This is a genomic window from Bacillus sp. ZY-1-1, assembly GCF_003047165.1.
Classification (GTDB): Bacteria; Bacillota; Bacilli; order Bacillales; family Bacillaceae; genus Bacillus; species Bacillus velezensis.
This window is the reverse complement of the sequence record NZ_CP027061.1, coordinates 742,352-798,867: the sequence shown is the minus strand read 5'-3', so window position 1 is coordinate 798,867 and position 56,516 is coordinate 742,352. Positions and strand designations below refer to the sequence as shown.

Below are 56,516 nucleotides of genomic sequence, written 5' to 3'. Positions count from 1 at the left end.
TCTTCAGGCATCAGCATCATGAGTTCTTCTTGGAGCGCTTTTGCTTTTTCAAAGAGCGGCAGCTGACCTTTTACGGCTTTTTTCAGAAACGTGCTCGTTACGATCAGGCGGTTGATTTCATTTGTGCCTTCAAAAATCCTGTTGATTCTTGAGTCGCGATAGGCGCGCTCCACTTCATATTCCTGCATAAATCCGTAACCGCCGTGAATTTGAACCCCTTCGTCGGCAATGTAATCAAGCGTTTCAGAACCGCACATTTTGTTGAGCGAGCATTCAATCGCGTACTCGGCGATGGACTTCGCGACTTCGCGTCCGTCTTTTTGCTCCTCTTCCGTCAGTCTGCTCATATTATCTTCGAATAAGCCCACTGTTCTGTATACAGAGCTCTCCATGGCGTAAAGCCGCGCTGACATCGTCGCAAGCTTTTCCTGAGTGAGCGTGAAGCTTGAGATCGGCGTTTTAAATTGCCGGCGCTGGTTTGCATAAGCGGCAGACAGCTCAATCACCCGTTTTGAAGCGCCGATTGTGCCGACGGCAAGCTTGTAGCGCCCGATATTCAGGATATTAAAGGCGATGACATGGCCTTTTCCGATTTCGCCGAGAAGATTTTCTTTCGGGACTTCCGCCTGATCTAAAATCAGCGTTCTTGTCGATGAACCCTTAATCCCCATTTTTTTCTCTTCCGGTCCCGTTGATACGCCCGGATAGTTCTTTTCTACGATAAATGCAGAAAACTTATCTCCGTCCACTTTAGCGTAGACGACAAAGACATCTGCAAAGGCGGAGTTTGTAATCCATTGCTTTTCTCCGTTAAGAATATAGTGTGTGCCCGCTTCATTCAAAACAGCCGTCGTTTTCGCGCCGAGGGCATCTGAACCTGAACCGGGCTCAGTTAAGGCGTATGCCGCGATTCTTTGTCCTGAAGCCAAGTCCGGCAAATAGGTTTTTTTCTGTTCTTCCGTTCCGAAGAACACGATCGGCAATGAACCGATCCCGACGTGAGCGCCGTAAGATAGCGAAAAGCTGCCGGCACGTGAAAACTTTTCCGTGATGAAGGCTGAACTGATTTTATCCAGGCCGATTCCGCCGTACTCTTCAGGCACGTCTGCTCCGAGGAGGCCGAGATCTCCGGCTTTTCTCAGCAGTCTGACCGAATGCTCAAACTGATGGTTTTCAATTTCATCGATATAAGGAAGCACATCGTTGACGACATAGTCTTCTGTCGTTTTGCCGATCATTTTATGTTCGTCTGTAAAGTCCTCCGGAGTGAATATTTGATCATATCCCGTCTCTTCAATCAGAAAGCTGCCGCCTTTTTTGACGTTGACCGTTTCCTGTTTCATGTTCATTTCCCCCTTTTTTTAAATGAGTTCAAATACGCCGGCAGCGCCCATGCCGCCTCCGATGCACATCGTCACAACGCCGAATTGCTCGTTTCTCCGTTTCATTTCATGAATGAGTGACAGGGTCAGCTTCGTCCCCGTGCAGCCGAGCGGATGTCCGAGCGCGATGGCGCCTCCGTTGACGTTCACCTTTTCTTCATCTATCCCGAGCGATCTGATGACTTGAATGGCCTGTGAAGCAAAGGCCTCATTCAATTCAAAAAGCCCGATATCCTGTAATTCGAGTCCGGCAAGCTTGAGCGCCCGCGGAATGGCTTCAATCGGACCGATTCCCATTACCTCAGGCGGAACGCCGCCTACGGCAAAGGAACGGAATTTGACAAGCGGGGCCAATCCGAGCGACGATGCTTTTTCGCGATCCATCAGCATGACAGCCGCCGCGCCGTCACTTGTTTGTGAAGAGTTCCCGGCCGTCACGGTTCCCGTTTTAGAAAAAGCCGGGCGGAGCTTCGCCAAGACGTCAGCCGACGTGCCGGGACGAACGCCTTCATCCTGAGAAAAGGTAAATTGTTTTTTCCGCGGCTTATGGTCATCACCGACTTCTGTCAGCGATACTTCAACCGGCACGATTTCGTCATTGAATTTCCCTTCCTTAAGGGCTTTTGCGGCATTCTGATGGCTGCGGACTGCAAATGCATCCTGGTCTTCTCTGGATACCCCGTACGTTTCGGCGACCTGCTCCGCTGTGTGCCCCATGCTCATATAATACTCAGGCGCATGCTCCGCCAAAGCGATATTCGGCCGTGTCACATGCCCCATCATCGGAACTTGCGACATGGATTCCGCACCGCCCGCAATGACGGTGTCACCCGCGCCGATCATAATTTTTTCAGCACCGTAAGCGATGGATTGGAGCCCGGAAGAGCAGTAGCGGTTCACCGTAATGGCCGGCACCGTATGAGGAAGCCCCGCCAGCGCACCGATATTCCGCGCCATATTTAATCCTTGTTCGGCTTCAGGTGTTGCACATCCGATAATTAAGTCATCGATATTTCCTTCATAGCCGCCTGCCCGTTTCAGCGTTTCTTTTACACAAAGCGCGCCTAAATCATCAGGACGAACGGCTGCAAGCGATCCTTTTTTCGCTTTACCGACCGGGGTTCTCGCACCGGCCACAATGACTGCTTCTCTCATAAACACCCTCCTAGTTCCGTAAAGGTTTGCCTTTGACGAGCATATGCTGCATTCTCGCTTGAGATTTCGCCTCGCCAGCGAGGCTTAAAAAGGCTTCTCTTTCAATCTCGAGTAAATATTCTTCTGAAACCTCCGTGCCGAACGGGACTCTTCCGCCGGCAATGACATGGGCCAGCTTCTTCGCAATCTTCATATCGTGATCGGATAAATAACCCGACCGTCTCATTTGGTCTGCTCCGAGCAGTAATGCCGCACAGCCGGTTTCTCCGGTGACTTTCACTTTTTTGCGGGCAGGCGGACGGTATCCGCTGTCATATAAGGAAGCAGCCAGCTGTTTCGCATCGTGCAGCAGGTGATCCTGATTCATGCTGATACGGTCTGCCGCGGACAAAATCTTCATGTCACGGGCTTCGTGTGCCGAACCGGACACCTTGGCAAGCGCGATTGTTTCGAAGGTTTTAATCGCTGCGTCCATGAGTTCACTTCCGCCGTCCAAATAATTCATGTACAGCTCTTTGTTTCCTCCGCCGCCCGGAATAAGGCCGACGCCGGTTTCAACGAGACCCATATACGATTCGCTCGCCGCCTGAACGCGTGCAGCCGGGAGACAGACTTCCGTGCCGCCGCCGAGTGTCATCCCGAATGGCGCCGCTACAACGGGTTTAGCGCTGTATTTGATGTTCAGCATCGTCTGCTGAAAACGGCGGATGACAAAATCGACTTCCATGAAGTTATCATCCTGGGCTTCCATTAAAATCATCGCAAGGTTTGCTCCCGCGCAGAAATGTCTGCCTTGGTTTCCGATGACAAGACCTTTATAATTCCGCTCCGTTTCCTCAAGCGCATTGTCAATCATCTGAATAATGTCTAAGCCGATCGCGTTGCTTTTCGTATGAAATTCCAGCAGCGCGACATCATCGCCGAGATCAACCAGACTTGCGCCGCTGTTTTTAGTGATAACGCCTTTTGTTTCTTTTAACGTCTGCAGGCTGATCCGTTTCGGATTTTCTTTCACAGCCCTGTATTGGCCGTCTGAATAATAAAATTGTGTTCCGTTTTCCTTCATATAAAATGTTTCATGACCCTGATCAAGCATTTCTTTCACCCAGCCGGGGAGTGCTGCGCCTTCTTCTTCGAGCCGCTCCGCTGATTTTCTGACGCCGATGACATCCCACATCTCAAACGGTCCGAGCTCCCATCCGAAGCCCCATTTCATGGCGTCGTCAATCGCTTTTATATCATCAGCGATCTCACCTAAAAGCCGGGCTGAGTATAAGAGTGTTTGCGATGTGATATTCCAAAGCAGGCGTCCGGCGCGGTCATCGGAATATACAAGCGCTTTCATTTTTCCTTTGGCACCCTTTGCCTGTTTGGCGGCTTCTAAAGCGGGCGTCTTCATTTTCGAGCGCTCACCGTATGTCATGGTCAGTGGATCGAGTTCATATATTGTTTTACCTTCTTTTTTGTAAAAACCTTGGCCGGATTTGCTGCCCAGCCAATTGTTTTTCAGCATGTCATTCATAAATTCAGGAAGCTTAAACATGTCTTTTTCAGCGCCGTCGGCTTTATCATATACGTTTTTTGCCACATGAGCGAAAGTATCAAGCCCCACAACGTCAAGGGTTCTGAAGGTCGCGCTTTTCGGTCTGCCGATCAAAGGTCCGGTCACAGTGTCCACCTCGCCGATGCGGCAGCCGGAAGAAAGCATTTCTCTTACCGTGACCAGCAGGCCGTACGTACCGATGCGGTTGGCGATAAAGTTTGGCGTGTCTTTTGCGATGACGACACCTTTCCCAAGCGTGTTTTCTGCAAATGAAGTCATAAACTCCAGCACGTCAGGATCTGTCTCCTGAATCGGAATGATTTCCAGAAGCTTCAAGTAGCGGGCCGGATTAAAGAAATGGGTTCCTAAGAAATGAGCCTTAAAATCGGCAGATCGGCCTTCCGCCATTTTTGTGACGGAGATACCGGACGTATTGCTCGACACGATGCTTCCCGGTTTCCGGTATTCATCAACGAGTGAGAAAATCTGTTTTTTTACGTCAAGGTTTTCGACGACGACTTCAATAATCCAATCAGCATCCTTCAATTGAGCTGCGTCATCTTCCAAATTCCCCGCCGTTATATAGTCGAGATTGGCAGCCGAAGTCAGCGGCGCCGGTTTTTGCTTCAGCAGCTTTTGCATGGCCGATCGGCTCAGTCTGCTGCGGACCTCCGGGCTTTCTAATGTCAGCCCTTTTTTCATCTCATCCTTTGTCAGCTCGTTTGGCACAATATCAAGCAGCAGGACGGGAATTCCGATGTTAGCCAAGTGCGCGGCAATTCCGGACCCCATGACGCCTGATCCGAGAACGGCTGCTTTCTTTATAAACTTGTGCATGAGTCATCCCCCTTGAACTTTGAATGAATAGTCATTCATTTTTTCGGCAAAAAAAATGAAACCCTTTTCTTCTTTCATCTTAAAAGATTTTCAGGATGACTTCAATAGCAAATATGGAATTTTTTTAAATTTTTCGGCTTCCGCATGTTCCATGGCGCGGGCGGGAAACTTAAACCCGGAGGTGAAGGGAATGGTGCGAGGGAGAAAAGATCCGTCTTCTGCCGCAGTGAGCGCGGCCAGCATGAAAGGAAATGCGGGACCGAAGCAAAAATACGGCGGCGGCAAACGGACGAGCCAAAATCAGCAATATAAAAAAGACAACATGGAATAACATACTGCGGCTGCTTTTTGGAGCAGCCGTTATTTTTTGAAGATTCCTTTCAGCACAAACGCCGCATTTGCCGGGCGCTCGGCAATTCTTCTCATCAGGTACCCGTACCAATCGGTTCCGTACGGGACATACACCCTCATCCTGTATCCTTCTTCGGCAAGCTCCTTCTGGCGCTCCGTTCTGATGCCGTACAGCATTTGGAATTCAAACTGCTCCCGGGGAATCTGATGCTCGCTGATGAGTGTTTTCGTATAAGAAATGATGTCATCATCATGTGTCGCCACCGCCGTTTCATAGCCGCTCAAAAGCTGCAGCTTAATCAGCTGCTGGAAATGAAGATCGGTTGCTTTTTTATCAGGGAACGCAACGGCCGCCGATTCTTTATAAGCGCCTTTTACAAGCCTGAGCCGCGGCTTATATGGCATCAGACCGCTGATGTCTTCAGCTGCGCGGTATAAATAAGCCTGAATGACGGTGCCGAGCATCGGAAAATCCGGCTTGCACCGCTTATACAGCTCAAGCGTACGGCCGCATCTTGAATAGTCCTCCATATCAATCGTTACAGGCACGCCGCGTTCTTTTGCCTCCGTCAATATGTCTCTGACATGCTGTTCCGCGAGTTCCTCGGAAATATCCAGACCGATGGATGTTAATTTCAGCGACAGCTCACAATCCAGTTGATTCTCGGCAATCGCCCTGATTGCTTTTTTACATTCTTCCGCCGTCTTTTTCGCATCCTTCTCTGAACCCGCATATTCACCTAGATAATCAATCGAAGCCGACAGCCCTTTTTGGTTCAGCCGCTTTACCGTTTTCACAGCTTCCGTGAGCGTTTCCCCTGCAACGAACCTTCCCGCGCCGAAGCGGATTCCGTAAGCCTGGGCGAATTTTGTAAGCATTTTATTTTTCGACAAAAATAAACATATGCTCCGCAGCAAAGATGAACTCCCTCCTTTTTCTTTTATTCGTGTATGAATTTCCGATCGCAGAGAAAGCTAAAAAGAACAGAATTGAAGGAGGCGTTTATATGAACAACCAAGAGCAGCACGGAAACTTGCCGCCTGCCGTCATCTCAACGAAAGACCATTTGTATCTTGAGGACATGCTGAACTGGAATCTGCTTGCCATGAAAAAAGCGCATTTTATGGCGGAACACTGCCAGAATCAGACGTTAAAACAAGAGCTTGATCAGATCGGCCGGATGCATGAGAAACATTATCAGCACATATTGGGCCGCTTGAACCCCGGTCAAGGCGGACAGACAACAACAGGCTATATGCAATAGGAGGACTATACATGGAACAGCAAAATCAAAAAATCACGAATCCGCAAACGCCCGTGCCCAATACGGCGCAAATGAATGACAGAGACTTGGTCAATGAGCTGCTGACGACGGAAAAATACATCACGGCTTCATATTGCACAGCCCTGCACGAGTTCAGCCACGAGTCTCTTTATCAAGATATTCAGGCGATTTTCGATGAGTCACAAAAAGCGCAAAGAAGATTATACGATGTGATGTTTCAAAATGGCTGGTATTCCATTGAAGCCGCCGATACCCAAAAGCTTCAGCAATCGTATCAGAAGTTCCGGCAGACCATTCAGCAGCAGTCTCCCTACCAGCAGTAAAATGAAAAAGGATTTGATGTTTTCGCCAAGCATCAGTCCTTTTTTTATTTTTGCACAAAAAGATTGACTTATCATTAATCCTTATTTATATTTAACTAATGTTAATTATTTTCTCGAGGAACAAGATGAGGAGGAGTTATGAAAAACGCGGATCAATATGTGTCTGACATCCAGAAATCTCTTCAGACGCTGCTGCAAAACATACAGCCTGAAATGGTGGAAAGCATGGCAAAACACGAGGTGACGCCTGCCCAATTATTTGTTTTAGCCAGCCTGAAAAAACACGGGAGCTGCAAAGTTTCCGAAATTGCGGAACGCATGGAGGTAAAGCCGAGCGCAGTGACGCTGATGGCAGACCGCCTCGAACAAAAAGGACTTATCGTCCGCAAACATAACCAGCAGGACAGACGCGTCATCGACATCAGCCTCACCAAAAAAGGCGAAACAAAATTCGAAGATGTTGTGGAAGGACGGAAAGCGATACTGGCGCGTAACCTGTCCGTTCTGACTGACGATGAACTGATTCAGTCCGTGAACATCATCCGCAAAGTAGCGGAAGCCGCCGAGAAATACGCGGCTGATCAAAAAGAAAACGAATAGAAAGAGGAGCTGCCGAAACATGAGCATTGAAAAGAAAGATCCAAAACGCACATTATTAATAACGGGCTTAATCATCGCCATGTTTTTCTCAGCCCTTGACGGCACCATCGTAGGAACGGCGATTCCTAAAATCGTGGGTGACCTCGGGGGATTAAGCATGATGACGTGGCTGACCACGGCATATCTTTTAACTTCGACGACGATCGTTCCGATTGCGGGGAAACTTGCAGATTTATTGGGGCGCCGCGTCGTCTATGTGTCAGGTTTATTGATTTTTATGGGAGCTTCCGCACTGTGCGGAATGGCCAGCAACATGACGGAACTGATTATTTTCCGCGGACTTCAGGGAATCGGCGGCGGTGTCATGATGCCGATGGCCATGATCGTCATTGGGGATTTGTTCACAGGGAAACAGCGTGCCAAGTTCCAAGGGCTTTTCGGAGCGATTTACGGCCTTGCTTCCGTTATCGGCCCGCAAATCGGGGGCTGGATTGTTGACTCATTAAATTGGAAATGGGTTTTCTATATCAACCTGCCTGTCGGAATTTTAGCCGTGATCTTTATCGCAAGAGGACTTCAAGGCAGAAAACAGACTGGGCCGATTAACTTTGACATCGCCGGCATTTTCACAATGATTGTCGGAATCGTCAGCCTCCTTCTCGCGCTCAGCTTCGGAGGAAAAGATTACGCATGGGGCTCTTGGCAGATTCTCGGTCTCTTTGCGCTTGCGCTTGCCGGGATTGTCGGATTCATTTTCGCTGAAATCAAAGCAAAAGAACCGATTCTGCCGATGTACCTGTTTAAAAACAGAACGTTTACCGTACTGAATCTGATCGGGTTTTTCATGAGTATCGGCATGTTCGGCGCCGTTACGTTCGTTCCTTTCTTTATGCAGGGAATTATCGGAGTCAGCGCCACCGCGTCAGGCACGATTATGACGCCGATGATGGTATCTATGATTATCACAAGTATTATCGGAGGCCAGCTGGTTTATAAGATCGGTATTAAACCGCAAATCATGATCGGCATGCTGATCATGGCCGTCGGCTTCTTCTTATTAACGACCTTACAGCTGGATACAAGCAAGCTCGCGGCTACGTGCTATATGGCAGTGATCGGTCTGGGAATGGGGCTCGTCATGCCGCTTCTCACACTCGCTCTGCAAGAAACGTTTTCAAAAGAAGAGCTGGGCGTTGTGACTTCATCAAGCCAATTTTTCCGGATGATCGGGGGAACGTTCGGCATTACGGTGCTCGGCGCTGTCATGAATGCCAGATCAGGAAGCCTTTTAACCGACAGACTGGTGCCTTACTTAGACTCACTCCCGAAACAGGCAAGTGCCTTTGCCGCCCAGTTTAAAGGTATGATTGACAAAAATCCTGAAGGGCTGCTTCAATCCTTGTTCAGTCAGGAATCGATTAAGCAGATCCCGGCCGCATTTTCTTCCCATATCGTGCCGGTTTTGAAAACGTCACTGATGGATTCGCTTCACAGCGTGTTTTTCACAGGCCTGGCCTTTATCGCTGCCGGATTGATCCTCACGCTGTTTGTTAAATCAATTAAGCTGACAAACAAAAAGACAGGCAAACAAGAAGAAAAGGCGAAAGCCGTTTAACAAAGAAAAATCCCGCGGATGCCGCGGGATTTTTTTATATCATCTGGGCCTCTCCGTTTCCGAATGACCAGTCTTCCGCCTCATTGGAAATCGGGGGTGAAAATTATTTAATAAACCTTAAACATTTCATCGTTATCTTTATAGTACGACAAAATAAAGTCACGAAAATTTCTTACCGAAGAAGATAACAGCTTATGTTTCATCCAAGATAAGCCGACTGGATATGAAGCAGAGTGATCAGTCACTTTTATAAAATTCAGCCCCAATGTTCTGCAAACCGAAATAGGAAGCAACGCCACCCCCTGATCCAGCTTTATAATCTCGGCCAGTAAATGAGAATCCGCCTCAAATGCAATATTTGGGGTGAAACCGGCTTTTTCACAAAGCGAGGCTGTAAAACCGCTATACTCTTCATTATTAGCAAGGGTAATAAATGGTTCATCGGCGACAAGACGTAAAGAAATTTCGGTTTTACCCGTAAATCGGTGGTTTGAGGGCAAAGCCAGAACAATATCTTCATTTACCAGCATACAACTTTCTATCTCTTCATCTTGAATAGGATGACCTGTTATTCCTAAATCAATGTCCCCTTTTTTTAAACTTGTTAGGATCCCGCTTTTAACTCCGATGGCTTGGAGAATTTTTGATTGAGGGGAGCGGTTGATATATTCACTCATCAGTCCTGCAAGGAATCTCGGATTAGAAATAGATATTCTGATGGTGTCAGACATTTGATGTTCCTCCAATTGAATTTCCGTTTGTGCATTTTCAATCTCAGTAAAAATCCTGTTTACATGTTTTAAAAGAATTTTCCCTGATGAACTCAGCTTAATATTTCTGCCTTTTCTCTCAAACAAAGCTGTTCCCAGTTCATTCTCAAGTCTTTTTATAGTGAGACTTAAAGAAGGCTGGGCAATCTTTAATTGTTCTGCTGCTTTAGAAATATGCTCAGTATAGGCAACTGTCTGAAAGTATTTTAGCTGCAGCAATTCCATCTGTCTGCATCCCCCTTATTTATTTCAATAAATATATATATACCTTATTATGTATTAGATTAAATGTAAATGCGGATGTAAGATAATAGCATAGTTAAAGAAAAGGAAAGGAAAGGGTGTCATGCAATGAAAATTGATGTGAAAGATATAGCAAAAAATTTAAATACACCGCTAACGGCTCCTGCTTATCCTATCCCAAATTATAAATTTGTTAACCGTGAATATTTAAATATTATTTACCGAACGGATGAAAAAGCTTTGCGTGCGGCAGTGCCGGAACCTCTTGAAATTACTGAACCTTTAGTGCAATTCGAAGTGATGCGGATGCCCGATGTTTCCGGACTTGGTGCCTATACAGAGGCGGGACAAGTCGTCCCTGTCAGCTTTAATGGTGAAGAAGGAGATTATGTACATTCTATGTATGTAGACAATTTCCCGGCTATTGCAAGCGGACGGGAACTTACTGCATATCCAAAGAAATTGGGCGCCCCTAAGCTGTATATAGACTCTGATACTCTCGTTGGCACATTAGATTATGGCAGTCTTCGTGTGGCAGCTGCGACTATGGGATATAAACATTTCGAAATGGACAAGGAAAAAGCGAAAAGGGAAATTTGCCGACCTAATTTTATGGTTAAGATTGCTACTGATTACAATGGTGATTTAAGGGTTTGCGATTTGGTGCGCACGCAAATAACGAATATAGAAGTTAAAGGTGCCTGGTCTGGACCGGCGCGGCTTCAATTATTTGAACATGCTCTGGCGCCTCTTGCAGATTTGCCTGTATTAGAAGTCGTTTCAGCATCTCATATTATTACGGATTTAACCTTAAATGCAGCACAGCCGGTTTATAACTACTTAGAGGAAAAATAAGGAGACGTTTACAATGAGAATTGCAATTTTAGGAGCAGGTTCTTTAGGAACCATAGTTGGAGCATATCTGTCTGCTGGCGGAATGGATGTCGAATTAATTGATTCATACAAAGAACATGTAGATACTTTAAATCAAATAGGTGCTAAAGTAGTTGGTACAACGGCATTTCAGGCAAAGGTAAAAGCCATTACCCCTGAAAACAAGTCAGGCAAGTATGATTTCATATTGCTCCTGACGAAACAATTATATAATGACTCCATTCTTAAAGAGTTACTGCCTTTTTTAAAGGATGATAGTGTAGTATGTTCCTTGCAAAACGGTATACCTGAACAGAAAGTTGCTTCGATCGTTGGTGGTGAACGTGTTATTGCAGGTTCTGTTGAATTTGGTGCTACGTTTATTGAACCAGGCGTATCCAGACTTACAACTGAGTATACTCAATTTAAAGAGTACGCTTTTCAAATTGGAGAATTAAATGGTGAAACAACAGAAAGAATCCAGCGTATTAAATCGGTTTTAGACCTTATCGGCGGAACACATATTTCCGATAATTTAGTTGGAACGAAGTGGTCAAAATTACTTATCAATAATGCATTCAGTGGTTTATCGGCAGCATTAAACGGAGAATACGGTGATATTCTTGACCATGAAATCGGCATTGTCAGCGCAGTTCATATCGCAGATGAGACGATTAAGGTTGGACACGCCAATGGTGTCACATTTGCGAAAATGGGCGGCCTTGATTTAGAATCTTTGGAATTAAAAAGTGAAAATGAGATTCCTGAACGTATTCAAACATTTAGGGCAGCCATGGAACCATCCAGGCTTTTAAGAGCAAGTATGCTTCAGGATCTTGAGAAAAAACGCAAAACTGAAATTGATTATATTAATGGAGTTATTCCCAAAATGGCAGAAGGTACTGGAATTTCAACACCTTTTAATGATTTGGTTGTAGCACAAGTCAAATGTGCCGAGGAATCTCAAACAGTGCCCAATTTTGATACAAATATAAAAGCATTTGAAGAGTTATTACGTATCCGAAAGGAAATGTGATATATAGGAAAGAGTAAGGGATTGCTGCGGCGGTCCTTTTTTCTTGGTTCAGCAAGTAAACAAACGGGTGTGTTAGTTACATTAAAGTTCTTCGTTATGAATTGAACGGCGCCTTTATTGATTCCTTTTCAGCAAAAAAAGCTTCCGGCACCTCTCTTTGATGCCGAAAGCTTTTTATTGTTTTTTTCTGTGAGCTTCATTGAGCTGTTTAATGTGCTGTATCGCAGCTTTGATGCCCTCTTTGGCGTCCGGGTAGGATTGATTCCAATGTTTGACGAGCGGCGGCATGCTTTTTGCGATATGTGTATACAAAATCCACTGCCTGACTTCTTCCTTTACATCCGGGTTTGTTTCGCCAAGCAATAGTTCCGTGTATTTCTCAAGCAGGCCGTCCAGCTGCTGCTGCAGTTTTTCTTCCATACCGTTTCCTTCCCTTTTTCATGATTATGACAATCGGGCGGTGAGGGCCGCTTCCTGCACGATACATCTGCCGCGTCCGTGCGGAATGCAAAGCGGCGTGCCGAACAGCGGATCTTGCGTTACCTGACAGTTCATTGCAAAGACCTGCTGTACAAGCTCGCAAGTGATGACTTCTTCGGGACGGCCCTCTGCGTAAATCTGTTTATCCTTTATGGCGACCAGATAATGGGCATAACGGCATGCCAGATTGAGATCGTGCAGCACCATGACGATTGTGCGTTTTTCTTTTTCATTTAATTCAAACAGCAAATCAAGAATTTCAATTTGATGCGTCATGTCGAGATAAGTCGTCGGCTCGTCAAGCAGAATGATATCCGTATCCTGAGCGAGTGTCATCGCAATCCATGCACGCTGGCGCTGTCCGCCTGACAAGGAATCCACAGGACGGTCGGCCATTTCCTCAAGCTTCGTCGCTTTTAGCGCTTTTGTGACTGCGTCTTCGTCCTCTTTGGACCATTGCTTCAGCCAGCTTTGATAAGGGTATCTTCCCTGCTTCACAAGCTGATGCACCGTCAGGCCTTCGGGAGCTGACGGACTCTGCGGCAAAATAGCGAGCTCTCTTGCCACTTCCTTCGTCGGAAGCTTAGCGATGGCTTTTCCTTCTAAAAGCACAGAACCGCCCCTCGGTTTCATCAGCCGGGCCAATGAACGTAAAAGCGTCGATTTTCCGCAGCCGTTGCTTCCGATCAATACAGTGATTTCGCCTTTTGGAATCGCGACATCCAATTCGTCAATGATAACAGTCTCTCCGTACCCTAAGCTCAGCGTCTCTGTAGAAATTGCACTCATACCGCTAACCGCTCCTTTTTTGAGTTTCCCAACACTATGTATATAAACAAATTGCCTAAACATTCAACGTGAGATCATGATTATATTGTAACAGAAATTAATGACTCTGAATATCATTATCAATTAGTTTTGGGTAAAAAAGCAGCGGGCGGCGGTTATTTTTTTATTTCCGTCATTTCTCCATCGTTCTTTTTCAGTTTTAGATAAAAATGGTCATAGCGGCTGTCCAAATTAAAAGCCGAAAGCACCTGCCGGACGACCTCGCTTTCCTGCATCCGGCCGTTTACGGCAAGTTCTCCGAGGATCATCTTCATTTCATCAAGCGCTTCCTCGCCCTCTCTGTGAACCCCTGAGAGCTTGTCCCGGATGTCCGCCTTTTCATGACCGCTTTTTCTTTCATACAAACCTTCATAGCGGTTATGCTCTCCGGCTCCGTAGCTGACGCGCAGGGAAAAGCTGCTGTAAGGAACCGGCTTCTCGGATGACACAGGTGTGCTGTCTTGTTCCGCTTCCCGTTTTTCTTCATTCAATCGGCAGCCGGCAATCAGCATCAGCGTAAGACATAAAACGCCCGCCGTTCTGATCCATTTCATGCGATTCACTCCCATTCCATTCCGATCGTTTTTAGGTATTTCCAAGGGAGGCGGCTGTCATTCACGGAACAAAAAAGAACCGGAGCGGTAACAGCTCCGGCCGGTTCATCTCCAGATTATCATTCAGTCAGCTCTAAAAATTCCTGCACATCCTGTACGGCAAGGCGGACCGCGTCTTCCCAAAACGACCGTTCCGTGAGATCCGCTCCAAGGTGCTTCATCGCCAAATCCTCAACGGTCATCGAAGCCGTGTCACACAAAAGCGCGATATATTTTTCTTCAAAATCCGCTTTTTCCCGAAGAGCTCTTGCATATATTCCAAGCGAAAATAAATAACCGAACGTGTACGGGAAATTGTAGAACGGCACTCCCGTAATATGAAAATGCAGTTTTGACGCCCAGAAATGAGGGTGGTATTCCCCTAATGAATCGCAAAATGCTTCTTTCTGCGCCGCTTCCATCAGTTCATTCAGTTTCTCAGCCGGAACGACGCCCTGCTTCCGCTCTTCATAAAAACGCGTTTCAAATAAAAATCTCGCATGAATATTCATAAACATGGCTACGCTTCTTTGAATTTTATCTTCAAGCAAGAACACCTTTTCATCCTTTGTCTCCGCTTGTTTCAAAGCGGCGTCGGCGACGATCATTTCCGCAAAGGTCGAGGCTGTTTCAGCCACATTCATAGCGTAGGCTCTGTTCAGCTGCCGCACTTGGAGCATGGCCTCCTGATGAAACGCGTGACCGAGCTCATGCGCCAGCGTCGATACGTTCGAAGCGCTTCCGGAAAACGTCATAAAAATCCGGGATTCTCCGCTGTCGGGAAAGCTGGTGCAGAAACCGCCGACCCGTTTGCCGCTGCGGTCTTCCGCTTCTATCCACCGATCGCGGAACGCTTTTTCCGTGAATGCGGACAGCTTTTTGCCAAACGTCGAAAATTGGCTGACGATCAGATTAGCCGCTTCATCATATGTGTATTCTTTCGAAGCCTCGCCGATCGGCGCGCCCACATCATACCAGTTCAGCCGCTCAAGCCCTAAAAGAGACGCCTTTCGATTCAGGTATTCGGCAAAAGGCTTTTTATGATCGGTAATGACCTGCCACATGACATCCAGCGTTTCTTTTTTCATCCGATTGATCGCAAGCGGCTCTTCCAAAGCGCTTTTCCAGCCCCGCGCTTTATAGATTTCCGTGCGGAAGCCGGCCAGATGGTTCAGCGTGCTGCTGAAAAGCTCCTCTTCTCCTTTCCAGGCTTCATTAAGCTCTTTGAACACTTGACGTCTGATGCGGCGATCCGGGTGCGCCATCATATTTTCCGCTTGGCCGACCGACAGCTCTTTATCCTCAAACGGAATCTTCATTCTGCCGACAGCCGCATTATACAGGTCGCCCCATGCGTGATAGCCGTCAACGGCCAGGCCTTCAATCAGCCTTTCTTCTGAAGCGCTGAGCTTCTCTCTGACCCGGTCTCTTCTCTCATTTAAAACATATGTGAGATCCTGAAGTTCCGGTTTTTGCAGGAGCTCCTCCCAGACCCGCTCGTCAATCCGGGCAAGTGTATCGTCAAGGGTGACCAGAGCGGATTTAAAATCACTGCTCAGCTGATTGATCCGCGCTCTCCATTCATTCGCTTTCTGATCATGAGTGTTCTGAGCCTGAAGACAGCCGACGAACGCTCCCGCCTGCCTGATCATGATCGCTGACCGTTCAAACCTATCAATCAGATTGATCAGCTCCCGGCTTTCATCCGCGTGCGTCGGAACTGTAAATGCTTCAACCGCATGTTGAAAAGCGCTTAGATGCTTTTTGAGCTCTTGTATGTATTGCTGAAACTCTTCCGACCGGCTCCCGCCCTCAAAAATGGAGTTTAAATCCCATGTTTCCTTCAATCCCTCTAATGCCATCTTTTCTTTACCCCTTTCTATCCGAAGCTGACTCCATTATAAAACAATTCTGACATATTTCCGAACGATTTCTCCTTCTTTCCGCGAGATGTTATACACTATGAGATAAGAACAAACGACAAACGGGGAGGATTATAAGATGAACAGAAAAGTTGCCATTGTAACCGGTGCGACGAGCGGATTCGGGATGCTGACAGCGCTGAAGCTCTCCCGGTCTTATCACGTCATCGCAACAGCCAGACAGCCGGAGAAAGCTGTAATACTGAAAGAGGCCGCCGCTCAAGCGGGTGCATCCGCATATATTACGGTCGTTTCTTTAGATGTGACAAATGAGCAGTCGGTGTCTGACTTCGGGAACACCATCAGCGGTTTCGGACCGATTGAGCTGCTTGTCAATAACGCCGGCACTGCGTACGGAGGGTTTATTGAAGATGTGCTGATGGAACATTACAGACAGCAGTATGAAACAAATGTATTCGGTCTGATTCACGTCACAAAAACCGTGCTGCCTTATATGCGGAAACATGGCGGGGCGAAAATCTTCAATATCAGCAGTATCAGCGGACTGACCGGTTTCCCGGCTCTATCTCCGTATGTCTCTTCCAAGTTCGCGGTTGAAGGGTTTACAGAGTGTCTGCGCCTCGAGCTTCTGCCTTTAGGAATTGATGCCGCTTTAATAGAACCGGGCTCCTATAAAACGTCTATTTGGGAGACGTCTCTCTCCAGCCATATTACGGCGCCCGGCAAAGACTCGCCTTATTATCGCTTTTATCAGCCCCTTGAAGCTTACTTCAAAGCCAACGCATCCAAAAGCGGCGATCCTGATGACGTAGCGGAGCTGATTTATCAATTGGCACAAAGGAAACGGCTGAAGAAACTGCGGTATCCGATCGGCAGGGGCGTTAAGCTGACATTGGCTTTCCGCTCACTCTTTCCGTGGTCCGCTTGGGAATCGATTATAAAGAAAAAGCTGTTCACTTAAACTAAATTATAATAATTATAATTTAGTATTGATTTTTATTTGATACGTGATATAATTAAATTAACAGATCACAGGGAGGACGATGAATATGAATACACAAAACGCGAAAAAAACTGAAACTCTTGTTGAGAAATCAATGAACACACAATTATCAAACTGGTTTATCCTTTACTCTAAACTGCACCGCTTCCATTGGTATGTAAAAGGCCCTCACTTCTTTACGCTTCATGAAAAATTTGAAGAACTGTATAACGAAGCGGCGGAAACGGCGGACGCCATCGCAGAGCGTCTTCTGGCCATCGGCGGACAGCCTGCGGCGACTTTGCACACTTACCTTGAACAAGCTTCCATTACGGATGAAGGTCAGGAAAAAACGGCTTCTGAAATGGTGAAATCACTGGTTCAAGACTATAAACAAATCAGCCGCGAATCAAAATTTGTAATCGGCATCGCAGAGGAACAAAATGACCCGTCAACTGCCGACCTGTTTGTCGGATTAGTTGAAGAAGCGGACAAGCATGTGTGGATGCTGTCAGCCTACTTGGGAGAATGACGAAAAAAGCTGAACCTCAGTTGAAGGTTCAGCTTTTTTTTGCGTTCAGCTTGCGCTTTCAGTTTGTTTCGTTAATGTGACGTTCAGCGTCTTTTTGCTTCCGCTTCTGAGCACTTGAACAGTCGTTTTATCGCCGATTTTCAGCTGGTTATATAAGATCTGTCTGATATCGGCGCTGCTGTCGACATCTTTGCCGTTCAGTTGTACAATGACGTCATTTGATTTGATGCCCGCTTTCGCAGCCGGTGAGCCGGATTGCACTTCTTTTACGTAAACACCCTTAGACAGCTGGTCGCCGAACAGTCCGAGCGTGTTTTCCTGATAGGTTTCCGGAACTTGCGCCATGTCAATCATCTGCACACCTAAAAACGGGCGCTCGACTTTTCCTTTTGCAAGCAGCTGGTCGACTATCGGTTCTACATCATTGCTCGGAATGGCAAAGCCGAGCGACTCCACGCCGTTTTCACTGACTTTCATGCTGTTGATCCCGATGACCTGGCCGCTTGAGTTGATTAACGGGCCGCCGCTGTTTCCGGGGTTAATCGCCGCATCCGTCTGAATCACGTTCATTTCCACCGTGCCTTGGGATGTATCGGCGTCCACCGTTCTGTTCAGCCCGCTGATGACACCTTGTGTGACGGTGCCGGAAAACTGCTGGCCGAGCGGGTTGCCGATGGCAATCACTTTATCGGCAATGCGGAGCTTGGAGGAATCCCCGAAGCTGGCCGCTTTTTTGACATTGGACGAGCTGATTTCCAATACAGCCAAGTCACTGATGGCATCCTTTCCGACAAGCTTTGCCGTTTCGGTTTTCCCATTGTAAAGAGTGACCGACAGTTTGTTCGCCCCTTCTACGACATGATTGTTTGTAATGATGTACGCTTTTTCGCCGTCTTTTTTGAAGATGACGCCTGACCCCGTGCCGCTTTCCGTTTCAGAGCTTGAACCGCCGTCAAGTCCGAACTGGCTGCTTTGCGAAGCTTGGTAGTTGGACACTCCGACAATCGCGGGCTCCAATTCTTCCACCATATCCGCTACGCTTGAGGTATTTTTCAAAGGCGTTGACGTAAAATTCGAAGACTGAACTTGTTTCGTATCAGAAACGGCTTCTGTCTTATGCTGCTCACCCGGCAGGTTCGGCACAATGCCAAGCACGAGGCCTCCGCCGATAATGCCGCCTAAAATCGGGCTCAGCCAAGCGGCTCTCCTTTTTTTTTCTTTTTTCACGGCAGCCGTTTTTTCAAATTCCGTACCGGCAGCCGTCTCGTTTTCCGGTTCTTTCGAGACGGGCCCTTCAAGCAGCTCGGGCTCCTGATGGCTGATCTGCTGCTGTTCATTTCTGTTTTGTTCCGTATGTGAAAGATCTGACTGATCGCGGCTTCTGCCGTCATCTCGATGATCGTTCATATTCACGCACACTCCTTCAGCATGTTTTCATTCTATCGATTACATATTCATCGCATGTACAAGTTCTATTGTCCCAATAATAAGGAGAAAAGCAAAGCTCCAAAACAAAATGTGTTTGAACATGTTATCTTCCCCGCTTTTTTTCTTCCTTTCTTCCCTTATACACATCATAAACAAACATTGTGGGATAAAAATGAAAAGAATATGTGAAATTATGAAAATGCGGCTTGAGTATGTTAAAACTAGTATAATGACGTTGAAAGGATGTGAAATGCCTTGTCATACACCATTTATCTAGTTGAAGATGAGGATAACCTGAATGAACTGCTCACAAAATATTTAGAGAATGAAGGCTGGAACATTACATCTTTCACAAAAGGCGAAGATGCCAGAAAGCAGATGCAGCCGTCTCCCCACTTGTGGATTCTTGACATCATGCTTCCGGATACGGACGGCTATACATTGATAAAAGAAATAAAAGAAAAAGATCCCGATGTGCCGGTCATTTTCATTTCCGCGCGGGATGCCGATATTGACAGAGTCCTCGGGTTAGAGCTTGGAAGCAATGATTATATCGCCAAGCCTTTTTTGCCGAGAGAGCTTATTATACGGGTCCAGAAACTGCTCGAGCTCGTGTATAAAGAACAGCCCGCCGCAAAGAAAACCGGCATCACCGTTTCTTCCTACAATGTGATCGAAGATGCCCGGGAGGTTTATGATGAAACCGGCAGCCTGGTCAATTTGACGTCTAAGGAATTTGATCTGCTGCTTTTATTTCTTCACCATAAAGGACACCCCTTTTCCAGAGAAGATATCCTGCTGAAAATATGGGGCCATGATTATTTCGGCACTGACCGGGTGGTCGATGACCTTGTGCGGAGGCTGAGAAAAAAAATGCCCGGGTTAAAGGTTGAGACCATTTACGGATTCGGCTACAGGATGATGACGTCATGAAAAATAAGCCGCTTGCTTTTCAAATATGGGTGGTCATCTCAGGCATCCTCTTAGCCATCTCGATTCTGCTTCTCGTGCTGTTCTCAAATACGCTGCGTAATTTTTTCACGGATGAAACGTATACGACTATTGAAAATGAACAGCATGTACTGACGGAGTACCGGCTGCCCGGATCGATCGAGCGGGGATATTACAGCGAGGATGCGACCGCTCCGACGACTTTCCGATCCGTTCAGCACGTTCTTCTGCCGGAGCGGGAGGAATCGGCCAGTGACAAAGACTTGAACTATTTTTCTTCTTCCTTTATCCATAAGGTGTACAAGCTCGCGGGCCGCCAGCACAGCGTCACGAAACGATACAGCGCGGACATCAGCGGTGAAAAAGTATTTTTCGTCATTAAAAAAGGCCTCACCATTAACGGCCAGGATGCGATGATGCTGTCTTACGCCCTTGATTCTTATCGTGATGATCTGGCATTCACCCTGTTCAAGCAGCTGCTTTTTATCATTGCCGGCGTGATTTTGTTAAGCTGGATTCCGGCGATTTGGCTTGCCAAATATCTCTCACGCCCGCTCGTTTCCTTAGAGAAGCATGTCAAACGGATTTCCGAACAGGACTGGGATGATCCGGTCATCGTCGACAGAAAAGACGAAATCGGAAAATTAGGCCATACCATTGAAGACATGCGGAGCAAGCTGGTGCAAAAGGATGAAACGGAAAGAACGCTCCTGCAAAATATCTCTCATGATTTAAAAACGCCTGTCATGGTGATAAGGGGCTATACTCAATCAATAAAGGACGGGATTTTTCCTAAGGGGGATCTGGAAACCACAATTGATGTCATTGAAGGCGAAGCAGAAAAACTTGAGAAGAAAATTAAGGATTTATTATATTTAACGAAGCTTGATTATTTAATGAAGCAGCGGGTGCACCATGAGACATTTGACATTGTGAAGGTCACGGAAGAAGTCATTGAACGGCTCAAATGGGCCCGGAAGGAATTATTGTGGAGCGTTGATACAGAAGATGCATTAATGATGCCCGGTGATCCGGAACAATGGAGCAAACTTCTTGAAAACATTCTCGAAAATCAAATCCGCTATGCAGAAACGGCGATTCACATTCGGATCAGCCAAAATCAGCAGCAGATTGTCATGACGGTTAAAAATGACGGGCCTCCGATTGAGGATGAGATGCTATCCAGCTTGTACGAGCCTTTTAATAAAGGGAAGAAAGGCGAGTTCGGCATAGGACTCAGCATCGTAAAACGGATTTTAACCCTGCATAAAGCATCAATTTCAATTGAAAATGACCAATCGGGTGTAATCTACCGAATTATCATACCAAAGTAGACTGTAGTGTTTCATTGCAGTCTTTTTTTATGTGAAGGAATAGCCGTTAAAATCTCTGTAGTTTGCTTTCAGCGGTTTTTGGCATTGATGAACCCATTTCTTTTCACAAATTGTCTTTTTCGGATATTTCACCTTTTCGACTTTAATTCCTCTGTTTCGCAAGCGGCTGATCATTTCATCTAATTCTTTCATTTTCAGATTCACCCTTTCGCCAGAACTTTGACCATTCGGTCAGCTCACTTTATAATATAAATAAAACAAAACAAAAAAACAAGTTACAATCAGGTTAAATTTACGGAATATCAATATGACCATATAGTCATACATGAGAAGCACAAGCCAGCCTCCTGGCTCCGAAAGGGTGGAACCATTGAAGGAAAAAGAAAAGCTGATCATTGAAGCAGCAATCAAACTGTTTGCCCGAAAAGGGTACAAATCTACATCGGTTCAGGAAATCGCCGATGAATGCAAAATCTCAAAAGGCGCTTTTTATCTTTACTTTCCTTCCAAAGAAGCACTGCTCCTATCCATGCTGAATTACTACTATGATAAAACGTTTACCCGAATCACGACGATCCAAACGGAGGGTGACAGTCCGAGAGCCGCTTATCAAAAACAGCTTGCGGTGTTTTACGAATCGATTCTCGCCCATCAGGATTTTATTACCATGCAGATGAAAGACGGTTCACTTCCTTATACCGAAGAAGCGGCGCAGTGCGGAAAGAGAATCCGCCGGTCGATCCTGCAGTTTCATATCGACAGTCTTCTTGCTATTTACGGAGAAAAAGCTGAACCATACACAGCCGAGCTTTGTTTTTTAATAGAAGGAATCAGTCAGATGTATCTTGAATATCTCATTCTGACCGGCCGGTCCGTACAGCCTTCGCTTCTGGCAAATACCGTGATTCACAGAATTGATGACATCGTAAACGGAATGGCGGACAGACATGATGAAGCATTTATTTCTCTTGATGAGGCAAGCTCACTGTTTGGGCCCCTTCATAACGGGCAGCCCGATCCTTTAAGCCAATCGATCTTGCAGACCCTCCGCACGCGCATCGGCACGATGGACAAGGCGCAAGCATCCGAATTCACCGAGAGCTTGGATATTCTGGAAGCGGAAATGAAGAAAAAGTCGCCGAAACCGGCAATCATCAAAGGAATGATTTTGAATTTGAAGGAATCCGACCTGCTGGCTGAAGATGCAGAACAGCTCAGATTTTTACTGAAACAGCAGTTTATTTAGAAGAACGGCCGCAATGACTGCAGCCGTTCTTTCTTTTTATGCTTTCGGGTGCACCATATCTTCCGGACGCACCATTTCATTAAATTGTTCTTCTGTCAGAAGGTTCAGCTGTAATGCCGCTTCTTTCAGCGTCAGGCCTTCTTTGTGAGCAAGCTTGGCGATTTTCGCGGCGTTTTCATAACCGATGTGCGGGTTAAGCGCCGTAACAAGCATTAATGAGTTAGAGAGATTTTCCTGAATCGTCTCTTGGTTCGGCTCAATACCGACAGCGCATTTGTCATGGAAGGAATTCATTCCGTCACTGAGCAGCTGCACGGTCTGGAGGAAGTTATAAATAATAACCGGTTTGAAGACATTCAGCTCGAAGTTTCCTTGGCTGGCCGCAAATCCGATTGTCGCGTCATTTCCCATCACTTGCGCGGCGATCATTGTCAGCGCCTCACTTTGCGTCGGGTTGACTTTGCCCGGCATGATAGAGCTTCCCGGCTCATTTTCAGGAATGACGATTTCGCCGATTCCGCAGCGCGGGCCGCTAGCCAGCCATCTGACATCGTTGGCAATCTTCATCAGGTCGGCAGCCAATGCTTTTAACGCGCCGTGAACGTGAGTGATTTCATCATGGCTTGTGAGCGCGTGGAATTTGTTAGGCGAACTTTTGAATGTCTGCCCCGTTACTTTTGTTATTTCTTCCGCGACGTATTCACCGAACTGCGGATGGGCGTTGATTCCCGTGCCGACTGCCGTGCCTCCGATGGCAAGCGCGCGGATTTTTTCCGTTGACTCAAGAATCATTTCTTTCGAACGGTCAAGCATGTATACCCAGCCGCTGATTTCCTGTCCGAGCGTCAGCGGAGTGGCGTCCTGCAAATGCGTGCGTCCGATTTTCACAATATCCTGATAAGCTTTCGCTTTTTCATCAAGCGTCGCGCGCAGCTGATCAAGCGCCGGAACGAGCTGCTCATATACGGCAAGAACCGCCGCAACGTGCATCGCCGTCGGGAATGTATCGTTTGAGCTTTGGCTGCGGTTGACGTCGTCATTCGGATGAATCTTCAGCTCGGAATTTTTTTCTTTCAATAAAGCAGTCGCGCGGTTGGCCACCACTTCATTCATGTTCATGTTGCTTTGCGTGCCGCTTCCCGTCTGCCAGACAACGAGCGGAAAGTTATCGTCGTATTTGCCGTTTAAAACATCGTCACATACAGCGGCAATCGCTTGTGCTTTTTCAGACTCTAAGTTGCCGAGGCGTTCGTTGGCGATCGCTGTGCTTCTTTTCAATATTGCAAACGCCTTCACAACACGCTGAGGCATTTTTTCTGAACCGATTTTGAAGTTCTCCTTGCTGCGCTGTGTCTGAGCGCCCCAAAATTTATCTGCCGGAACTTTAACTTCTCCCATGGTGTCTTTTTCAATTCTGTAGTCCATTTATGTATCCCTCCATAACAGTTGCTTCACCCTGAGTATTATTCGCCAGTAACAGATGAAACCCTTTTTATTTTTCGGCCTTGGCCGTTTTTAATTTCAGCTCAAGATAGACGCGCGAATCCTTAGAGTATTTATACTTCGGATTTGTTTTACGGTATTCTTTCGACGTGTAAGCCACTTCGTAATGCGCTTCAAATGATTTGATGAGCTGTTCAATTTCTTCGGCATTCCCTGCCAGTCTGACTTGTGCCACATCTCTCCTCCGCTTTCATAAAAAAACTTGTACCATTAAATACTTTATCATAGTATATCATTTTTTTAACAGGAAAAGATAACCTCAATTAAGGATTGGAAGGCGGGTGACTGTCGATGGCGCAATCGGAATTCAAGGAATACATACACATTAACCTGGCACTGGTGCTTCCCCACGTAGAGCAGAATGATGACCTGGTTCAAAATAAAAAGATGCTTCCGAACGGGCTTGTTTTTTATTATATGTATCTGAGTGAAATGAACGACGAAGACAAAATAAAAGAGGCGATTGAAACGCTGCTTCAGGAGGAAGACACTCTGACGCTGGATACGGTGGCGAAACGTCTTGATAAGATCAACGCCCGTCCCGTCTTTACGTCGAAGGAAGCCGTCATCTCCATTCTGCGGGGAAAATGCGCCGTGTTTATTAACGGACTTGACAGCGTATACATTTTGTCCACGGGAAAAAGAGAAAAAAGAAGCGTGAATGAACCCACATCCGAAAAGGTCGTAAGAGGTCCGAAAATCGCCTTCATAGAAGATTCTGATACAAACGTCGCCATGATCAGGCAGCGCACGAACCATCCGAAGCTGAAAACGAAAAAGGTTCCGATCGGAGAAAATAAGTTAAAATACGCCACGGTCATGTACATAGATGATAAGGCGGACCCATCTGTCGTCAGCGATGTTGTAAAGCGCCTCAGCGAAGTGAAGATGGACGACATTCAGGATTCCGGAACCCTTGAGGAGCTTATTGAGGATAATAAGTATTCGCCCTTTCCGCAAATACAAAATACGGAACGGCCTGATAAAGTCTCTTCCGCCTTGTTCAACGGCCGCGTCGCCATCCTTGTCGACAACTCGCCGTTTGCGCTGGTGGTTCCGGCTTCTTTAGGAATTTTAATGCAGTCTCCCGATGATTATTATGAACGGTGGATTTCCGCCTCGCTCATCCGGGTGCTGCGGTTTACGTCTATTTTTATCACGCTGTTTTTTTCGTCCATTTATATCGCCCTCGTTTCGTTTCACCAAGGGCTGCTGCCGACGTCGCTTGCAGTCACCATCGCGGCGAACAGAGAAAACGTCCCCTTCCCGCCTATCATTGAAGCGATGGTAATGGAAATTACAATCGAGCTGCTGAGGGAAGCGGGCTTGAGGCTTCCCAGCCCGCTCGGCCAGACGATCGGATTGGTGGGCGGAGTCGTCATCGGCCAGGCGGCCGTTGAAGCGAATATTGTCAGCTCCATCATGGTCATCGTGGTCAGCATTGTCGCGCTCGCTTCATTTACGGTGCCGCAATACGGGATGGGTCTGTCGTTCCGTGTGCTCCGTTTTATTTCGATGTTTACCGCGGCAGCTTTCGGGCTGTACGGCATGATTTTATTTATGCTGGCGATCTACACTCATTTATCGAGACAGCGAAGCTTCGGTTCTCCGTATTTCTCGCCGAATGGATTTTTCAGCTTAAAAAACGCAAACGACTCTATTCTCCGTCTCCCTATTAAAAATCAACCAAAAGAGGCGAAAAACGTAAATGAGCCAGAAAACAACTCACAATAAGCTTACAAGCTATCAAGGGACAGCATTGATTGCAAACACGATGCTCGGCGCGGGGCTCCTCACCATGCCGCGGGCGCTGTCATCCAGGGCAAATTCGCCGGACGGCTGGATCGCGTTATGTCTGGAAGGCGTCATCTTTATCTTTTTGATTTATCTCAATACGCTCATTATGAAAAAGCATCAGTACGGATCATTATTTGATTATATGAATGAAGGACTCGGCAAATGGGCGGGAAATATCGTCAATCTGATGATCTGTCTCTATTTTATAGGAGTCGCCAGCTTCGAAGCCCGGGCGATGGCGGAAATGGTCAAGTTCTTTTTATTGGAAAGAACGCCCGTGCCGGTCACGCTGTTTATCTTTATCGCCTGTTCCGTTTATTTAATTATCGGCGGCATGAGCGATATCGGCAGGCTCTTTCCTTTCTATTTAACGATTACGATCATTATTTTGCTGGTGGTGTTTTCTTTCAGCTTTAAAATATTTGATCTGGACAACCTGCGGCCGGTGCTCGGGCAGGGATTTTCTCCCGTTATGGCTTCCTTGACCGTCGTTTCTGTTTCCTTCTTGGGAATTGAGATTATGCTGTTTCTCCCCGAGTACCTCAAAAATAAAAAGCACACATTCCGCATGTCGGCCATAGGCTTTGGCATCCCGATTATTTTATACATCATTACCTACGTTCTCGTCGTCGGCGCCTTAACCACCCAGGATGTCAAAACAATGATCTGGCCAACGATCGCGCTCTTTCAATCATTTGAAATCAAAGGGCTTTTTATTGAAAGGTTCGAGTCCTTTTTGCTTGTTGTCTGGATCATCCAGTTTTTCGCCACCTATGTATCATACGGATATTTCGCGACATCAGCTCTTCATAAAATTTTCGGGCTGAAACAGAAAAAAGGCATCATCTTCGTAGGCATCGCGACATTCTTCGGATCATTGTTGCCAAAAGACGGAAACAAGCTGATGCTGTTCAGTGATATTCTCGGCTATATCTTCTTGGTTTTCTTTTTGCTGCCTTTACTGATGTTTGCAGTCGTCGCTGTGAAAAGGAAGGTGAAAAAAGCGCAATGAAGAAATACATCGTAATCATATTTTGCACATTGCTTTTGGCCGGGTGCTGGGACAGCCGCAATTTAGAAGACTTGAGCCTCGTTATCGGAGTCGGGCTCGATAAACCCGCGGAAGAAAATGTGGAAGTGACACAGCAGATTCTGGTTCCGCAAAAAGCAAGTGCTCAGCAGTCGTCGTCAGGTGACACGACAAAGGTGACTTCCACTCCAGGGGAAACCGTCCATCAAGCATTAAGAACGGCATCGTTAAAAAATCACCCCGCCTTCTCCCAGCACTTGCGTATCATGCTGTTTTCCGAAGCGCTGTTAAAGGATGACATTCCGCTTGACGCATTGATGAACCAATTTATCAGAGACAACGGTACGAGAAGAAGCTGCAATGTGATGACGGTGCCGGATAAAACGAAAGATATTTTCAATATCAGTGACCAGGGAGAACCTGCGTCAAATACGATCTATGACTTAACGGAGAATAATTCGGTCACCATCCGGATGATGGAGCCCGTGACATTGGGGGAAATATCCGAGAAAATCGCCAAGGGCGAAACCTTTGCCCTTCCTCAAGTGCGCAAAGTGGGCAGCAGACTGGAAATCTGGGGCGCTACCATTATTAAAAATAAATTCTGGTATGCGAATTTAACGCCTTTACAAGTCCAGAATATGAACCTGTTCACAGGCACGGTAAAGGGAGGCGTCACGTTTGCAAAGCATGACAATTATTATTTATCTTTCGAGGTATTTTCCAGCAAATATAATGTAAAAACACAATATAAAAACGGAAAATTCAAGTTTATCGTCACCCGGTTTGTTGAAGGCCGTCTGTCTGAGGATTGGAATCCGAAAGAAGATTCTTTCAAGGAGTCCTATATAAATGAAATCAAAAACGCGGTAAAACGCAGCATTCATTCAGATGTTATGGCATTCATTGATTACATGCAGCATGAGTTGAAAGTGGATATTACCGGGTTAGGCGATCAAGTCCGGATTCATTATCCTGATAAATGGAAAAAGATATCCTCTGACTGGGATCATCACTTCAGTGAATCGGATATTGAATACAAAGTCAAAGTCGCCATCAGGGATTTCGGAACAAAGGGAATGTCCCAATGACCCCGTCCCTCGGGAGAGTGTGCCGGCGCCGCTCTCCTTTTCTTATGTCACGAGATGATTGCGGTGGGCATATACGGCTGCCTGCGTGCGGTCACTGACATCAAGCTTTGACAATATATTCGTAATGTGGGTTTTCACCGTTTTAATCGTAATGAACAACTCTTCACCAATCTCTTTATTCGTCTTGCCTTCCGCGACGAGACAGAGGATTTCCAGTTCTCTTTTCGTCAGCGTTTCATGCGGAAGCTGATTCTCTGAATGGCGCAGCCTTGACAGCACTTTTCCCGCCACTTTCGACTCAAGCTTCGGTTCACCCTTGGCAGCCGCTCTGATGGCTTCTGCTATTTCTGCCGCCTTGGACGTTTTCAGCAAATAGCTGAGCGCTCCCGCTTCGATCACCGGATACACTTTGTCGTCATCAATAAAGCTCGTCAGCACGATGATTTTCGGGTCATTGAGTTTCGCGCAGATCTGTTTTGTCGCTTCGATGCCGTCCATGCCGTCCATGACAAGGTCCATTAAAATCACATCCGGCAAAAGCTCTGCGGCCAGATCGACGCCCTGCTGCCCGTCTGATGCTTCACCGGCGACTTCAATGTCCGGCTGTGCTTCTAAAAATGCGGCCAGACCCATCCTGACCATCTCATGATCATCAATCAGTAACACTCGAATCACTGTCGTTCTCTCCTTTTGTTTTCTGATAAATCGGGACTTTCACGTCGATCTGCGTGCCTTTTCCCTTCACGGAGATAATTTCCGCTATGCCGCCGATTTCACTCGCTCTTTCCTTGATGGAATGCAGCCCGTATGAGGATGCTTTCACTTGATCCATCGTAAAACCCGCCCCGTTATCAATGACTTTAAGCTGCAGCTTTTGATGTTTCGCGCCGAGTCTGACGGTGACCTTGGTCGCCTTTGAATGTCTGAAAACGTTGGAAAGCGCCTCCTGCACGATGCGGAACAGATGGTCTTCAACACCTTTTGACACACCCGTATCGCTGATGTCCCACTCAATATCCAGCGGCTGCTTCGCTTTGAACTCTTTTAACAGCTCAATCAGCCCTTCTTTTAAGCCTTTTCCTTCTAAAGTGACGGGCCGCAGATGCAATAGCAGCGCTCTCATCTCGTTTTGCGCTTCCCCCGCCATATGTTCAACCATGCGAATCCGTTTGACGATTTTGTCATCCGCATCTTTCACCTGCTCTAAGACGGCGGATGTCATCATAGAAATGGCAAAGAGCTGCTGGCTGACGGCATCGTGCAGATCGCGCGCCAGCCGCTGGCGTTCTTCAGTGATGACCGATTTTTTCATTTGATCCTGCCATTCCGCCCGCTCGTTGGAGAGCTTTTGCAGCGATGTGACCTGGAGCTCGACCCGCTTGGCCATTTCGTTAAGCTGATCTGCCGCCAGGCCGATTTCATCATCGCCGAGCGGCGGCACCCGATAAGCGAAATTGCCGTTTTCAAATTTCAAAACCGCTTCAATCAGTGTATCCATTCTTGTTTTCAGGCGGCCGCCGTATACATAACCGGAAATCAATCCGGCCGAAAGAGACGCCAGAAGCAGGATGACCACAAACGGAATACCGAACCAGCCGGAAGAAAACAGCAGCATCGGGTCAAGCCCGTAATACAGCAGCATCAGCGTAATAAACACCGCACAAAGGAGCAGACTGAGCCCCGCAGTCATCCGCATGGCGCGCCACTGAATATTGGCGAGTAATTTTTTCCTCATAAATACTTCACATCCACATCGCCGATGAATAAAGAAATTGAAATTTTAATCCGCCGCGGCGAGTCGCCGTACTCAGACGATACTTTATAAAGATTCGGGCTCATGCCGCTTTTCTTAGAGCCGAGCAGGTTCATATCGCCGATAAAAGCCGATGAACTGACGGACACTTCGATATCCGGCGGGACGTACACATCGACATTGCCGATGACACCGCTGATGGTCATCGTGCTTTCTCCTTCGGGAATCATCGCTTTTGACAAATCAATTTTCACATCGCCGATGAATCCGGAAACATTTAAATCATTCAGCTCAAACGGGTCCTTCATCATCCGGAGCTCGCCGATAAAAAAGCTGCGGAGGTCCGGCTGTCTGCTTTCCGTCTGGGCGGAAGGCTTTGGCTGCTCTTCTTTTTCAAGATTGATTTTCTTCTCTTTATGTTCATACACGCGCTTTCCTTTCAGGAGCCTGTAGCCCGCGTATATGAGAAAGGCGGCGAAGGCATAGCCGAACAGGTTAAAGGTGGCGCTGAACAGGTTCCTCAAAAATAAAAAAGCGGCGAAGATATACAGGACGGAGCCGAGCCAGCCGCGGGAATATTTATTAAAAATATAGCCTGTGATCAGAAAAAAGAGCGGCCAAAACAAGAAGTCGCCGATGCCGATAATACGCAAAAACATGCTGACGCCTAATAAGGCGATGATAAGTCCGAGAATCTGTTTTTTTGCCATCAGCTGCCTGCCCCTCCTTTCCTTGACTATTGCAGTGCAATATTGCCGCTCGTCACTTTTATATCAATCGGCCTGGCGCCGCTGCCCTTCATACCGGTGAATGCCCCGCCGTCCTTACTCGTTTTCTCAAAGGAATAAGACGGCTGAATCCTTCCGCTTGCCGTCTCGGCGTTCACCGTAAAACTTCCGTCTTTCGGCAGGCTGATCGCTGCGCTGCCGCTCGCAAGCCTGACGGATACGGGAGCATCCGCCGTCTCAAGCGAGGCGTCGACACTGCCGGAAGCGACCCGCACGTCAAGGGCGCCCGCCGCATGTTGAAGCCCGACATGTCCGGAGGATAAGCGGATATCCCCCGTTTTCGCCGCAAGGCCTGATGCTGTGAGGTTGCCCGACAGCCCCTTCGCTTCAAACACATCCGTCTTCACGTGCTTCAGCGACATATTCCCGCTTACAGAACGGACGCCGAGGTGCGCAAGAGACAGCCCCTTGTTTCCGTCAACGGCAATGGTGCCGCTTGACGTATGGACGGTGATGTCCCGGTGATAATCATACGGAATGCGGACAATCAGCAGGGGACGCTGAAAGAGATTCAGAAATTGGAACCCTTTCTCCTTCGCTTTGAGATTGAGGGTTTTTCCCCTGCTTTGGACAAACATTTTCCCCGCCGGTCCCGCCATGTTTGCCGCGATATCATTCCGCGCTTCCGCGATGATTTTTACATCCGTCTGTTCCGATGAAACCGACAGGCTGTTGACGGCACGCGGCGGTATGCTTGCCGATTCCGCTTCTGTTTCGTACAGCGGAAAAAAACGCCCGGCAAACACTTCTTTCACCAAAAACAGACAGCAGATCAGAACGGACGCCGCCATCAGTCCTTTGGCAATCTTACGCTTCATTACGTTCCATCCTTTTTCATTCATTTTATTATAAAGGAAAAGCCGGAGAATTGATACGTGCGTATAGGGAAGAGGCGTAAAAGCGCCGATCTTCCCTTGTGCACATTATTCATGAGCCGCTTTTTGATGCTCTGTTTTCTCCAGAGAAAGCGAGCGCATTTTTTCAATCTCAGCTTCCACCTCGTCTGAATATTGGGAGCGGCTGTATTCTGTGTTCGCCTCAGCTGAAGTGCCGTATTTGACGCGGACTTCCATTTCTTCAATGCGGCTTTCCATTCGAAGAAACTCTCTGTAGGCGCTTTCACTGTCAATTTTGTCGAAAGAAGCGTTCATATGTTCCTTCGCTTTTGCCGCGTTGGCGCGGGCGATGAGCGCCTGTTTTTTATCCTTTACGTCGCGGAGGCGCGTTTCTAAAGTTTCCAGCTGCTCTTTCAGCTCTGCCAGCTGTGTTTTCGCCTGCTCATACGCTTTTTCATGTTCGGCCGCTTTTCCCTCAAGGTATTTCATTTCAGTCAGCGCCTTTTTCGCAAGCTCCTCTTCCCCGGCGTCAAAAGCAAGCTGAGCCTGGTTTTTCCGTTTTGCCGCCGTTTCGGAGGCGTCTTCCTGTTTTTTCTTAAACTGATGGACGATCGTGTGCTGTTTGACAATCGTTTGTTTCGCCTTAGCGATGTCACTTTCCATATCACGCACATATTGATTCAGCATGACTTTCGGATTTTCTAATTTATCAAGCCCTTCGTTAACAGATGCGACGAACATATTTCTTATTCTTTTTAAGACCATTTTGTCTTCCTCCTTATTTTTTCTTCAGAAATTCTTCCCATTCAGTGTCAAATCCGGATTGATAGCCCGGTGATGCCGCTTCCGGTTCATACTGGCGGGAAGCGGTGTCTGAGCCGCCCTGCTTCATCATCTTCCACCCGAAATACACCATGGCGCCGGCCAGTCCGATGGCAACGATAAATGGAAGAGAACCGACGAGAATCATAGCTCCGATGAAGCCCGCGATGATGCCCGATACCGCCCGGCCTTTTGAAAAACGTTTGATTCCCCAGTAAAGCATCAGGCCTCCGATCGCCAGCGGGATGATAAATGCGAAATGGCCTCCTCCGAAAAAGACAGAAAGTCCGAACACAATCAGCAGAAAGCCGCCTGCCGTTTTTACATTTATATTCATGCAGATCCTCCTTTCGTTTTCCTTGTCTTTACTATAAACAAATCCCGCGGCCGGCAAAACGAGTCAGAGATTGATTTTCATATCAGACCGGAGTCGTATAACCCCCCGGACCTTCGCATAAAAAAACACCGCTGCACCGGACGGCGCAGGGCGTTTCACGAAAAATCTATATTCTGATGCTCGCTTCTTTTTCCCTGATGAGATCTGAGCGTTCAGCTTTGGCCAGCTTCGTAAAGAGCAATATTCCGAGACCGGACAGGACTTCAACGAGACCGCCGGCGGCAATGACTTTTCCGGGACCGAAGGCGTTAGCCGCGTATCCGCAAAGAACCGCGCCGAGCGGAATGGATATGTTTGAGATCATATGGATGACGGCATAGACTTGCGGCTGATCATCATGGTCCACAGACGTCTGAATAATCGTATATTCCGGCACATTAATCGCGCTGACGGCAGATCCGAACGCAAACGCGGCGAGGAAGACGAGCGGCAGAAAAGTGTTGAGGCCGGTGATGAAAAATGCCGCCCCTTCTATGATTCCCGCTGACACAAACAGGAGACCGTATTTGTTCACCTTCACCTTAGCCAAAATAAAACCCATTAAAAAGGCTCCGCCCGTGCCTGTCGCTTTCAAAAGCGAGTAGATGATCGGCGGCATGTTTAAATCTTCGGCGACATAAACGGCAGAGAGCGCCTCCCACGGAGCGGCCGCAAAATTCATGAAGATACAATAGATGGCGAGCGGGTATAAAATCTGGTGTTTCCTGACAAGAACGAAACCCCGTTTGAGCCTTCCGAAATACGTCCCGCGCTGTCTGACGGCGACGGTATCCTCTTTGGCATGCTGGACTTGGTATGACATAAAGAGTACGAGAAAACCTGATAGAAGATAGAATATAAGAGCGATAAACAAAGAATAAGCGGGACTGATAAATGTTAAGAACACCCCGCTCAGCGTAATGGCGGCAAGTCTGACGATCTGGCCTGATGACTGGATGACCGCATTCGCTTTCTGCAGGCTGTTTTCTCCGACAATATTGGGGATTAATGAGATAGATGCAGGATTATAAGCGGCTCCCGTGGCTGAATGCAAAATCATGAGAAGCATGACAAACCATAAAGGAGAAAAACCGTTAAAGTAACAGACCGGAATGATCAACACGACCGCCGCGCGCGTGAGATCGGAGAAATACATCCAGAACTTCAGCGTATGCTGCTTCATAAAAGGCCCGGTAATCGGCGCCAGCATCGCCTCCGGAAGGAACGTGACCGCAATGAGCAGGGACGTGCCGATCGCGCCTTCCCCGTCAAAAATCAAAAACCACAGAATGGAATTAAAGGCAAAACCGTCGCCCGACAATTTAACAAGCCTCGAGATAAACAGAAGGGTGAAATTTTTATTCCAGATGCTCTCGCTCTTATTATATGTATCCATCTATCAAATCCCCCATTATTTTACAATGTTTCTTATAATATCTCATTTTTTAATTTTTCAGTCAATAATGCATAAGATACATTTTCCTTCTGTCAATAAAGGTTCAATTGATGGATATCTCTATAAAAAAACAGCCGGCTTGCTGCTGCCGGCTGAACAAAACGTTATTCATCATCACGGAATACCGCGGCGCTTCTTTCATACTCTATATCCTGAACGCCCTGTCTTGCGTTAACTGCTCTTGCCGCCGCGAAAAAATAATCAGACAGGCGGTTCAAGTAACGCATCACCGTATCGTTTATCTCTTCTGTTTTGCCCAGTTTCACGACGAGACGCTCAGCCCGTCTTGTGACGGTCCGCGCGATATGAAGCTGAGCAGCCGCCTTATGCCCGCCCGGAAGAATAAATTTCTCAAGCGGGGGCGCTTCAGCCGTGTAACGGTCTATGCAGTCTTCCAATGCGGAAATAGATGTCTCTCTTAATGTATAGCTTCTATGTTCAGTGACCGTCGCCAAGTCGCCGCCGCAGTCAAACAGCTCATGCTGAATGTTTCGGAGTTCGGCTTTCACATCACCGCAATTCTCACAATTATCTAGCTCCGCAAGCGCAAGCCCGATAAAGCTGTTCAGCTCATCGATCGTCCCGTAGCTTTCAACCCGCAGACTGTCTTTATCCGTTCTGCCGCCGATCAGGCTTGTCTGTCCTTTATCGCCGGTTTTCGTATACAGCTTCATTGTTGTATTCCTCCTTCTTCCGCCGCTTTTACACATACCGCGGTTCCTCTTCTGACGGCTCTTTCCGCGTGAGGGACGTCCATTGCCTCTCCTGTCTGCAAGGCACAAATGGCAATGTCGCCTTTTGCCTGTCTGCCGGAAAGAGCCTGCATTCTCGCTTCAGCCGCTGCCGTTAACAGCCGAACAAATCCCTGTTCCGATAAACGTCCGCTGATCAGCACCCAAACGGTATACTGCGCAGTCACGGCTATCGTAACCGAATCAAACGTACGGCAGATCAAACCAGCTGCCGCCGAGCCGGAAAGCCGGCGGCTCCACGAAAAGCCCGGGCCGTCAGATGCGGTTGACAGCATTCTGAACGGCCGTTCTGTATGAAGCGTTACGGTATTTCCGCTTTTGTTTATCAGAGAGGCGAATGGAACGCCGGCGGGCTCTCTTTCCTCCCGCGCTTCCGGCATGAAAGCGATCAGCGGTTTCGGCGACGATTGCCGGGCAACAGCGCTGACGGTAATGCCGTAAATGTCTTCAATCGTCTCTTTTTTCAAAGCCTGATCCGGTGGCTGCTTCGGAAAAGCGCGTCCGTCTTTCATCATCAGGAGCTGATCACAATATTGGCTTGCGGCGTTGAGGTCGTGAAAAATACTGATGACCGTCAGGCCTCTTTCTCTCGTCAGCCGCTTCACCGTATCAAGCAGGTCTTTTTGATATTTGAGATCAAGAAAGGTCGTCGGCTCATCCAGACACAGCACCTCAGGCTGCTGAGCCAGCGCCTGCGCCAGATAGACGCGCTGCCGCTCCCCTCCGCTCAGATTGCGGACGGATTGCTGTGCATATCGGTCGATGCCCGTCATTTCCATCGCTTCCCGGACAATGTCTTCGTCATGTTGATCCATCTGTCTGAAGAGTCCTTTTTGATACGGGTATCTGCCGAAGGACACCGTTTCCTTAACGGTAAATGTAAAAGCTTGCTCCGTATGCTGCGGCAAAACGGCCATAATTTTCGCAAGCTCCCGCGGCTTGTATCTGCCCGCGGGCCTGCCTGCGACGAGCACCTCGCCCTTTGACGGAGAGAGCATTCCCGTCAGCAATTTCATCAGCGTTGTTTTTCCCGAGCCGTTCGGACCGAGTATGCCGACAAATTCACCTTTTCCGGCGGTAAAACTGACATCTTCTACAATCATCCGGCCCCCGTACCCGCCGGACAGGCTGCTCACTCTGATCATAAGCGTTTCCCTCCATGATGCTGGCGAAGCAGAATCAAGGCAAACACAGGCGCTCCCGCCAAGGCCGTCATAATGCCGATCGGCAATTCGACAGGCTCAATGACGGTGCGGGAAAACAAATCCGCCAAAATGAGAAACCCGGCGCCCGTCAATGCTGACAGCGGCAGTAAATGGCGATGATCCGTCCCCCACAAAAGCCGTGTCACGTGGGGAATGACAAGGCCGACAAACCCGATCGTCCCCGAGACGGCAACCGCTCCTCCCGTCAGCAGAGATCCGGCGGCGATCATCAGCAGTTTTCTTTTTCCCGTACTGACGCCTAACAGCCTTGCCTTTTCTTCTCCATAAGTCATAATGTTTAATTCTCTGCCATTGATAAGCAGAAGCGCCGTCCCGGCCAGAAAAAAAGGCAGAAACAGCGCGACATAGCCCCAGCCCCTCATTGACACGCTTCCCAACAGCCAGCGGACAATCGGGAGCAGATCATTTCCCGTTAAAGCAATCACAAGCGAAATGAGAGCCCCGAGAAAAGAATTCATAATGATGCCTGTCAAAATGAGCGTCGAAACCGACATCGACGCATGAACGAGGCGGCTGAAAAACAGAACCGCCGCCATAACCGCAATGGCAGCGGCGATGCTGACAACCGGAAGTGTGAACCGGCCGATGACGGGAATCTGAATGCCGAAAAACAAGGTGATAACGGCTCCCGCCGAGGCTCCCGAAGATACCCCGAGTGTATAAGGGTCGGCGAGCGGATTTTTCAGAAGTCCCTGAAACGCCGCCCCCGCAATGGATAACGCGGCTCCGACAAGAGCGGCCAGAACGACTCTCGGCAGGCGGATATTGATCATAATATTTACATTCATGGGATCGACAGAGGATGTCCGGCCGATCCCGATCCAAAAAACGTCGGATAAAGGAATATGCAGACTGCCGATTGAAATGCCGAGTGCCGTACAAACGGCTAAAAACAGCAGGCTGACCGTGTAGGCCAGCGGGCGGTTACTTTTTAAACGTTTCAGGATAAACGCTTTCTGCAAGCTTCTCGACCCCTTTGACAAGGCGCGGGCCTGAGCGTGTGACAAGGTCAGGATCAACAGAATAGACATTGTGGTGTTTGACCGCATTGACGGCACCCCAGCCGGCGCGTTTTTCCACTTCAGCGGCCTTTACGCCGTCTGTCGTAATGATGACGTCCGGATTCATTTTGACAATCGCTTCATCCGTCAGCTGCACCCAGCCGGTCTGGCTGCCGGCGGCGTTTTTCGCATGTATATCTTCAAGCATTTCGTTCATAAACGTGCCTTTCCCCGTCGTGTAGCCGTCAGGAGACACTTCGACGAATACTTTCTTCTCGTCTTTTTCAGAAATGGCCGCCGCTTTCTTTTCTATGCCGGTAAGGTCGGATTTCATCGATTGGATCAGCTGATCCGCCTGCTTTTCTTTGCCGGCCGCTTTTCCGATCATGCTGATTGATTTGTACACATCTTGGAACGATTGCGCATCATTGACCGTTAAGACGGTGATGCCCGCATCTTTCAGCTGCTTCATCGCATCGGCGGAAGAGGACATAGAGGACGCGTGGGCAAGCACGAGATCCGGCTTCAGCGCGATGACTTTTTCAGCGTTCACATTCATATCTCCGACTTTCGGTTTTTTTACGGCTTCTTTCGGATATGTATCATTTGTCGTGACGCCTGCGACCTTATCTCCCAGTCCGAGCGCGTATGTAATTTCCGTATTGCTCGGCATGAGGGAAACGATTTTTTCCGGTGCCTGCTTTATGGTTACTTTTTCGTTCGCGGCATCCTTAATGGTTACCGGGAATGCTTCGGTTGAGACGGCTTTTTGTTTGGCCGCGCTTCCTTCTTCCTGTGCGCCGGAACAGCCGGCGATCACAAAGGCGGTGACCAAGAGCGCCGCCCAGACGGCAGTGATCTTCTTCATTCTTTTAACTCCCCCTGATTATGGTAAACGATTGTCTCTTTGACATTCGTATCCTTTTTTCGCAGTAATTATACTATAAGTCTTTAAGGCTTGTATATCCGGCCTTTTTGCATGAAAGCAAATTGTTCGTACACACTAAAATTCATCATGTATACTGTTACACAATGGTGTAATAAGGAGGATTATCATGGAATTACAGCTTGAACGAAAGCTCGTGTTGATTACAGGATCAACTTCAGGGATCGGAAAAGCCGCGGCAAAAAGCTTTTTAGACGAAGGCGCCGAGGTGATTGTAAACGGAAGAAAAAAAGAAACCGTGGAACGGACGGTTGAGGAGCTTTCCGCTTACGGAACGGTTCACGGCATCGCCGCTGATTTATCGCGTCAGGATGAGGCGGATGACCTGATCAAGCGCGCCGGCGGAATCGGGGAAGTCGATATTCTCGTCAATAATCTCGGTTTTTTTGAAGTAAAGGACTTCGCTGAGGTGTCTGATGACGAATGGACTCGGTATTTTGAAGTGAATGTTATGAGCGCCGTACGCCTGTGCCGGCGTTTTCTGCCGCAAATGCTTGAAAGAAACAGCGGACGGATTTTGAACATCTCCAGTGAAGCCGGAGTCAAACCGCTTGCGCAAATGATTCCGTATTCAATGACGAAAACGGCGTTAATCAGCTTGTCCCGGGGAATGGCGGAAATGACGAAAGGCACGAATGTCACGGTCAACTCCGTGCTGCCGGGACCGACATGGACCGAAGGCGTCGCTTCTTACATGGAAGGAGCCGCAAAGGCTGCCGGAGAAGACACGGACAGCTTCGTCCGGGATTATTTTAAAGTGAATGAACCGACATCTTTAATTCAGCGCTATGCAACCCCGGAAGAAGTCGCCAATACGATTGTATTTCTCGCTTCATCAGCTGCTTCTGCCATTAACGGCACCGCACAGCGGGTTGAAGGCGGCATCATCCGCTCCATTTAACACAAAAAAGCCCGGCACAAGGGGAACTTCCCCATATGCCAGGGCTTTTTTTACATCATGCCTGCAAACGGAACCGGCTCCCAGCCGCCCGTCTCAAGCTCTGCTGAAAACAGGCCGCCCGCATGCGGCTGCTCAAGTCTTTCGGCTTCCGTCAATTTTTCCGTCGCGGTCGTAATGTATAACGTGTTCAAATTGCTGCCTCCGAACGCGCAGCAGGTGACGTATTTCGCCGGAACTTCGATAGATGCAATTTCCTTATGCAAAAACGGATCAATCCGGACGGCGCGGCCGCCTCCGAACAAAGCCACCCACAGCATTCCGTCACGGTCAATGGTCATTCCGTCGGGAGATCCTTGCGACTCCGGAAAGCGGTAGACCGTTTTCGGATCTGATACGGCTCCGGTTTCAGGATCATATGCATAACAGACGATTTCCTGCGTCGGAGTATCAATATAGTACATCAGGTTTCGGTCCCGATCCCAATCCAAACCGTTCGAGGTGGAGACCTGGTCTTTTATTTTGGCAAGGCTGCCGTCCGTATTCAGACGGTACAGCGAAGCCTCCTCTTCTTTGCCTTCCATGCTCGTCGTTCCCGCCCATAATCTGCCGGACGGGTCGCATTTTGCGTCATTGAAACGGATATCTTCCCGCATGTCTTTCGGCTGCTTCATCTTCGTCAATGTATCTTCCCGCAGATTGTACAGGTAAAACCCGTCTTTCATCGTCATCACCAGCTCTTCCTTTGAATACAAGGCCAGAGCCGTGACAAATGACTTGAATTTAACGGAACGGTTGATTCCGTCAGCCGGAGTGAAGATATGGAGCTGGCTGCCCAGTATATCCACCCAGTACAGGCATTCCTTATCCTTGTCCCATAAAGGGCCTTCTCCGATAACTGCTCTCGTATCTGCTCGTAATGCTGCTTCCATGTGTGAACACCTCTTTTGCTTGTCAGTCTTCTATTGTTATTCCCGACAAAGCGGCGTCCAAACTCAATCTTTTTTAAAAAGAATCGTAATCACCGTTCCGGCGCTGATTCTGCTGTTGACATGGATGGTTCCGTTATGAAGGTGAACCAGCTCTTTGGCAATAGCGAGCCCGAGTCCCGTTCCTTCTGACGGCCCCTTCGTATTCGTTCCCCGGTAATAACGGTTAAACAGCTGGTGAATCGTTTCATCGTCCATTCCTCTTCCGTTATCTTTCACCTTCAGAATGAGCTGTTCGGCTGATTCCTCAAGCACGACCCGAATGGCGGTCCCCTTCTTATTATGCTTAACCGCGTTTGCCAGCAGATTTTCCAGAATACGGCGGAACCACGCTTCATCAATGGCGAAAAGAATGTCTTCCTTTTTGGTTTCAAAGGCGATGTCATAGCCTTCCGAGAACGTGTTTTTCGTAAAATCGTTCGTGACGTTTCTGATAAACGGCACGACGTTGATCAGCCGCCGTTCGATCGGGAGAGCCGCGTTTTTGAGGCGGTATGTTAAGTTTAAGTCCTCAATCAGCTTCGACATATATTCTGATTTTTCCCGGACGATCTGCCCCATTTCTTTGACTTCTTCCGGTGTCCAGTCGTATTGCTTCGATTCAAGCATCATGCTGTAGCCGTAAATCGTGCTCAGCGGAGTTTTTAAGTCATGGCTCAGCCCGGCGATCCATTCTTCCCTTGTCGCCTGGATTTTTTCTCTGTTTTTCTTATCCCGCTTCAGCGTGTCGGTCAGCTGATCCATCGATTCGAAAATCTCGGCGAAAAAGCGGAACGGCTGTTTTGTTTTGCCTTTTTTGTTTTTGCTGACCGGCTGTCCTTTGCGGTTCTTCGGCTCTTCAAGCCGGCCCTTTGATAAATTGACAAGCCATTTGATGGTATGAAACAGCGGCCAGCCGAAACGGAAAGAGTACCAGATGGTCAGGATGCAGATCATAAATACTAAGATTCCGATCAAGAGGAAGAGGGTTTTCATCACATTTCTCAAAAATGATTTGTTAAACTCGTGATCGGGGATGTACACGGGGTTCGGCACCGACGCGACCATCCATTTCGTTTTATCGAGTCTTTTAAAAGAAATTTCCCGTTTGTAATTCCACGGCTTGGAACTGTATTTCAGCAATTCAAGCTCATTGACGGTGTTCCGTTCTTTTTTCGTGCTGTTGATATCCCCGAGCAGTCTGCCGCTGTTTTCGAGAAGGTAGACCGCCCCTTTTTCCCGTTTAATATAATCAACCGTGCTTTTTTTATATTGAGAAAGGGAAGCGAGGGATGGCTCCTGTGATTCGATGTAAGTGAGAAGCTGCTCACTGGCGGATTTCCAGCCGAACAGAATCAAATAGGTCTCATCATTTATCGTGACCGTCCAGTAATTCAGCTTGTAGTTGTCAAAATTCCGGTACTGGTAAATGGATAAGAGGTCTTTTCTGCTGTAATGGCTCGGGACGTCTTTCGGCACTCTGTATGCGTAGTCCGTTTTTTCTTTGTCATTAATGATCTGCAGCCAGCCCTTCTGCTTTCTGACCGACATCTTTAAAAATTCATCGACATCCCATGTGCCGTCTTCGTTTTTATCAAGCCACGCTTCAAACGAGTCTGCCGTCGCTTTGGTCAGTCCCGCATTGGCTTCCGCTTCGCTGAAACGCCAATCCAAATAGAAGAAAGAAGCGACGGCCAAAACGGACATCAGCAGGATGACAAGCAGAAGCTGTCCGAAAAAGTGGAGCAGAAATTTTCCGCGCATTCTCATGAGCGGGTTCCTTTTTCTCCTTGATCGGGAATAAACCGATAGCCGAGGCCGCGCACCGTTACAATATAAGACGGATTGCTGGGGTCTTTTTCAATCTTTTCTCTGAGCTTGCGGATATGCACCATGACGGTGTTGTTATCGCCGTAAGACGGATATCCCCACACTTTTTCATAGATCTGATCTTTTGAGAGCACCACATCAGGGTGTTCACAGAAATATTGAAGCAATTGCAGAAGCTGTGCGGAGCAGCTGACGGGCTCGCCCCCGACGATCAGCTCGGCGTTTTGCGGCGAATAGGAAAAATGACTGTATGAATACGTTTTTACCGCCGTTTTCTCTTCGCGCTTATAGGTTCTCTTTAACGTCGCTCTGATCCGCGCCGCCAATTCGAGCGGATTAAACGGCTTTGTTATATAATCGTCAGCTCCCAATGCAAATCCTGACAGCTTATCCGCATCAGAAGAACGGGCAGTCAGAAAAAAGATCGGAGCGTCGGTATAATTCCGGATTTCGGTGCATGCTTCAAAACCGGACATGCCTTCCATCATCACATCCAGCACGAGCAGATCCGCAGTTTCATGTTTAACAAACTCAATCGCTTCCTCAGCGCTTCCGGCTGTCTTAATGTTGTGATAGCCTTCTTTGACGAGAACGCGTTTGACCATATCAACGATCGCCTTCTCATCGTCTACAATTAAAATTGACGCATTTTCCACCTTGGACGTTCCTTTCTCTTTGTTTTTTTCATCATATCATTATATGGATAAGATTTGGTACCTTTTTAGTGCGGAGGTCTTGCGGGGGAACAGAAAAGAAAAACGAGACGGACATCTCTTCTCGTTTTTCTCACGTTGTCAGAGCGGAATATCCATCATTCCGCCGCTTTTGTCAGGAGCTTTCATTTATAAGATGAAGAATAAATTCCCAAAAACCCGGCACTTCCTGGCATAACAGCATGTCCGCTTTTTCAACTATTTTAATCTTCAATTCTTGTTCAAGGTCTTCTCTTTCCTGGTATGATGTATTGCTCAGTTTTTTTTTTATCATTGGCGAAAAACGTGAAATCAAAAGTTCCATTTCGTCGGTATCTGTGTTCTCTTTGTTGAAGTCAAATGGCCCGTTCACTGCTTATTTTCCCCCTTTTTTTGCTTGTCCAGCTGCTTTCTGAGATTGTCGAGCCCTTTTTTATGAATATTGGAAATGTTCTGCCGTGATTCACCCAGCGACTCGGCAATCTCTTTCATCGTCGCTCCGTGAAGATAAATATTCGTCAGCACGCTTTTTTGTTTATCGGTTAACGTCTGAAGCGCTTCGTATAAATCACGGTTTTGGACATGCTGGCTCAAATCTCCCTGCTTCCGCAGAAACTCTTCATACGCGTCTTTTCCCATTTCATAGGGAAGCGCTTCACCTCCCTCCGGCTGATCCACCGTCAGCGGATAGCGATTCTGATTTTTACGGATGCGCTTGTCAAAATCGATGGAGAAAATCCGGATCATAGAGTTCATATATTTGATGATCCGGATTTCCTTATAAAACTGTTTAAAATGGTCGTCCAATGATTTTGCATCCTTCTCGTCTGAATGTTCCAGCACATTTTTAAATTTCTCGTAATGCTTTGGGTCACTTAAAAAATGTTTAACGATCGGATGTTTCATAATTTCCTTGCATTTTGACCGTAAAAGAACTTGATAGTCCATAAAACCGCCCCCTATTTAAATTAAATGAAAGAAAGCAAAAAAAAGTAAACTACTCCTTTCCGACTAAGATTCCGCATTCCTTATGTCCCGGATTTGCCGGAACAAAAAAAAGACCCTCAACCGGGATATCAGGTTTACAGGAGCCGCTCTTTCTTTCACTTATATACATGACTGCAGGTCAAGTCAGGAGGTGGCTGACAATGGATCAGGTTTTTATAGAAGAAGCGGTCAGACAGATCGGCAATCTCGGCTTTCCGGCTCTGATTGCCATGTATCTTCTCACACGGTTTGAGAAGAAGTTTGACGCCCTGATCGAACTGATGACGGAACTGAAAGATCAGAAAATGAAAAATTAATTTTCACACGAAGTTGACTTTTCATCGGAACGCATCACTTAACAAAGCAGAAGGGAAAACGAAAGGCCTTTCACATTCTCTTTCTGAAAAAACAAAGCTTGAGAGGAGACGATTTACATGTCAAAAGAAAACAACTGCAATATCCCGCAGCCGATCAGAGGAGACAAAGGAGCGACCGTCACGATTCCGCGCAACCTCGAAAGAGACCGCCAAAATCCGGATATGCTGACGCCGCCGGAAACGGATCACGGCACAGTGGATAATATGAAATTCTCTTTCTCAGATGTGCATAACCGGCTGGAAAAGGGCGGGTACGCGCGTGAGGTAACCGTTCGCGAGCTGCCGATTTCTGAAAATCTGGCATCTGTCAACATGCGTTTAAAACCGGGCGCCATCCGTGAACTGCACTGGCATAAAGAAGCCGAATGGGCATATATGCTGACGGGCAAAGCGCGGGTCACGATCGTTGATGAACAGGGACGCAGTTTTATCGATGACGTGAAGGAAGGAGATCTGTGGTACTTCCCGTCAGGCCTGCCGCACTCCATTCAGGCGCTGAAAGAAGGCTGTGAATTCCTCTTGGTTTTTGATGACGGTTCCTTCTCAGAAAACAGCACATTCCAAGTGACTGACTGGCTTGCCCACACGCCGCTTGATGTCATCGCCAACAATTTCGGGGTTTCAGAAAAAGACCTCGCCGGCCTGCCTCGGAAAGAAAAATACATCTTTGAAGAGCCGGTTCCCGGGAAGCTGAAAGACGACATTGTGGAAGGCCCGAACGGCGAAGTGCCTTATCCGTTCACTTACCGCCTGCTCGATGAAGGTCCGACTGCTGAGACGGACGGCGGCAAAGTATATATCGCGGATTCCACAAACTTCAAAGTGTCCAAAACGATCGCTTCAGCGCTTGTCGTGGTCGAACCGGGCGCAATGAGAGAGCTGCACTGGCATCCGAATACGCATGAATGGCAGTATTATATTTCCGGTAAAGGGCGGATGACGGTTTTTGCATCGGACGGCCATGCAAGAACATTTAACTATCAGGCCGGGGATGTCGGTTACGTCCCGTTCGCAATGGGCCACTATGTGGAGAATTTGGGGGATGAGCCGCTCGTCTTCCTGGAAATCTTCAAGGATGACCACTATGCCGATGTGTCCCTGAACCAATGGCTTGCCATGCTTCCTGAGAAATTCGTCCAGCAGCATCTGGATCTGGGCAAAGACTTTACGGATATTCTTTCGAAAGAGAAACACCCTGTCGTCAAAAAGAAATGCTGAAGATACACACCCGACTTGCAGAGTTCCGTCTCTGCAAGTCTCCTCTGTGTGAAAAGGAGCTGAACAGATGATCAATCAAAACGGGACGAAAATGTTTTTTCTTCAGGTGCTCCGGTATGCCCTGGCAGCCGCTGCTGTATTATTCGGGTATTTCATCGTGATGATGGCCGTATTTTCATTAGCCGGGACGAGCTACGGATCGATGGCGTACGTCCTGCTTTTTTCCGTGCTTTTTATTCTTCTCGGTTTATGTTTTGAACCGCTTGAACGGCTGATGATACATAGCTTTACCTTTTTTGGGACGGGCAGGCTGCCTTTTCTCCTTTTAGCCGGCACCGTTCAGCTGCTGTTCCTCTGGATGACCGCGTATACGACGGATAAACTGATTGAAAAGATTTGGCTGTCAACGACGGAGGAGCTGATTGTGGCGGGGGTTTTTTTCGTTTTGGATAAATGCGTCTCCGGACAAAAGCAGCCCCGGGCGCAATAAAAAAACGCAGGCCGGAATGGCTCTGCGTTTTTTTTTCATCTTACCGTTGCGTTTTCATGCCGGATTAAATCGTAGGTTAAGCAGACCGGTTTGTTCGTGCGCGGATCTTTTACAATCTGTGCGTCAATTTGAAACACGTCTTCCAATATGCCGGGAGTCATGACTTCCTCCGCCGTTCCTTCCTTGATGACGCGCCCTTTTTTCAGGGCGATCATGTAATGGGAAAAACGGGCGGCATGGTTCAGATCATGAATGACCATTAAAATGGTGCGGCCCTGCTCCTTGTTTAATTTGTCCAGCAGCTGCAAAATTTCAAGCTGATGGGCGAGATCTAAATAAGTGGTCGGTTCATCAAGAAGCAGCAGCTCCGTTTCTTGAGCGAGCGCCATGGCGATCCACACACGCTGCCGCTGCCCCCCGGAAAGCGCTTCGATCGGCCGGTCGTAAAATTCGGCCATCCCCGTCTCTTCAAGCGCCCATTTGATCATGTCACGGTCTTTATCACTCAAGCGGCCCATTCCGGACTGATGCGGAAACCTGCCGTAAGAAACAAGTTCGTACACCGTCAGCCCGCTCGGCGCTTCAGGCGTCTGCGGAAGAATTGCCATTTCCTTGGCGATGTCCTTCGTGGATTTTTGCATGATCGCCTGTCCGTTTAAATAGACGGCGCCGGATTTCGGTTTCATGATTCTTGACATCGTTTTGAGAACCGTCGATTTTCCGCAGCCGTTCGGACCGATCAGCGTTGTAATTTTTCCTTTCGGGATGGCGATATCCAATTCTTTCGCTATCAAACGGTCGCCATAACCGACAGTAAGCTGTTCCGCCGATAATGAGTTCATCGCGGCAGTCTCCTTCCTCTATTTCGTTTTCATCAGCAAATATACAAAATACGGCGCTCCGAGCACGGAAATCACCAGGCCGACGGGAACTTCGGACGGTGCAAGCACATTTCTCGCCAGCGTATCGGCAAGCAGAAATAAAAATGCTCCGATCAAAGCTGAAACCGGGATAAGCGTCTGGTGGCGCGGCCCGGTAAGCCTTCTGGCCAAATGCGGCGCAATGAGTCCGAGAAAAGCGATTCCGCCGGCTGCCGCAACACATGACGCGGTCAGGGCAACGGCGGACATCAGCAGAACGCGCCGCTCCTTTTCAACCTTGGTGCCAAGCCCCGCCGCCAGCTGATCACCGAGCTGGAGCACATTTAAATACCTGGCTTTATAGAGGCTGAACGGTAAAAGAACCAGCAGCCACGGCAAAATGGACAGCACCATTTTCCAATTGGCGTTCCAAATCGAACCGGAAATCCATACAAGCGCCTGCATGAAATCCCGCGGGTCCATTTTCAGCTGAAAAATCAAGAGAAGCGCATTAAACCCCGCATTGACGCCGATCCCGACCAAAACGAGCCGGACAGGTGAAACGCCTTTTTTCCAAGCCAGCACATAGATGAGCAGCGCAGCCAGAAAAGCCCCCGCCAAAGCGCTCACCGGAAGCAGCCATGTACTGGCCATGCTTAGATCAACAGCTGACCCTTGGAAAAAGAAGATAAACAGAACGACCGCCAAAGACGCCCCGGCGTTAATACCGAGAATGCCCGGCTCCGCCAAGTCATTTTGAGACACGCTTTGAAAAATCGCGCCTGAAACCGCGATTCCTGCGCCGACAAGCAATGACAGCACCATGCGCGGCAGTCTGAATTCAAATAAAACGAGCTGATCCCGGGCATCCCCCTGTCCGAAAAAGACACGCATCGTATCAAGTGGCGCAATCCGGATCACACCCATGTTTAAGCTGATAAAAAAGACGATGCATATGAGCACAAACGTAACGGCCATGACCGCCAGCGGTTTTTTCGATTTTACATTCATTACAGCCCTCTCCTTTCCCTGCGCGCCAAATAAAAGAAAAAGGGAACGCCGATAAGGGCGGTTAAAGCGCCGACCGGTGTTTCAAACGGCGCATTGACGAGTCTTGCGGCAATATCACTGAAAACTAACAGAACGGCGCCGAATACCGCCGAACAGGGAATGATCCACCTGTAATCTACCCCGACTAAAAATCGGGTGATATGCGGAATCACCAAGCCGATAAAAGAAATGGCTCCGGCGACTGAGACTGAAGCCCCCGTCAAGAGGACAACGACAAACATTCCGATTACTTTCACAAGCGATGTGTACTGCCCGAGCCCTTTGGCCAGTTCCTCACCCAAGCTCAGCACCGTCACTGAGCGCGCAATCAGAAATGCCAGCAATAGTCCGATAACACCGGCCGCCAACAGCAGCTGCACGCCTTCCCATTTCACAGAAGCAACTCCTCCGGCATACCAGAACTTCACATCCTGGGCGACATCAAAACGGATCGCAATCGCGCTTGAAAGCCCCGTTAAGAAATAGCCGACTGCCGTACCGGCCAGCGCGAGCTTCACCGGTGTCAGCCCGCCTTTTGAAAACAGGCCGATGCCAAACACAATAAGCGCTCCGATTCCCGCTCCCGCAAAGGACCACAAAACAAGTCCCGCCGCAGACAGACCCGGAAAAAAAGCAAATGCCAATGCGATCGCAAATCCTGACCCCGACGTCACGCCCATAATGGAAGGCTCAGCAAGCGGGTTCCGCGTCAGCCCCTGCATAATCGCTCCGGACACAGCTAAAAAAGCCCCGACGAGCGCGGCGGCGGCGGTTCTCGGCAGCCTCAGATCGCGTATGATTTGATGAGATGTATTTTGCGGCTGAAAGTGAAAGAGAGCATCCCACACCGTCCGCAGATGAATATCGGCAGCTCCGATGGAAACAGACAGAGCGGCGCCGATCAATAAAACCGCAATACCGGCACACAGCAGCACAGCCGCTCTGAATGAACGCGCCGTCCACTGGATTTCACTCCCCGATGCCCCTTGAGCCGTCATTGTCTGTTTCTTTTTCAATAGACCCAACACTCGTTCTTCCTTTCTCAAAACAAGAATGGTAATGATAATGATTATCAATGACTTGTTTCAGTATAGCACTTTTATCTTCTCTTTTAATAGACCTAATTTCATATAAAAAAAGAAAGTTTTTCTTAAAAAAGAGCGTGCTTCTCTATGAAAGCAGTGATATAATCACACTGATAATGATTCTCTTTATCACTAATTTTTATGAAAGAAGGAATGTCAGATGTTCCATACATACAAGAAAATCGGCGCAGCGCTGATTGCCATGCTGCTCATCGCCGCTTTGGCCGCATGCGGCAATTCTTCAGACACAAAAGGTTCTTCTGAAAAAGAAGAAACCATCACGTATAAAGCCGAAAACGGCAATATTAAAATTCCGAAGCACCCGAAACGGGTCGTCGTCATGGCTGACGGCTACTACGGCGACTTTAAACAGCTCGGCATCAATGTTGTCGGCGCGCCGCAAAACGTATTTAAAAACCCTTATTACAAAGGGAAAACAAAAGGTGTGACAAACATCGGCGACGGCGCGTCCGTTGAAAAAATCATTGACTTAAAGCCGGATTTAATCGTGGTCTGGACGACACAAGGCGCCGATATTGAAAAACTGGAAAAAATCGCGCCGACCATCGCCATTAAATATGACAAGCTCAGCAACATTGATCAATTCAAAGAGTTTGCGAAAATGACAGGCACTGAAGATAAAGCAGACAAATGGCTGGCTGAATGGGATAAAAAAACCGCTGCCGCTAAAACAAAGGTTCAAAAAGCGGTCGGCTCAAAAACCATCTCCATCATGCAGACAAACGGAAAAGACATCTATGTATTCGGTAAAGACTTCGGCCGCGGCGGAAGCATCATTTATGACAAACTCGGGCTGAAGGCCACAAAACTGACGCAGGAAAAAGCCATTAATCAAGGGCCGGGCTACGCCAGCATTTCACTCGAGAAACTGCCTGACTTCGCGGGAGACTACATCTTTATGGGGCCATGGCAGGCCGGCGGTGACGACAAAGGCGTGCTTGACAGCTCAATCTGGAAGAACCTCGATGCCGTCAAACAAAACCATGTCTACCGCATTGATCCGATCGGCTTCTATTTCTCAGACCCGATCTCACTTGAAGGCCAGCTCGACTACATCACAAAAAGCTTAACGAAGTAACCCCGAAGCCGCTGTCACAGCGGCTTTTTATTACGCTTAAAACTTGACAAAAAAATTCATTTATGCTATAATTTACATTTTTAGATTAACATGTATAATAAGATTCTCCCGGCCGGAGATTGATGTAAATAACGGAGGATCTTTATATGAAAGAAAACAAGGCGAGTATGACTTCCCTGCTGTGCGCTTTCGGAAGGGCGTACCACAGTAAATACGACACCCCGGTGATATTTGATGATTTTTTGGCACAAGATCTGATTTCTGAAAAAGAGTATTCGGACATCCGCGATCATCTCATTCAAGGTATATCATTTTTCAATAAAGACATGGCACAGAGGCTTCAAGGCCAACCGGATGACATCTTAAAATGGGTGACTCAAGTACAGCTGTCTCCTACACCGTTAGCCCGTGCCGCATATTGTGAAGAAGTGCTTTTGAATGAAGTGAAGCTCGGGGCCAAACAGTATGTCATCCTTGGCGCGGGACTGGATACTTTCTGTTTCAGACATCCTGAGGTGACAAACGCGTTAGACATATTTGAAATCGATCATCCCGCTTCACAGGAAGACAAAATAAAGAGATTGAAACATCTGAATCTCGACATTTCCCATCATCTTCATTTTGTACCGATGGACTTCGCCGCTTCGCTTTCTTTCAGCCGTCTGTATCAGGAAGGTTTTTCACGCCAAAAAACCTTTTTCAGCCTGCTCGGTGTGTCATACTACCTTACGAAAGAGCATCTCGCACGCCTGCTCACACAATTATTTGCCGAAGTCCCGCCGGGAAGCTCTATCGTGTTTGATTATGCAGATGAGTCGCTCTTTGAAGAAAGAGGACTGTCAAACAGAGTGGAAAACATGGTGAAAATGGCTGCAGCAGGCGGAAAACCGATGTTATCGTGTTTCAGTTATAAAGAAATCGAAAAAATATTAGAATCATCAGGTCTGCTTATTTATGAACATGTATCTCCGGCGGACGTCAATGACCGTTTTTTCAGCGGACGCACTGACCATTTAACCGCATTTGAGACCATTCATTATATACACGCCGTCAAAAAGTAATCCGCTGCCGCAAACAAAAAAAGACATCTCACAGACGTGAGATGTCTTTTTGTCATACCGATGGTCTGTTGTTTGCAAATTTCTTTGAGACGAAAGGATATAACAGCAAACCGACGAAAAACAGCCCGATACCGAGAATAAAGGTCGTTAAATCGGCCGTTCCGGTAATAATGACGTAAAAAGAATAAATGCAGGCAAGGATGGCGATGATACCGTCTCTTACTCTTGAACCCTTTATCTCGTCATACGTTTCACCCGTAAAAATGAGCTTCAGGCTGTAAAACGCTGACACGAGATATGGAATCAGATAAGCGAGCGTCGCCGCCGTCGTTAAAAACGTAAACGCGTCACTGATCGTCCGGGAAATAACCGAAAAGATAAAGATCTGTGACATCACGTTCGTTACGATTAACGACACAACCGGGCTTCCCTGTTTATTCGTTTTTGCAAAAGCAGCGGGAAAGTCTCCTGATTTCGCCGCTTGATACGGAACTTCAGAACCGAGAAGAATCCAGCCGAGCATCGTTCCGAACAGACACAAAATTGCCAGAATCGCCATGATGACGCTTCCCGCGCTGCCGACGATCGCGTACAATACATCAACAAACGGTTTTTCCGAGCCGACAAGCTTACCATGCGGAAGCACGCCCATCGTAATCAATGTCACGATGATATAGATGCCAAGCGCGATCAATAATCCGGTAATGGTGGCGCGTTTCACGTCGCGCTGCGAACGGGCGCGCCCGGATAAAATGACTGCCGATTCAATTCCGACGAACGCCCATAATGTTGAAATCGCCGCATTGTGGATCTGTCCGCCGATTCCCTCAACCGTGTGAGGACCTGTTTGAACAGGAAAATAAAAATGATCGAAAAACGACGTTTGAAATACAAACAAACCTGCAATGATAAAGAAGATAAATCCTAATACTTTTGAAAACGTCGTGACGAAATTTAATTTACTCGCACCGTTAATGCTGGTGACGAGGATCGTGTGAGTGCCCCATAATAAAACCGTACATACGGCAAACGTCAGCAGCTGGCCGAGCGTAACCGCCTGACCGCCGATCGAAAACATTTCACGCTTATCCGTTAAAATCGGGAAAAATGATGTTAAATATCCGGCAAGGCTCGTGATGATCGCCACGTTGCTGATCCAGCTCGCCACCCAGTAGCCCCACACCATCGTGAAGCCCGCAGCATTCCCTTTTTTCCGATCGCTGAACAGCGCACGCGCATAGCTTTGCGGCCCCGCCGTCAGCTCAGGCTTGCGGATGGATAAGTGGCCGAAGACCAGCGCGATCATTAACACACCGGCTCCCGTTAAAAGCCATGCCGATGTGGCGCCGAACGGGCTCGCGATTTTTGCGAGCGTACTCGGGAGCGAAAAGATGCCCGAGCCTACCATATTTCCTACGACAAACGCCGTTAATAACCAAAAACCCCATTTTTTCGTCTGTTCCATTCCTGTACCTCCTGGTTGTTCATTCGTACGGACCAGACCCCGAGACCATATTTACACGCAAAAAAAGCCTGAACAAAAGTCCATGCTTAAAGAAACACACACACCCTTGATCTCCGGATAGCCCTCCGCGAAAAAGCACGCGGCAGTCCTGCACTTATTCAGATACAGTCCCAGCATAAAGAAGGATCGGCTTTCTTTACACTTCGGCGCTGATGCCTTTAACACATGTTTTGCGGCCCCTTATCAGCCTGGCATGTGCGACTCATCATCAAGCGCAACCTCTACCTCACCGAGAAAGAGTGAGGATTTTTATCATTCAATTCTACTCAGAGGTTATCAGAGATAAAAAGATCTGTCAAAGGGAAATATTAGATGGAAAACGGATAGAGCGTTCGCCCTACCCGTCTTATATGGTCAGCGGTTGTTTTTTTTCTTTTGAACAGCTTCTTGAAGCGGATCGTCTTTCAGAGCTGCACTGGCGTCGTCAAGCGCGCCTTGAATGACGTTTTTGTTTTTATCGCTGTTTTTTCCTTTTTCTTTGTTAAAGAAAGCCATCTGTATCACCTCTTTATCAAATATAGGTACACCTATAATGTGTCTTTTTCCGCGGCAGAATATGCGGAATCCGCGTCTCCTTCCTTTTGGCGGAACAGGTAAAGTTTGTTGATCAAACATGCATTCTCTTGATATATTTGTAATTCAGGGGATTTTGGCAAAAATAAAAAGGAGCAGCGAAAAATGACAGGAAAAACACACATCATGGGAGGCATCGCTTCTTGTTCCGCAATTGCGTATTATTACGGGTATGATCCGGTCCTTATGACCTCAGCGGGTGCCCTCGGGGCGCTGATTCCCGACATATGCCATACGAAAAGCAAAATCGGCAGGACGCTGCCCGTTCTGTCCAAAGTCGTAAGCACGGTGTTCGGGCACAGAACGTTTACACACAGCCTGCTGTTTATGCTTATTATGTTTTTCATTACGGCCTCGTATATTCCGAATCCGAGCATTTCCGCCGGACTGATGATCGGAATGGCAAGCCATCTTGTACTTGACGCATGGACTGTCAACGGCATTAAACTGCTGTTTCCGTCCGCCATCCGCTTCCGTCTTCCCCTTTATATGAGAACGGGGAGCTTTTCGGAGCAGCTTGTGCTGGCCGGCTTAACGATTGTATCCTGCTATTATTTATACGAACTGGTTCACGGCCGCATCTCTTAAACAAAAAGCGTCTTTTCGCTTTTAGGGTGAGGAGTCATACATATGAAGAAAACCTTTTTCAGCAATCATCGGTTTTTATGCCTGTCCATCCTGTTCATGTGGATGAAAACCTATGCCGTGTATAAGCTCGGTTTCGGTCTGCAGAACAATTCGGTTCTTGAGGAATGTCTGCTCCTTATTAATCCGCTGAGCTTCATTGTGCCGCTGTTCGGCATCGCCCTCTTGCTGACGGAAAAAAAACAGCGGATCTTTCTGCTTTCGGCAAATGTGATGCTGACGGGAATTTTAATCGCGAATACGGTGTTTTACGGGTTTTATATTGATTTTATCACCATACCGGTTTTGTTTCAGGCAAGCAATATGGGTGATATGGGAAGCAGCGTCCAAGAGCTGTTTCACCCGCTTTATATCGCTTTATTTTTGGATATTGCGATTTTGTTTTATCTTGGAAAAAGGCATAAAGCCGATAAAGGAAAAGCGGGCGCCCGTACCGTTAAAGCGTATGCGTGGGCATCAGCCGGCCTCATGCTGTGCAACCTTGCGCTGTCTGAGGCCGAGCAGCCGAAGCTGTTCAAGCACCCTTTTGATCGTGAAGCGCTCGTAAAAGGAATCGGCCTGTTCCACTTTCATTTGTATGACACCATTTCGCAGACGCTGAATGCAGGGGCTAAAGCGTTTGCCGATGAAGACAGCCTTGCGGCGGTCGCGAATTACACTCAAGCCGGCTACAGCAGGCCGTCCGATTCAAAATTCGGGCTTGCAAAGGGGCGCAATGTGATTTTTGTTACGCTCGAATCAACACAGCGTTTTGTAATGGATGAGCGGGTCAGCGGACGGGAGATTACCCCGTTTTTAAACAAACTGCGAAAAAAAAGTTATGACTTCACTCATTTTTATCAGCAGACTGAACAGGGAAAAACATCAGATTCAGAATTCATTACTGCGAATTCGCTGTATCCGTCTTCAAGCGGCGCCGTTTTTTTCACAAAAAGCGGCCACCGGTTCAATACGATGTACCATATGTTAAAAGACCGTCAATACTATTCAGCCGTTCTGCATGCCAATCATAAAGCCTTTTGGAACCGGGATGAGATGTACGGGGCATTCGGAATCGACCGTTTTTTCGACGCGGATGAATTTAAGGTGACACAGGAAAATTCAACAGGCTGGGGCCTGAAGGATAAGGAGTTTCTCGAACAGTCAGCGGAAAAATTAAAGAAGCTTCCGCAGCCGTTTTACGCAAGCCTGCTGACTTTGACCAACCATTTCCCTTTTGAAATTGATCAACAGGATCAGCTCATTGAGGAACCGGACACAAGCAGCGAGTTATTAAACCGCTATGTGACGACGGTCCGCTATGAAGATGAGGCTCTGAAACACTTTTTCAAGAAGCTGAAAAAAGAAGGGCTGTATGACAACGCGATGATCGTCCTGATGGGAGATCATTACGGTATATCCGAAGCCCATAATCAAGGACTTGCCGAATTCTTAGGGAAAGAGGAAATCACTCCGTTTGATACGGTTCAGCTTCAGCGCGTGCCGTTTATCATTCATATTCCCGGGGTGACCGACCGTGCGCCGGAAACGATTGCTTCGGCCGCGGGACAGGTTGATGTAAGGCCGACGCTGCTTCACCTGCTCGGCATTGAAACGAAAGGCAGCATTCAGTTCGGCAATGATCTGTTTTCCGGAGAGCGGACTCCGTTTGCGGTGCTGAGAAACGGCAGCTTTATCACGGATGACCATATTTATACGAAAAATACGTGTTACAGCCGTAAAACGGGTGAACCGCTTTCTGACATGAGCGCGTGCAGCGATGAGAAAGAAAAAGCGGAACAAGAGCTGATGCTTTCCGATAAAATATTAAACGGCGACCTGCTGCGGTTTTATAAGCAATAAAAAAATCCCTCCGTTATATGGAGGGATTTTTCATGTTTCATATATGAGCCGTCCTGTCATTTTCGTATCATATCCGGATAATTGAGAAAGCTGAGACTTGAATTCCTCAGAATTAAGAATGTCCCGCACGCTTTGAACAAGCTCCCGGTTTTGTTTTAAGACGACCACATCGTACTGCTCACTGATCACCGGGATAAAGTCCGTGCCTGCCATATGCGCCGCATGCAGCGACCCGACTCCGATATCCGCCTTTCCGCTTGATACTTGTGAAGCCGCTGACAGATGATCCGTGACAATGTCATGATATCCGGCGACATCAGACGGCGTGATGCCGAATGATCTGAGCTGTTCATCCAGCAGCACCCTCGCGCCTGATCCTTTTTCGCGATTGACGATGCGGACATCCTTTCGGCTCATGTCCTGAAAGCCCTGAATGTTCAGCGGATTGCCCTTTTTCACATATAATCCGGCCTGCCGCAGCACGACATGAAAAAGCGCAAACGGCTCCCCTGAAAGAATGCGCTTCACATACGGGATGTTATACTGCCCCGTCTCCCCATCGTATAAATGCAGACTGACGATGTCACAAGCCCCGCGGTACATCTCGATCAGGCTGTTCAAACTGCCGCTGTACTTGCGGAGCGGAGCTGCCTGTATTGTTTGTTCCAGCTGTTTGCTGAGGAGGTCCATCGACACATCCTGCCCGCTGATGATAACAGACTGCCTTTTTTCCGGCTCCCGCCCGCGTGACGGGTCAGGCGCTTCTGCTGCGGATGGCTTTTTTGACATTCTCATGTTTGCTTTATATTGTTTTAAGTCCTCTTCATCGACCCTCATCTGTCTTCCGACCCTGTACGCCGGAATGAGTCCTTTTTTTATCAAATCATATACTGTCAGTTTGGAGACCTTCAAAAGGCCCGCAACTTCTTCTATTGTATAGGAAGTGGCTTCTGTCATATTATCACGCTCCGTTTTTATTATAACTGTTCAGATATTGAAAAAAAACCGCACCATCACGTACAATTGCGTTATAATTAGTTTGATCTAATGATATTTAGCTATAAGGGGTGCACAATGTTGAAAAAGAAAGCGACACTACTCACAACTGCGGCTATGGCCGTTTTCCTCGCAACTGCGGGCTGCTCTTCCGGACAATCGTCCAAAGGCGGACAAAACGAAAACGTCACGCTGACCGTTTCTGCAGCAGCCAGCGCTCAGGATGCACTTGAAGAAATCCAGACCAACTACGAAAAATCACATTCAAACGTAACCATTCAAGACAACTTCGGATCATCAGGCACATTGCAAAAACAAATTTCACAAGGCGCGGGAGCTGATTTATTCTTCTCGGCAGCCGAAGATAAATTCGAAAAGCTCGTTCATGACGGAGATATCGACAAAAAGGACAGCACGGATCTTTTGAAAAATGATCTCGTCATGATCGTGCCTGAGAAAAACAGCGCACACCTGACACATCTGAATGACCTGAAAAAAGACAGCACGGAAAAAATCGCGCTCGGCACGCCTGAATCCGTTCCGGCCGGACAATACGCCAAACAGTCACTGACGGCATTATCCCTGTGGGACAAGGTAAAAGATAAAGCCGTCTATGCAAAAGACGTCCGCCAGGTGCTTTCTTATGTTGAAACCGGAAATGTCGATGCCGGG

Annotated in this window: 58 protein-coding genes, 1 pseudogene and 1 riboswitch (2 of these 60 running past the window's edge); of the genes and pseudogenes, 24 read left to right on the top strand and 35 right to left on the bottom strand. The window is 47.8% G+C overall.

Translation table 11 applies throughout. The annotated features are described in order from the left end of the window. The 3 genes in view from C5I45_RS04130 to C5I45_RS04120 are tightly spaced (at most 18 nt apart) and all read right to left on the bottom strand, a layout consistent with a single transcriptional unit that may run on beyond the window. Window positions 1–1,343: the 5' portion of an acyl-CoA dehydrogenase family protein gene (locus C5I45_RS04130; RefSeq protein WP_014305769.1), read on the bottom strand. The gene continues 442 nt to the left of window position 1, outside the view; 1,343 of the gene's 1,785 nt are visible here — the first part of the coding sequence; it begins with the start codon at window positions 1,341–1,343; its stop codon lies off the left edge, out of view. 18 nt (window positions 1,344–1,361) lie between these two features. Next, window positions 1,362–2,537, bottom strand: coding sequence for an acetyl-CoA C-acetyltransferase (locus tag C5I45_RS04125; RefSeq protein WP_003151841.1), 1,176 nt, complete (start codon window positions 2,535–2,537; stop codon window positions 1,362–1,364). A gap of 10 nt (window positions 2,538–2,547) precedes the next feature. Continuing rightward, window positions 2,548–4,917: a 3-hydroxyacyl-CoA dehydrogenase/enoyl-CoA hydratase family protein gene (locus tag C5I45_RS04120; protein WP_107994247.1), complete on the bottom strand. Its 2,370-nt coding sequence runs from the start codon at window positions 4,915–4,917 to the stop codon at window positions 2,548–2,550. 190 nt (window positions 4,918–5,107) lie between these two features. Between C5I45_RS04120 and C5I45_RS04115 the strand changes: the two genes are divergently transcribed. Beyond that, entirely contained in the window at window positions 5,108–5,248 is a 141-nt protein-coding gene (locus tag C5I45_RS04115) for a YuzL family protein (protein ID WP_003151836.1), read from the top strand. 29 nt (window positions 5,249–5,277) lie between these two features. On the opposite strand, the gene C5I45_RS04110 is transcribed toward C5I45_RS04115, so the two are convergent. Continuing rightward, window positions 5,278–6,186 (bottom strand): proline dehydrogenase family protein, encoded by a 909-nt coding sequence (locus tag C5I45_RS04110; protein ID WP_025853877.1) that lies wholly within the window; start codon window positions 6,184–6,186, stop codon window positions 5,278–5,280. An 89-nt stretch (window positions 6,187–6,275) separates the two neighbouring features. Here C5I45_RS04110 and C5I45_RS04105 point away from each other — a divergent pair, with 89 nt between their 5' ends. From C5I45_RS04105 to C5I45_RS04090, 4 genes are all read left to right on the top strand, one after another. Continuing rightward, the gene (locus C5I45_RS04105) at window positions 6,276–6,533 is read left to right on the top strand and encodes a hypothetical protein (protein ID WP_015387741.1); all 258 of its coding nucleotides are present in this window, start codon (window positions 6,276–6,278) and stop codon (window positions 6,531–6,533) included. A gap of 11 nt (window positions 6,534–6,544) precedes the next feature. Beyond that, entirely contained in the window at window positions 6,545–6,877 is a 333-nt protein-coding gene (locus C5I45_RS04100) for a spore coat protein (RefSeq protein WP_003151830.1), read from the top strand. A gap of 138 nt (window positions 6,878–7,015) precedes the next feature. Beyond that, complete coding sequence (locus C5I45_RS04095) at window positions 7,016–7,477, top strand: MarR family winged helix-turn-helix transcriptional regulator (RefSeq protein ID WP_003151828.1); 462 nt, start codon at window positions 7,016–7,018, stop codon at window positions 7,475–7,477. 19 nt (window positions 7,478–7,496) lie between these two features. Beyond that, a complete protein-coding gene (locus C5I45_RS04090; protein WP_007410079.1) occupies window positions 7,497–9,092 on the top strand; it encodes an MDR family MFS transporter in 1,596 nt (531 codons plus the stop codon). A gap of 107 nt (window positions 9,093–9,199) precedes the next feature. Here the strand turns inward: C5I45_RS04090 and C5I45_RS04085 are convergent, their stop codons facing one another. Further along, complete coding sequence (locus tag C5I45_RS04085) at window positions 9,200–10,087, bottom strand: LysR family transcriptional regulator (RefSeq protein ID WP_025853876.1); 888 nt, start codon at window positions 10,085–10,087, stop codon at window positions 9,200–9,202. A gap of 126 nt (window positions 10,088–10,213) precedes the next feature. Between C5I45_RS04085 and C5I45_RS04080 the strand changes: the two genes are divergently transcribed. Both C5I45_RS04080 and C5I45_RS04075 read left to right on the top strand, forming a co-directional pair. Next, complete coding sequence (locus tag C5I45_RS04080; RefSeq protein ID WP_025853875.1) at window positions 10,214–10,960, top strand: acetoacetate decarboxylase; 747 nt, start codon at window positions 10,214–10,216, stop codon at window positions 10,958–10,960. Window positions 10,961–10,973: 13 nt separating this feature from the next. Continuing rightward, window positions 10,974–12,014, top strand: coding sequence for a ketopantoate reductase family protein (locus C5I45_RS04075; RefSeq protein ID WP_003151824.1), 1,041 nt, complete (start codon window positions 10,974–10,976; stop codon window positions 12,012–12,014). Window positions 12,015–12,188: 174 nt separating this feature from the next. Here C5I45_RS04075 and C5I45_RS04070 read toward each other — a convergent pair. From C5I45_RS04070 to C5I45_RS04055, 4 genes and pseudogenes are all read right to left on the bottom strand, one after another. Then, a pseudogene (locus tag C5I45_RS04070) lies at window positions 12,189–12,456 on the bottom strand (YusU family protein). Between the two features lie 2 nt (window positions 12,457–12,458). Continuing rightward, window positions 12,459–13,283, bottom strand: a complete 825-nt coding sequence (locus C5I45_RS04065; protein WP_003151820.1) for an ABC transporter ATP-binding protein — start codon at window positions 13,281–13,283, stop codon at window positions 12,459–12,461. Between the two features lie 155 nt (window positions 13,284–13,438). Beyond that, complete coding sequence (locus C5I45_RS04060; RefSeq protein ID WP_015387740.1) at window positions 13,439–13,876, bottom strand: YusW family protein; 438 nt, start codon at window positions 13,874–13,876, stop codon at window positions 13,439–13,441. A gap of 119 nt (window positions 13,877–13,995) precedes the next feature. Next, window positions 13,996–15,777 carry a M3 family oligoendopeptidase gene (locus tag C5I45_RS04055; protein WP_024085774.1) on the bottom strand — a complete coding sequence of 594 codons (1,782 nt, stop codon included), beginning with the start codon at window positions 15,775–15,777 and terminating at the stop codon, window positions 13,996–13,998. A 139-nt stretch (window positions 15,778–15,916) separates the two neighbouring features. Between C5I45_RS04055 and C5I45_RS04050 the strand changes: the two genes are divergently transcribed. Next, window positions 15,917–16,759 (top strand): oxidoreductase, encoded by an 843-nt coding sequence (locus tag C5I45_RS04050; protein WP_014305777.1) that lies wholly within the window; start codon window positions 15,917–15,919, stop codon window positions 16,757–16,759. An 88-nt stretch (window positions 16,760–16,847) separates the two neighbouring features. Then, window positions 16,848–17,312 (top strand): Dps family protein, encoded by a 465-nt coding sequence (locus tag C5I45_RS04045; protein WP_014305778.1) that lies wholly within the window; start codon window positions 16,848–16,850, stop codon window positions 17,310–17,312. Window positions 17,313–17,357: 45 nt separating this feature from the next. Here the strand turns inward: C5I45_RS04045 and C5I45_RS04040 are convergent, their stop codons facing one another. Then, on the bottom strand, window positions 17,358–18,719 hold the full coding sequence (locus tag C5I45_RS04040; RefSeq protein WP_043867411.1) for a S1C family serine protease: 1,362 nt from the start codon (window positions 18,717–18,719) through the stop codon (window positions 17,358–17,360). A gap of 276 nt (window positions 18,720–18,995) precedes the next feature. Between C5I45_RS04040 and C5I45_RS04035 the strand changes: the two genes are divergently transcribed. Both C5I45_RS04035 and C5I45_RS04030 read left to right on the top strand, forming a co-directional pair. Then, on the top strand, window positions 18,996–19,673 hold the full coding sequence (locus C5I45_RS04035; RefSeq protein ID WP_007410069.1) for a two-component system response regulator CssR: 678 nt from the start codon (window positions 18,996–18,998) through the stop codon (window positions 19,671–19,673). Then, window positions 19,670–21,025 (top strand): two-component system sensor histidine kinase CssS, encoded by a 1,356-nt coding sequence (locus C5I45_RS04030; RefSeq protein WP_014305781.1) that lies wholly within the window; start codon window positions 19,670–19,672, stop codon window positions 21,023–21,025. The genes C5I45_RS04035 and C5I45_RS04030 overlap by 4 nt, the downstream gene beginning before the upstream one ends. Before the next feature lie 27 nt (window positions 21,026–21,052). Here the strand turns inward: C5I45_RS04030 and spxO are convergent, their stop codons facing one another. Further along, window positions 21,053–21,217: an anti-adapter protein SpxO gene (gene spxO, locus C5I45_RS04025; RefSeq protein ID WP_003151811.1), complete on the bottom strand. Its 165-nt coding sequence runs from the start codon at window positions 21,215–21,217 to the stop codon at window positions 21,053–21,055. Between the two features lie 178 nt (window positions 21,218–21,395). Here spxO and C5I45_RS04020 point away from each other — a divergent pair, with 178 nt between their 5' ends. Beyond that, the gene (locus C5I45_RS04020) at window positions 21,396–22,271 is read left to right on the top strand and encodes a TetR/AcrR family transcriptional regulator (protein ID WP_014305782.1); all 876 of its coding nucleotides are present in this window, start codon (window positions 21,396–21,398) and stop codon (window positions 22,269–22,271) included. Window positions 22,272–22,307: 36 nt separating this feature from the next. Here the strand turns inward: C5I45_RS04020 and fumC are convergent, their stop codons facing one another. After that, complete coding sequence (gene fumC / locus C5I45_RS04015; protein WP_003151808.1) at window positions 22,308–23,696, bottom strand: class II fumarate hydratase; 1,389 nt, start codon at window positions 23,694–23,696, stop codon at window positions 22,308–22,310. A gap of 67 nt (window positions 23,697–23,763) precedes the next feature. Then, on the bottom strand, window positions 23,764–23,949 hold the full coding sequence (locus C5I45_RS04010; RefSeq protein ID WP_003151806.1) for a YvzF family protein: 186 nt from the start codon (window positions 23,947–23,949) through the stop codon (window positions 23,764–23,766). Between the two features lie 116 nt (window positions 23,950–24,065). Here C5I45_RS04010 and C5I45_RS04005 point away from each other — a divergent pair, with 116 nt between their 5' ends. Genes C5I45_RS04005 through C5I45_RS03995 form a run of 3 tightly spaced genes read left to right on the top strand, consistent with a single transcriptional unit; the run spans window position 24,066 to window position 27,692 of the window. Continuing rightward, a complete protein-coding gene (locus C5I45_RS04005) occupies window positions 24,066–25,508 on the top strand; it encodes a spore germination receptor protein GerAA (RefSeq protein WP_107994246.1) in 1,443 nt (480 codons plus the stop codon). After that, complete coding sequence (locus C5I45_RS04000; RefSeq protein ID WP_003151802.1) at window positions 25,483–26,583, top strand: spore germination protein; 1,101 nt, start codon at window positions 25,483–25,485, stop codon at window positions 26,581–26,583. Before C5I45_RS04005 ends, C5I45_RS04000 begins: the two co-directional genes overlap by 26 nt. Further along, the gene (locus tag C5I45_RS03995; protein WP_003151800.1) at window positions 26,580–27,692 is read left to right on the top strand and encodes a Ger(x)C family spore germination protein; all 1,113 of its coding nucleotides are present in this window, start codon (window positions 26,580–26,582) and stop codon (window positions 27,690–27,692) included. The genes C5I45_RS04000 and C5I45_RS03995 overlap by 4 nt, the downstream gene beginning before the upstream one ends. 42 nt (window positions 27,693–27,734) lie before the next feature. Here C5I45_RS03995 and C5I45_RS03990 read toward each other — a convergent pair whose 3' ends face one another. The 11 genes from C5I45_RS03990 to C5I45_RS03940 all read right to left on the bottom strand — a co-directional run bounded on the left by C5I45_RS03990 (window position 27,735) and on the right by C5I45_RS03940 (window position 37,570). Continuing rightward, on the bottom strand, window positions 27,735–28,367 hold the full coding sequence (locus C5I45_RS03990) for a two-component system response regulator LiaR (RefSeq protein WP_003151798.1): 633 nt from the start codon (window positions 28,365–28,367) through the stop codon (window positions 27,735–27,737). Further along, window positions 28,345–29,427: a two-component system sensor histidine kinase LiaS gene (liaS, locus tag C5I45_RS03985; protein ID WP_003151796.1), complete on the bottom strand. Its 1,083-nt coding sequence runs from the start codon at window positions 29,425–29,427 to the stop codon at window positions 28,345–28,347. Before liaS ends, C5I45_RS03990 begins: the two co-directional genes overlap by 23 nt. Further along, window positions 29,424–30,155, bottom strand: coding sequence for a cell wall-active antibiotics response protein LiaF (liaF, locus tag C5I45_RS03980; RefSeq protein ID WP_003151794.1), 732 nt, complete (start codon window positions 30,153–30,155; stop codon window positions 29,424–29,426). The genes liaS and liaF overlap by 4 nt, the downstream gene beginning before the upstream one ends. A 26-nt stretch (window positions 30,156–30,181) precedes the next feature. Next, window positions 30,182–31,051, bottom strand: coding sequence for a LiaG family protein (gene liaG, locus C5I45_RS03975; RefSeq protein ID WP_025853871.1), 870 nt, complete (start codon window positions 31,049–31,051; stop codon window positions 30,182–30,184). Window positions 31,052–31,156: 105 nt separating this feature from the next. Continuing rightward, window positions 31,157–31,834, bottom strand: coding sequence for a stress responsive protein LiaH (gene liaH, locus C5I45_RS03970; protein ID WP_003151791.1), 678 nt, complete (start codon window positions 31,832–31,834; stop codon window positions 31,157–31,159). Between the two features lie 13 nt (window positions 31,835–31,847). Next, window positions 31,848–32,228 carry a protein liaI gene (locus tag C5I45_RS03965; protein ID WP_003151789.1) on the bottom strand — a complete coding sequence of 127 codons (381 nt, stop codon included), beginning with the start codon at window positions 32,226–32,228 and terminating at the stop codon, window positions 31,848–31,850. A 166-nt stretch (window positions 32,229–32,394) separates the two neighbouring features. Continuing rightward, window positions 32,395–33,663: an MFS transporter gene (locus tag C5I45_RS03960; RefSeq protein WP_014305787.1), complete on the bottom strand. Its 1,269-nt coding sequence runs from the start codon at window positions 33,661–33,663 to the stop codon at window positions 32,395–32,397. 164 nt (window positions 33,664–33,827) lie between these two features. After that, complete coding sequence (locus C5I45_RS03955; protein ID WP_025853870.1) at window positions 33,828–34,397, bottom strand: cob(I)yrinic acid a,c-diamide adenosyltransferase; 570 nt, start codon at window positions 34,395–34,397, stop codon at window positions 33,828–33,830. Next, on the bottom strand, window positions 34,394–35,620 hold the full coding sequence (locus tag C5I45_RS03950; protein ID WP_003151786.1) for an ABC transporter ATP-binding protein: 1,227 nt from the start codon (window positions 35,618–35,620) through the stop codon (window positions 34,394–34,396). Before C5I45_RS03950 ends, C5I45_RS03955 begins: the two co-directional genes overlap by 4 nt. Further along, window positions 35,617–36,663 carry a FecCD family ABC transporter permease gene (locus C5I45_RS03945; RefSeq protein WP_003151785.1) on the bottom strand — a complete coding sequence of 349 codons (1,047 nt, stop codon included), beginning with the start codon at window positions 36,661–36,663 and terminating at the stop codon, window positions 35,617–35,619. Before C5I45_RS03945 ends, C5I45_RS03950 begins: the two co-directional genes overlap by 4 nt. Beyond that, window positions 36,626–37,570: an ABC transporter substrate-binding protein gene (locus C5I45_RS03940; RefSeq protein WP_025853869.1), complete on the bottom strand. Its 945-nt coding sequence runs from the start codon at window positions 37,568–37,570 to the stop codon at window positions 36,626–36,628. The genes C5I45_RS03945 and C5I45_RS03940 overlap by 38 nt, the downstream gene beginning before the upstream one ends. A 187-nt stretch (window positions 37,571–37,757) precedes the next feature. Here C5I45_RS03940 and C5I45_RS03935 point away from each other — a divergent pair, with 187 nt between their 5' ends. Beyond that, complete coding sequence (locus C5I45_RS03935; protein ID WP_014305792.1) at window positions 37,758–38,549, top strand: SDR family NAD(P)-dependent oxidoreductase; 792 nt, start codon at window positions 37,758–37,760, stop codon at window positions 38,547–38,549. Window positions 38,550–38,599: 50 nt separating this feature from the next. Here the strand turns inward: C5I45_RS03935 and C5I45_RS03930 are convergent, their stop codons facing one another. The 5 genes from C5I45_RS03930 to C5I45_RS03910 all read right to left on the bottom strand — a co-directional run bounded on the left by C5I45_RS03930 (window position 38,600) and on the right by C5I45_RS03910 (window position 42,942). Further along, the gene (locus tag C5I45_RS03930) at window positions 38,600–39,478 is read right to left on the bottom strand and encodes an SMP-30/gluconolactonase/LRE family protein (RefSeq protein WP_014305793.1); all 879 of its coding nucleotides are present in this window, start codon (window positions 39,476–39,478) and stop codon (window positions 38,600–38,602) included. 63 nt (window positions 39,479–39,541) lie between these two features. Further along, window positions 39,542–41,284, bottom strand: a complete 1,743-nt coding sequence (locus tag C5I45_RS03925) for a HAMP domain-containing sensor histidine kinase (protein ID WP_003151781.1) — start codon at window positions 41,282–41,284, stop codon at window positions 39,542–39,544. Beyond that, a complete protein-coding gene (locus C5I45_RS03920) occupies window positions 41,281–42,000 on the bottom strand; it encodes a response regulator transcription factor (RefSeq protein WP_003151779.1) in 720 nt (239 codons plus the stop codon). Before C5I45_RS03920 ends, C5I45_RS03925 begins: the two co-directional genes overlap by 4 nt. 172 nt (window positions 42,001–42,172) lie before the next feature. Continuing rightward, window positions 42,173–42,409 carry a sigma-O factor regulator RsoA gene (rsoA, locus tag C5I45_RS03915; RefSeq protein WP_003151778.1) on the bottom strand — a complete coding sequence of 79 codons (237 nt, stop codon included), beginning with the start codon at window positions 42,407–42,409 and terminating at the stop codon, window positions 42,173–42,175. Further along, window positions 42,406–42,942, bottom strand: a complete 537-nt coding sequence (locus tag C5I45_RS03910; protein WP_088005512.1) for a sigma-70 family RNA polymerase sigma factor — start codon at window positions 42,940–42,942, stop codon at window positions 42,406–42,408. Before C5I45_RS03910 ends, rsoA begins: the two co-directional genes overlap by 4 nt. A 242-nt stretch (window positions 42,943–43,184) precedes the next feature. Between C5I45_RS03910 and C5I45_RS03905 the strand changes: the two genes are divergently transcribed. The 3 genes from C5I45_RS03905 (at window position 43,185) to C5I45_RS03895 (ending at window position 45,108) form a co-directional block, all read left to right on the top strand. After that, window positions 43,185–43,340 (top strand): YvrJ family protein, encoded by a 156-nt coding sequence (locus tag C5I45_RS03905; protein WP_012118419.1) that lies wholly within the window; start codon window positions 43,185–43,187, stop codon window positions 43,338–43,340. A gap of 117 nt (window positions 43,341–43,457) precedes the next feature. Further along, window positions 43,458–44,618 carry an oxalate decarboxylase family bicupin gene (locus tag C5I45_RS03900; protein WP_003151773.1) on the top strand — a complete coding sequence of 387 codons (1,161 nt, stop codon included), beginning with the start codon at window positions 43,458–43,460 and terminating at the stop codon, window positions 44,616–44,618. Window positions 44,619–44,685: 67 nt separating this feature from the next. Then, on the top strand, window positions 44,686–45,108 hold the full coding sequence (locus C5I45_RS03895; protein ID WP_043867414.1) for a regulatory YrvL family protein: 423 nt from the start codon (window positions 44,686–44,688) through the stop codon (window positions 45,106–45,108). Between the two features lie 35 nt (window positions 45,109–45,143). Here C5I45_RS03895 and C5I45_RS03890 read toward each other — a convergent pair whose 3' ends face one another. The 3 genes from C5I45_RS03890 to C5I45_RS03880 are packed head-to-tail and all read right to left on the bottom strand — an operon-like array spanning window position 45,144 to window position 48,016. After that, complete coding sequence (locus tag C5I45_RS03890) at window positions 45,144–45,950, bottom strand: ABC transporter ATP-binding protein (RefSeq protein ID WP_003151771.1); 807 nt, start codon at window positions 45,948–45,950, stop codon at window positions 45,144–45,146. 18 nt (window positions 45,951–45,968) lie between these two features. After that, window positions 45,969–46,979: a FecCD family ABC transporter permease gene (locus C5I45_RS03885; protein WP_003151770.1), complete on the bottom strand. Its 1,011-nt coding sequence runs from the start codon at window positions 46,977–46,979 to the stop codon at window positions 45,969–45,971. Beyond that, complete coding sequence (locus tag C5I45_RS03880; protein ID WP_172401312.1) at window positions 46,979–48,016, bottom strand: FecCD family ABC transporter permease; 1,038 nt, start codon at window positions 48,014–48,016, stop codon at window positions 46,979–46,981. The genes C5I45_RS03885 and C5I45_RS03880 overlap by 1 nt, the downstream gene beginning before the upstream one ends. Before the next feature lie 247 nt (window positions 48,017–48,263). Between C5I45_RS03880 and C5I45_RS03875 the strand changes: the two genes are divergently transcribed. Together C5I45_RS03875 and C5I45_RS03870 are read left to right on the top strand one after the other, a co-directional pair. Then, entirely contained in the window at window positions 48,264–49,202 is a 939-nt protein-coding gene (locus C5I45_RS03875; protein ID WP_043867415.1) for an iron-hydroxamate ABC transporter substrate-binding protein, read from the top strand. Window positions 49,203–49,348: 146 nt separating this feature from the next. After that, window positions 49,349–50,263: a class I SAM-dependent methyltransferase gene (locus C5I45_RS03870; protein ID WP_063174541.1), complete on the top strand. Its 915-nt coding sequence runs from the start codon at window positions 49,349–49,351 to the stop codon at window positions 50,261–50,263. Window positions 50,264–50,315: 52 nt separating this feature from the next. Here the strand turns inward: C5I45_RS03870 and C5I45_RS03865 are convergent, their stop codons facing one another. After that, complete coding sequence (locus C5I45_RS03865; protein WP_014305798.1) at window positions 50,316–51,728, bottom strand: amino acid permease; 1,413 nt, start codon at window positions 51,726–51,728, stop codon at window positions 50,316–50,318. Between the two features lie 110 nt (window positions 51,729–51,838). Further along, a riboswitch (Lysine riboswitch) is annotated at window positions 51,839–52,020 on the bottom strand. Between the two features lie 122 nt (window positions 52,021–52,142). After that, a complete protein-coding gene (gene sspJ / locus C5I45_RS03855) occupies window positions 52,143–52,283 on the bottom strand; it encodes a small acid-soluble spore protein SspJ (RefSeq protein WP_003151760.1) in 141 nt (46 codons plus the stop codon). 183 nt (window positions 52,284–52,466) lie between these two features. Between sspJ and C5I45_RS03850 the strand changes: the two genes are divergently transcribed. Continuing rightward, the gene (locus tag C5I45_RS03850; protein ID WP_014305800.1) at window positions 52,467–52,949 is read left to right on the top strand and encodes a metal-dependent hydrolase; all 483 of its coding nucleotides are present in this window, start codon (window positions 52,467–52,469) and stop codon (window positions 52,947–52,949) included. 42 nt (window positions 52,950–52,991) lie between these two features. Next, entirely contained in the window at window positions 52,992–54,848 is a 1,857-nt protein-coding gene (locus tag C5I45_RS03845) for an LTA synthase family protein (protein ID WP_079004890.1), read from the top strand. Between the two features lie 30 nt (window positions 54,849–54,878). Here the strand turns inward: C5I45_RS03845 and C5I45_RS03840 are convergent, their stop codons facing one another. Beyond that, a complete protein-coding gene (locus tag C5I45_RS03840) occupies window positions 54,879–55,805 on the bottom strand; it encodes a substrate-binding domain-containing protein (RefSeq protein WP_015387723.1) in 927 nt (308 codons plus the stop codon). A gap of 117 nt (window positions 55,806–55,922) precedes the next feature. Between C5I45_RS03840 and modA the strand changes: the two genes are divergently transcribed. Beyond that, window positions 55,923–56,516 carry the 5' portion of a molybdate ABC transporter substrate-binding protein gene (modA, locus tag C5I45_RS03835; RefSeq protein WP_014305803.1) on the top strand. The gene runs 204 nt beyond the window's last position, so only the first 594 of its 798 coding nucleotides appear in the window; its start codon is at window positions 55,923–55,925; its stop codon lies beyond the right edge, outside the window.

Coding starts and splice junctions, on each gene's coding strand:
- spxO (WP_003151811.1), bottom strand. CDS start 21,217: ATGAAAGAATTAGATGAAATGATCAGCCGCTTGCGAAACAGAGGAATT.
- C5I45_RS04125 (WP_003151841.1), bottom strand. CDS start 2,537: ATGAGAGAAGCAGTCATTGTGGCCGGTGCGAGAACCCCGGTCGGTAAA.
- C5I45_RS03960 (WP_014305787.1), bottom strand. CDS start 33,663: ATGGATACATATAATAAGAGCGAGAGCATCTGGAATAAAAATTTCACC.
- C5I45_RS03995 (WP_003151800.1), top strand. CDS start 26,580: ATGAAGAAATACATCGTAATCATATTTTGCACATTGCTTTTGGCCGGG.
- C5I45_RS04090 (WP_007410079.1), top strand. CDS start 7,497: ATGAGCATTGAAAAGAAAGATCCAAAACGCACATTATTAATAACGGGC.
- C5I45_RS04080 (WP_025853875.1), top strand. CDS start 10,214: ATGAAAATTGATGTGAAAGATATAGCAAAAAATTTAAATACACCGCTA.
- fumC (WP_003151808.1), bottom strand. CDS start 23,696: ATGGACTACAGAATTGAAAAAGACACCATGGGAGAAGTTAAAGTTCCG.
- C5I45_RS03910 (WP_088005512.1), bottom strand. CDS start 42,942: ATGAAACATCCGATCGTTAAACATTTTTTAAGTGACCCAAAGCATTAC.
- C5I45_RS03900 (WP_003151773.1), top strand. CDS start 43,458: ATGTCAAAAGAAAACAACTGCAATATCCCGCAGCCGATCAGAGGAGAC.
- liaF (WP_003151794.1), bottom strand. CDS start 30,155: ATGGCAAAAAAACAGATTCTCGGACTTATCATCGCCTTATTAGGCGTC.
- C5I45_RS03965 (WP_003151789.1), bottom strand. CDS start 32,228: ATGAATATAAATGTAAAAACGGCAGGCGGCTTTCTGCTGATTGTGTTC.
- C5I45_RS03840 (WP_015387723.1), bottom strand. CDS start 55,805: ATGACAGAAGCCACTTCCTATACAATAGAAGAAGTTGCGGGCCTTTTG.
- C5I45_RS04005 (WP_107994246.1), top strand. CDS start 24,066: ATGGCGCAATCGGAATTCAAGGAATACATACACATTAACCTGGCACTG.
- C5I45_RS04030 (WP_014305781.1), top strand. CDS start 19,670: ATGAAAAATAAGCCGCTTGCTTTTCAAATATGGGTGGTCATCTCAGGC.
- liaH (WP_003151791.1), bottom strand. CDS start 31,834: ATGGTCTTAAAAAGAATAAGAAATATGTTCGTCGCATCTGTTAACGAA.
- C5I45_RS04055 (WP_024085774.1), bottom strand. CDS start 15,777: ATGGCATTAGAGGGATTGAAGGAAACATGGGATTTAAACTCCATTTTT.
- C5I45_RS03930 (WP_014305793.1), bottom strand. CDS start 39,478: ATGGAAGCAGCATTACGAGCAGATACGAGAGCAGTTATCGGAGAAGGC.
- C5I45_RS04060 (WP_015387740.1), bottom strand. CDS start 13,876: ATGAAATGGATCAGAACGGCGGGCGTTTTATGTCTTACGCTGATGCTG.
- C5I45_RS03865 (WP_014305798.1), bottom strand. CDS start 51,728: ATGGAACAGACGAAAAAATGGGGTTTTTGGTTATTAACGGCGTTTGTC.
- C5I45_RS04100 (WP_003151830.1), top strand. CDS start 6,545: ATGGAACAGCAAAATCAAAAAATCACGAATCCGCAAACGCCCGTGCCC.
- C5I45_RS04095 (WP_003151828.1), top strand. CDS start 7,016: ATGAAAAACGCGGATCAATATGTGTCTGACATCCAGAAATCTCTTCAG.
- C5I45_RS04085 (WP_025853876.1), bottom strand. CDS start 10,087: ATGGAATTGCTGCAGCTAAAATACTTTCAGACAGTTGCCTATACTGAG.
- liaS (WP_003151796.1), bottom strand. CDS start 29,427: ATGAGGAAAAAATTACTCGCCAATATTCAGTGGCGCGCCATGCGGATG.
- C5I45_RS04120 (WP_107994247.1), bottom strand. CDS start 4,917: ATGCACAAGTTTATAAAGAAAGCAGCCGTTCTCGGATCAGGCGTCATG.
- C5I45_RS04105 (WP_015387741.1), top strand. CDS start 6,276: ATGAACAACCAAGAGCAGCACGGAAACTTGCCGCCTGCCGTCATCTCA.
- liaG (WP_025853871.1), bottom strand. CDS start 31,051: ATGAAGCGTAAGATTGCCAAAGGACTGATGGCGGCGTCCGTTCTGATC.
- C5I45_RS03880 (WP_172401312.1), bottom strand. CDS start 48,016: ATGACGGCTCAAGGGGCATCGGGGAGTGAAATCCAGTGGACGGCGCGT.
- C5I45_RS04050 (WP_014305777.1), top strand. CDS start 15,917: ATGAACAGAAAAGTTGCCATTGTAACCGGTGCGACGAGCGGATTCGGG.
- C5I45_RS03950 (WP_003151786.1), bottom strand. CDS start 35,620: ATGATCAGAGTGAGCAGCCTGTCCGGCGGGTACGGGGGCCGGATGATT.
- C5I45_RS03940 (WP_025853869.1), bottom strand. CDS start 37,570: ATGAAGAAGATCACTGCCGTCTGGGCGGCGCTCTTGGTCACCGCCTTT.
- C5I45_RS03925 (WP_003151781.1), bottom strand. CDS start 41,284: ATGAGAATGCGCGGAAAATTTCTGCTCCACTTTTTCGGACAGCTTCTG.
- sspJ (WP_003151760.1), bottom strand. CDS start 52,283: ATGGCTTTCTTTAACAAAGAAAAAGGAAAAAACAGCGATAAAAACAAA.
- C5I45_RS03870 (WP_063174541.1), top strand. CDS start 49,349: ATGAAAGAAAACAAGGCGAGTATGACTTCCCTGCTGTGCGCTTTCGGA.
- C5I45_RS03955 (WP_025853870.1), bottom strand. CDS start 34,397: ATGAAGCTGTATACGAAAACCGGCGATAAAGGACAGACAAGCCTGATC.
- C5I45_RS03845 (WP_079004890.1), top strand. CDS start 52,992: ATGAAGAAAACCTTTTTCAGCAATCATCGGTTTTTATGCCTGTCCATC.
- C5I45_RS04045 (WP_014305778.1), top strand. CDS start 16,848: ATGAATACACAAAACGCGAAAAAAACTGAAACTCTTGTTGAGAAATCA.
- C5I45_RS04040 (WP_043867411.1), bottom strand. CDS start 18,719: ATGAACGATCATCGAGATGACGGCAGAAGCCGCGATCAGTCAGATCTT.
- C5I45_RS03905 (WP_012118419.1), top strand. CDS start 43,185: ATGGATCAGGTTTTTATAGAAGAAGCGGTCAGACAGATCGGCAATCTC.
- C5I45_RS03850 (WP_014305800.1), top strand. CDS start 52,467: ATGACAGGAAAAACACACATCATGGGAGGCATCGCTTCTTGTTCCGCA.
- C5I45_RS03890 (WP_003151771.1), bottom strand. CDS start 45,950: ATGAACTCATTATCGGCGGAACAGCTTACTGTCGGTTATGGCGACCGT.
- C5I45_RS03895 (WP_043867414.1), top strand. CDS start 44,686: ATGATCAATCAAAACGGGACGAAAATGTTTTTTCTTCAGGTGCTCCGG.
- C5I45_RS03935 (WP_014305792.1), top strand. CDS start 37,758: ATGGAATTACAGCTTGAACGAAAGCTCGTGTTGATTACAGGATCAACT.
- C5I45_RS03885 (WP_003151770.1), bottom strand. CDS start 46,979: ATGAATGTAAAATCGAAAAAACCGCTGGCGGTCATGGCCGTTACGTTT.
- C5I45_RS04000 (WP_003151802.1), top strand. CDS start 25,483: ATGAGCCAGAAAACAACTCACAATAAGCTTACAAGCTATCAAGGGACA.
- C5I45_RS04115 (WP_003151836.1), top strand. CDS start 5,108: ATGGTGCGAGGGAGAAAAGATCCGTCTTCTGCCGCAGTGAGCGCGGCC.
- C5I45_RS03875 (WP_043867415.1), top strand. CDS start 48,264: ATGTTCCATACATACAAGAAAATCGGCGCAGCGCTGATTGCCATGCTG.
- C5I45_RS04075 (WP_003151824.1), top strand. CDS start 10,974: ATGAGAATTGCAATTTTAGGAGCAGGTTCTTTAGGAACCATAGTTGGA.
- C5I45_RS04065 (WP_003151820.1), bottom strand. CDS start 13,283: ATGAGTGCAATTTCTACAGAGACGCTGAGCTTAGGGTACGGAGAGACT.